Here is a 57,671-nt window from a genome sequence, read left to right on the forward strand (position 1 = left end):
TATGGAAAAATGTAAAATGGGGGTTAAGTGCAGGTAGAGTTCAATCAGCAGCTTTAAAGCTTATTTGCAATAGAGAAGAAGAAATAAAAGCTTTTGTGCCTAAAGAATATTGGACAATAGATACAATTATAAAAAAGGATAAAAAGAAATTTCCAATTAAGTTAAATTCTAAATCAGGTAAAAAAATAGAAATAGAATCTGAAGAAGAGGCAAATGCAATATTAAAAGAAATACAAAATGGTAAGTTTATAGTTAAAGATATAAAGATGGGTAAAAAGATGAAAAATCCATTGCCACCATTTACAACTAGTACTCTTCAACAAGAAGCTAACAAAAAAATAAATTTCATAACTAGAAAAACAATGTCAGTTGCACAAACATTGTATGAAGGTGTTGAAGTTAAGGGATATGGAACAGTAGGTTTGATTACTTATATGAGAACTGATTCTGTAAGAATATCTAAAGAAGCTCAAGATGGAGCGTTAGAATTTATAGAAAAAACTTATGGAGAAGAATATAAACCAGATAGCCCTAGGGTTTATAAGAGTAAAAAGAATATTCAAGATGCCCATGAAGCTATAAGACCTACATATATTGAGATTACTCCAGAAGTTGCCAAGGCTAATTTGACTCCTGAACAGTTTAAATTATATAGTTTGATTTGGAAGAGGTTTGTAGCAAGTCAGATGGCATCATGTAGACTGAAAACTAATTCTATAGAGATAGTAAATGGAGAATATTTATTTAAAGCAAGTGGATCTGTTATAGATTTTGATGGATTTATGAAAATCTATGAATATACTTCAGATAGTGAAGATGATGCAGGAATATTACCTGTTCTTACAGAGGGAGAAGAAGTAAAAAGTGAGTCAATAGATGCAACTCAACATTTTACAGCTCCACCTGCTAGATATACTGAAGCATCCTTTGTAAAATTATTAGAAGAAAAGGGAATAGGTAGACCAAGTACTTATGTACCAACTATATCTACATTATTAAGTAGAGAATATATAGTAAGAGAAAAGAAAAATTTAATACCTACTGAACTAGGCTTTATTGTAACTAATATAATGAGTGAATATTTTAAGGAAATAGTAGATGTTGACTTTACAGCTGAAATGGAGAGAAATTTAGACAGTATAGAAGAAGGCAAGATTAAGTGGAAGAATGTAGTGGAAGATTTCTATAAACCATTAAAGATAGAATTAGATAAGGCTGAAAAGGAAATATCTAAAGTAGTTATAGAAGATGAAGTAACTGACATTCCTTGTGATAAGTGTGGCAGAATGATGGTTATAAAACACGGAAGATATGGAAAGTTTTTGGCATGTCCTGGATATCCAGAGTGTAAAAACGCAAAACCAATAGTAGAAGAGTTGGATGTTCCATGTCCTGAATGTGGTAAAAAAATAGTAGTAAAAAGAAGTAAAAAAGGCAAGAAGTTCTTTGGTTGTTCAGGATATCCCGATTGTAAGTTCGTTAGTTGGAATGAACCTGTTTCAGAAAAGTGTCCAGAATGCAATTCGTATATGGTGAAAAAATATTCTAAAAAAACTGGAGAATATTATCAATGTTCTAATTCAGAATGTGGATATAAGAAAGAATTACCTAAAGATGATAAAAAAGAATAGTAAAAATTGAATAAGGAAAAAAAGTTGAAAATGATTTCCCCCTATGATAAAATGGAGAAAATGTTAGAATTGTATAGAAAATTTAAACAATTTAGAATATTGATGCTATTTATAGGGGGAGTTTTTTATGTCTTCATTATTAACTAAAACTAGACGACTTAATAAGGTATTACAGAAATCAGGACCTGATGCTTTAGTTTTTGATGATATATGTAAGTTGTTATGTGAAGTGTTAGAATGCAATGTTTATGTTGCAAGCAGAAAAGGGAAGGTTATAGGACATACATTTTGCAGTGACTTTGAATGCGAAGTTATGAAGAAAAAAGTAGTAGACGAAAAGAGATTCCCAAAAGAATATAATGATAAACTACTTAAAATATCGGAAACCATAGCTAATATGCCGTATAAGGGAAATTGTGTATTTGAAGGAGAAGGGGAATGCCCTGCTGAAAATAAATTAACTACTATAGTCCCTATTATTGGCAATAGGGAAAGACTTGGTACTTTGATATTAGCTAGATTTGGGAAACCATTTATTGATGATGACTTGGTTATAGTGGAATATAGTGCAACAATCATAGGGATGGAAATGCTTAAAGCTAAGAAGTTAGAACAAGAAGAGGACGCAAGAAAAAAATCAGTAGTTCAATTAGCTATAGGAACATTATCTTATTCAGAACTTGAAGCTGTTGAACATATATTTGATGAATTAGATGGTACAGAAGGTTTATTAGTTGCATCAAAGATAGCAGATAAAGTTGGTATAACTAGAAGTGTAATAGTTAATGCTCTTAGAAAGTTTGAGAGTGCAGGAGTGATTGAATCAAGGTCGTTAGGAATGAAGGGCACACATATTAAGATATTGAATGAAAAATTAGTAGAAGAATTAAAGAAAATTAGATAAAAGCATAGAATGCTAAATCAAAGTGATATTATGTTTTTGTAAATGGCATAATTTCATTGGAAATTTACAAATGTGAAAAATTAAGTTAGCTAAATGTTGTAAACTTACTAAAGTTCGAATAGTACAACATTTTAGATGCTAACTTAATTTTTGCTTTATAGGCCATTATGTTAAATGTAAACATGTGAAAAAAGTATCACAAACATAGTGCTTGCTATGGTTTTTAAATACTATAAGTTTTTTTAATGACTATGTTGTTGTTTTAATTATTAAAGAAGGCAAAAGCTTTGTCGAAACAATAGCATTATATATTTTAATATATGGATATAAAAATATAATGTAAAAAAAATAAAAATAATGTTGATAGAGAATAATCAATATGTTATACTAACAAAGGTAATAAAATACACACATTATCTACGGTTCAATTGGTGCCAAGATTTTTGGTGGTTGAATCAGCAATGGATAGTGGAGGAAAAACCAGGAGGTAGAAAACATGGCAGTTATATCAATGAAACAATTATTAGAAGCTGGTGTACATTTCGGACACCAAACAAGAAGATGGAACCCTAAAATGGCTCCTTATATATTTACAGAAAGAAACGGAATCTATATAATAGATTTACAAAAAACTGTAAAGAAAGCTGAAGAAGCTTATGAATTTATTAAGAGCGTAGCAGCAGAAGGAAAAGACGTATTATTCGTAGGAACTAAGAAACAAGCTCAAGAAGCTATAGAAGAAGAAGCTATAAGATCAAACATGCACTTTGTAAACAACAGATGGTTAGGTGGTATGTTAACTAACTTTACAACAATTCAAACAAGAATTAAGAAGTTAGAAGAATTAGAAAAGATGGAAGAAGACGGAACATTTGATGTTCTTCCTAAGAAAGAAGTTATAAAATTAAAAGCTGAAAAAGAAAAATTAGTTAAGAACCTTGGTGGAATCAAGAACTTAGATGTTGAAAACATTGGAGCTATGTTCGTTGTAGACCCAAGAAAAGAAAAGAATGCTATATCAGAAGCTAAAATATTAGGAATTCCAGTAGTAGCTATAGTAGATACTAACTGTGATCCAGAAGAAGTAGATTATGTTATCCCAGGTAACGATGATGCTATAAGAGCTGTAAAATTAATAACAGCTAGAATGGCAGACGGAATAATCGAAGCTAGACAAGGTGAAGAAATAGCTGAATAATTCTAAGAAATATAATAAGGTAGATGAAGGTCTCCTTCATTTACCTTGATTTTTAAGGAGGATATTAAATAATGATAAGCGCAAAAGTTGTTAAAGAGTTAAGAGAGAGAACTGGCGCAGGTATGATGGACTGTAAAAAGGCTCTTACTAAGACTGATGGAGATATAGAAAAAGCAATAGAATTTTTAAGAGAAAAAGGATTAGCTGCTGCTGCTAAGAAGGCTGGTAGAGTTGCTGCAGAAGGAGTTGTTAAGACTGCTCTTTCAGATGACAATAAGACAGCTGCTATAGTAGAAGTTAACTGTGAAACTGATTTCGTTGCAGAAAATGATCAATTCAAGGGATTCGTTGATAAAATATGTGCTATAATAATGGCTAATGATGTAACAACAGTTGAAGAATTAGAAGCAGTTAAGTTTGATGAAGATAATACTGTTAAAGCTGCTTTAACAGATTTAATAGCTACATTAGGCGAAAATATGACAATAAGAAGATTTAAGAAATTCTCTGTTGAAAAGGGAGCTCTTCAAACTTACATCCATGGTGGTGGAAGAATAGGAGTTGTAGTTAAAGTAGAATGCGATTCAGATTCAGAAGTACTTGCTCAAGTAGGTAAAGAATTATGTATGCAAATAGCTGCTGCAAATCCATTATTCTTAACAGAAGCAGATGTTGATCAAGAATCAATAAACAAAGAAAAAGAAATCTACAGAGTTCAAGCATTAAATGAAGGAAAACCTGAAAAAATCGTTGAAAAAATGGTTGAAGGTAGAATTAAGAAATACTACAAAGAAGTATGCTTAATGGATCAAGTTTGGGTTAAAGACGGAGATAAGACTATAACTAAATTTGTAGAAGAAAAAGCAAAAGAAGTTGGTTCTCCAATTTCAGTAACTGAATTCGTTAGATACGAAAGAGGCGAAGGAATCGAAAAAGTAGTTGAAGATTTCGCTGCTGAAGTTGCTAAACAAATGGGCAAATAATTTTTGAATTTAAGAGAGAACACAACGTGTTCTCTTTTTTTAAAGAAGTAGAATATAAAATTTGTTTTTTTAATATATATGATTAGTGGAGGTATATTTATGACTAAATGTAAGTATAAGAGAGTAATGCTAAAACTATCTGGAGAAGCTTTAGCAGGTGAAAACGGATTTAGATTAGATTTTAGCGTTGCAAAGGAAATAGCTCTTGAAATAAAAAAATTAGTTGATATGGGTGTAGAAGTAGGAGCTGTAGTTGGTGGCGGAAACATATGGAGAGGCAGAAGTGGAGAAGGTATGGACAGAACAACTGCTGATTATATGGGAATGATGGCTACATGTATAAATGCATTAGCACTTCAAGATTCATTAGAACAAGTAGGTGTTATGACTAGAGTACAAACAGCTATAGAAATGAAAGAAATAGCAGAACCATTTATTAGAAGAAGAGCTATGAGACATTTAGAAAAGGGAAGAGTAGTTATTTTTGCAGCTGGAACAGGAAACCCATATTTCTCAACAGATACTACAGCAGCATTAAGAGCTGCAGAAATAGAAGCCGAAGTTATCTTACTTGCAAAGAAAGTTGATGGAGTATATGATAAAGATCCTCATAAATATCCTGATGCTAAAAAATATAATACACTTTCTTATATAGAAGTGTTAGATCAAGGCTTACAAGTTATGGATTCTACAGCTATTACTTTATGTATGGATAATGATATCCCAATATTAGTGTTTGGATTAGATAATCCTGAAAATATATATAAAGCAATTACTGGTGAAGAAATCGGTACAATTGTTTCACGTAAGTAGGAGGAGTATTTTATGAAAGAAATTATTAAAAAGTCAGGGGAAAAGATGCAAAAAACTATAGCAAAGTTGCAATCGGATTTGGCTACAATGAAAGCAGGAAGAGCAAACCCAACAATGCTTGATAGAGTACAAGTAGAGTATTATGGAAGTTTATGTCCAATCAATCAAGTGGCAAATGTTAGTGCACCAGAGCCTAGAGTATTAATGATTACTCCTTGGGAAAAAACAGTTTTAAAGGATATTGAAAGAGCAATATTAAAATCTGATTTAGGATTAAATCCTTCAAATGATGGTAATGTGATTAGATTAGTTGTTCCTGAATTGACAGAAGAAACAAGAAAAGCTTTAGTTAAGAATGTTAAGAAAACAGGTGAAGATGCTAAAGTAGCAATAAGATCTATAAGAAGAGATGCAAATGATAAACTTAAGGCATTAAAGAAAGAATTAGATATATCTGAAGATGAACTTAAAAAGGCAGAAGATGATGTTCAAAAAGAAACAGATTCATTTGTAAAGAAAATAGATGAAATAATAGTTGCAAAAGAAAAAGAAATTATGTCAATATAACTTAATCTACATTAATTAGAGAAAGGCTGTACAGAATTTTATGTTGTACAGCCTTTGATACAATAAATTAAGGAGAGAGTGGCTATATGAGATTTTTTAGAAAAGAACAGGAGTTGCAAGTAGATAACTCAGAATTAGATATGAATAACATACCTAAACATATTGCAATTATAATGGATGGAAATGGTAGATGGGCTAAAGCTAGAAATTTACCAAGAACAATGGGACACAAAGCAGGAGTTGAAACTATTAGAAATATAGTAAAAGAAGCTGATGCTTTAGGGGTAAAGTATGTAACATTTTATGCGTTTTCAACTGAGAATTGGAAAAGACCTAAGGAAGAAGTTAATGCATTAATGAAGCTTTTAGTTCAATATTTGAGAAAAGAATTAGATGAGCTTCATGAAAATGGAGTTGTAATTAATGTGTTAGGTGATATATCTAGATTACCACAAGAATGTATAAATGAAATTAACAGGGCAAAGGAAAAAACAAAGAACAATACTGGACTTGTTATGAATATGGCATTAAACTATGGAGGAAGAGCTGAAATAGTTAGAGCTATAAAAAATATTGTACTAGACGCAAAAGAAGAAAAAATAGATATAAATGATATTGATGAGGCTTTTGTAAATAAATATTTATATACTGCTAATATGCCTGATCCAGATATGATAATTAGACCATCAGGTGAACAAAGATTAAGTAATTTCTTATTATGGCAATGTGCTTATTCAGAATTTTGGTATTCAGATATTAATTGGCCTGACTTTACTGCTGAAAATCTAAAAGAAGCAATAATAGATTATCAAAAAAGAAATAGAAGATTTGGTGGCGTATAGAAAAGACGAGGGGTGAACTTATGAAATCTGATAATAGATATTTAGGCGCGTTGATGATTGCACCATTTATTATATTTATATTTTTAGGTGGTATTCCACTTGAGATATTTACAATAGTATTATCTTTAATTGGAATGTTTGAATTCTATAGAGCTATATCTAAAAAAGAATTTAAACCTATTCAAATTGTTGGATATATAATGCTATTAATATTTTATTTGTTGAAAAATAATTTCGAATATTTATCATACATAACTATAATAGCTACTTTTATATTGTTGATGATTCCTGTTATTACAAGAAAATATTCCTTTATTGACGTGGCATTAACTCTTATGGGATTTATGTATGTTGGAATATTTTTTAGTTTTATATATTTAGTTTCAGAAAAAGAATTAGGTAATTATTATGTATGGCTTATTTTTATAGGGTCATGGATTACAGATACTTTTGCATATTATTCTGGAAGATTATTTGGAAAAACTAAATTATGTCCAGAAGTAAGTCCTAAGAAGACAGTTGAAGGATCTATAGGAGGTTTAGTTGGAGCTGCACTTATAAGTGGAGTATATGGATTAATAATTAATAATTTTGTGACTACTTTCCCTATATATCATTTTGTTATAATAGGAGCTATATGTGGAGTATTTTCTCAATTTGGTGACTTAGTTGCATCATCAATTAAGAGATATGTAGGAATAAAGGATTATAGTAAGCTTATACCAGGCCATGGTGGAATATTAGATAGATTTGATTCTATATTATTTTCTGGTGTTATTGTATTCTTTTATTTAACAATAATAATAGGTATTTAATTTATTAATAAGAAGACTAGTTCAATAGGATAATCTGTTGAATTAGTCTTTATTTTTATAGGTGGAATTAAAGGTAAGTATGAAGAATGACATGAAACAATTACAGTTAATGAAACTAATAATATTATATTTTAATTTAGTTCTAATTTCTTAATTGATAAAAATATACTTGAATTATAATGTTCTTGGAGAATGATAATGAAGGTATATAATAAATATAGAAAAATAATAGAATTAATAGTTGTTTTTGCTGTTATTACAATAATTACATTTACTTTAAAATATTATTTGAGGCCTATTTTGTATATGATGATTGTTTTTTTTGTATGTAATCCATTATATAAATTGTTAATGAGAGTTGGTTTGCCACGTAAATTAATTAGTGTCTTACTTATAATTTTTATAAATATATTACTTATTTTATTAATTATTGTTATTGGAAATAATTTATATAATTTTTTGCAGAGTATATATAATGATTTTGATTATATAGAAGAGGCTATTAATAAGATTATTGTATATTTTAAGAAAAATAGTAATATATCACTTGTTAATAAGATATATGAATTTATTAATTCTACCAGCGTAAAAAATAGTGCTATTAATACAGGAAGTCAAGTCTTTGCATATTTTATAGGAAATATACTAGCCTTCTTTTTATTGATTGATAAGGAAGAGATTTATGATGCTATTGTTAGAATAATTCCAGAAGATTTGCTGACAGAAATAATAATTAAGAGTAGGTTTATAAGAAAGATGGCAATCATTGAAATGGAATTGGTTACTTTATCAACAATAGAAACAATATTAGGTTTCTTTATTCTAGGTGTGAAGAATCCTGTTACATTAGGATTATTTTCTGGAATATTTGATATATTACCTTATGTAGGAAGAGGAATTGTATTTATTCCGATAATAATATACAATATTATAGTGAAAAACTATTTTCGAGTATTTGGACTAATATGTTTATATGCACTTGTTCAGATAAGTAGAGAAATATTAGAAGCTAAGCTATTAAGCAATAAATTTAATATACATCCTTTATTAATACTGATTTCTGTGTATATAGGTATGAAGCTATTTGGAATGATAGGAATTTTTGTTGGACCTATTTATGGAATTTTGGCAAAGGAAATAGTATATAATAATTCTGACATTTAGAGAGGAAGAAAAAAATGAGAAACGTATCCATTTTGGGAGTGACAGGTTCTATAGGAACTCAAACATTAGATGTAATTAGACAATCAAAAGGAGAATTCAATGTTGTTGGAATAACAGCTAATTCTTCTGTAGAAAAGATGAAAAAAATAATATTAGAATTTAAACCTAAATATGTAGCTATGATGGATGAAAGTAGTAGCGAAGAGATAAAAGAATTTTGTGAAAATAATAATTTAGATATAGTAGTATATAATAAAATAGAAGGTCTTATAAAAATAGCAACTTTAGATGAAATTGACATTGTAGTGACATCTGTTGTTGGTATGATAGGATTAAGACCTACTATGGAAGCTATAAGGGCTAAAAAGGATATTGCATTAGCTAACAAAGAAACCCTTGTTGTAGCAGGTGAATTAGTTATGGCAGAAGCTAAAAAAATGGGAGTTAAGATACTTCCTGTAGATTCAGAACATAGCGCAATATACCAATCTCTTAGAGGTAATGATTATAAAACATTAAAACATATTCTTTTAACTGCATCAGGTGGACCTTTTAGAGGTAAGAAAACAGATGAATTAAGAGAAATTACAGTAGAACAAGCATTAAAGCATCCTAATTGGAGTATGGGAAGTAAGATATCTATAGATTCAGCAACACTTATGAATAAAGGATTAGAGGTTATTGAAGCACATTTCTTATTTGATTGTCCTTATGATGATATTATAGTAATAGTACATCCTCAGAGTGTAGTTCATTCTATGGTTGAATATATAGATGGAAGTATTATAGCACAATTAGGTTCACAAGATATGAGACTTCCTATTCAATATGCACTTAATTATACTGATAGAAAGGAACATGTTGCTAGAACAATAGATTTTTATGAAATATCTAAGCTTACATTTGAGAAGCCAGACATGGATACATTTAGATGCTTGAAATTAGCATATAAGGCAGGAAAAAGAGGCGGACTTATGCCTACTATACTTAATGGAGCAAATGAAGTAGCTGTTGATTTATTCTTACAGAGAAAAATAAAGTTTTTAAGTATTGCAGATATGATAGAAGAAGCTTTAGATCATTTCAAGGAATATATTGATTTGGATTTGACAATAGATAACATAATAGAGGTTGATAAAAAGGTAAGAAAATACCTTTATTCAATGTATAACTAGGAGGTAAATATGAAATATATATTAGCTATTCTTGCATTAGGAGTAATGATAATTGTGCATGAATTAGGTCATTTTATTATGGCTAAATTAAACAATGTAAAGGTAGAAGATTTTTCTATAGGAATGGGACCTAAGATATTTACATATAAGGGAAAGGAAACTAATTATTCCTTGTCGCTATTACCAATAGGTGGTTATGTTACTATGTACGGACAAGATGAAGAGGTAGATGATGACAGAGGACTTTTATCTAAATCACCTCTTAGACGAATAAGTATTAGTATAGCAGGGATTTTTATGAATTTTCTTCTAGCAATTGTTATTTTTACAGCAGTATTAGGACACTTTGGTTATACTGAAACTAAAATAGATAAGTTAACTGATGATGGTGCACTAATGGAAGCTGGTGTAGAAGAAGGAAGTATTATAAAAGAAATTAACGGTAGCAAGATATTAACTTATTATGATATTGCATTATGTAATGACATATCTCAAGGTAAAGAATTAAATATAAAATATGAATATAAAGGTAAAGATAAGAGTATAACAATAACTCCAAAACCAATAGTTGAAGATGGAGTAGAGAGATATATAATGGGAGCAACGTTTACTAGAAATACTGATCCATCAATAGGAGCCTCTATTACACAATCGTTTAAACAAACTGGAACATTAGTTAAACAAACAGTAAAAACATTAATTAATTTAGTAACAGGTAAAGGTAGTTTTAAGAATGATTTAGGGGGACCAGTTACAGTAGTTAAAATGTCAGCTCAAGCTGCAGAATCAGGTTTATGGGATCTTATATATCTTGTTGGATTAATGTCTATAAGTTTAGCTGTATTTAATTTAATACCATTTCCAGCATTAGATGGTGGATGGACACTTATGCTTATTATTGAACTTATAACTAGAAAGAAAGTTCCTGATAAAGCTATGGCAGTTATGAATGGAATTGGTTTTATATTACTTATGATATTAATGGTTGCAGTAACAGTTAAAGACTTGATATATGTTGCATAGGGAGATTAAAAATGAAAAGAAGAAAAACAAGACAAGTAAAAGTAGGAAATGTATATATAGGAGGAGAAGCTGAAGTAGTTATTCAGTCTATGACTAATACAGACACCAAGGATGTAGAGAAAACTATAGATCAGATAAAAGCTCTATATAATGCGGGCTGTCAGGTGGTAAGATGTGCAGTTTTAGATGAAGAAGCAGCCGAATCTATAAAAGAGATAACAAGATTGTCTCCAATTCCAGTTGTGGCAGATATACATTTTGATTATAGATTAGCATTGAAAGCTATAGATAATGGAGTAGCTGCCCTTAGAATTAATCCAGGTAATATAGGATCTATAGATAGAGTACAAAAGGTCGTAGAAAAAGCAAAAGAAAAAAATATACCAATAAGAATAGGTGTTAACTCAGGATCTCTAGAAAAACATCTTCTAGAAAAGTATGGAAGACCAACAGCAGAAGCTTTAGTTGAAAGTGCTTTAGGTCATGTAAAGATATTAGAAGATTTAGATTTTCATGATATAGTTATATCAATAAAGTCATCTAATGTTAATATGATGATAGATAGCTATAGACTTATAGCTGAAAAATGTGATTACCCTCTTCATTTGGGTGTGACAGAAGCAGGTACAGAATTTAAAGGAACAATAAAATCTAGTATAGGAATAGGAACTCTATTAGCTGAAGGTATTGGAGATACAATAAGGGTATCTTTAACTGCTGACCCTGTTAGAGAAATAGTAGTTGCAAAAGAAATACTTAAGTCATTAGGATTAAGAAAAGATGGCTTGGAATTCATATCATGTCCTACTTGTGGAAGAACTAAAATTGATTTAATTGGAATAGCACAAGAAGTAGAAAAAAGATTAGAAGGAATTGATAAAGATATAAAAGTAGCAGTTATGGGCTGCGTAGTAAATGGGCCTGGTGAAGCTAGAGAAGCAGATATTGGAATAGCAGGTGGAAGAGGAGAAGGCATAATATTTAAGAAGGGTCAAATAATAAAAAAATGTAAAGAAGAAGATTTGGTTAATGAATTAATGAAGGAAATAGAAACATTATAAAAGGTACTTGTAATAACAATGGATATATGATATCATTGTACCTGTAGATTAATGGATATAAGGCAGAAAATGAGTGGGCAGTATAACCCGCTCTTTTGTTTATGACGCAACTACTTCTATAGATAGTTGCGTTTTTATGTAAAAATATTTATCTACAAAAATGCTAATACTATTATTAGCAGACTATAAAAACTGAATAGAGGAGGGATTGTATGCAGAAGAATGCTTTAATCCAAAGAGTAGAGGAATTAGCAGCACCTATATGTGAAGAAAATAACGTTGAGCTTTATCATGTTGAGTATGTTAGAGAAGACGGAGATAATTTTCTTAGAATATATATAGACAAAGAAGGCGGCGTATTTCTTACAGATTGTGAAGCTGTATCTAGAAGAATTAGTGATTTGCTAGATGAAGAAGATTTTATAAGTGAATCATATTATTTAGAAGTATCTTCACCAGGTCTTAATAGAGGCTTATTTAAAGAAAAACATTATTTAGATTCTATAGGTAAGGATGTATTAGTAAAAACTTCATCAGCTATAGAAGGTAAGAAGAAATTTGAAGGTAAGTTATTAAAATTTGATGATGACAATATAGTTATAAAAGAGGTAGAAGACGTTATTATACCTAGGGATAAAATAAAAACTATAAACTTAAATGGGGAAATATAAGAGGAGGATATTATTATGAACGAAGAGTTTATTAGTGCTCTAAAAGAAATAGTAAAAGAAAAAGGAATATCGGAAGACGATTTATTTACAACAATTGAAGACGCAATGGTAGCAGCTTATAAAAAGAATTATGCAAACCAAAATACTTCAGCTCAAAATGTAAGAGTAAGTATTAATCGTGAAACTGGAGAAATACATGTATATGCTCAAAAGGTAGTAGTATGTGGGGAATTATATGATGATGTTACAGAAATATCATTAGAAGAAGCTAAAGCAATTAATCCAAAATATGAAGAAGATGATATTGTAGAATTAGAAGTTACTCCTAGAAATTTTGGAAGAGTTGCAGCACAATTAGCTAAACAAGTTGTTACTCAAAGAATAAAAGAAGCTGAAAGAAATGTTGTTTATAATGAATTCAAAGAAAAAGAATTTGATATAATTACAGGTACAGTTTTAAGAAAAGAAAAAGGTTTAGTGTATGTAAGCCTTGGTAGAAAAGAAGGAATATTAACACCAAAAGAACAAATTCCAGGTGAAAAATATGAATTCAATGAAAAACTTAAGTTATATATAGTTGAAGTTAAAAATGGTTCAAAGGGTGCAAATGTATATGTTTCAAGAACACATCCAGAGCTAGTTAAGAGACTATTTGAATTAGAAGTTCCTGAAATATTCAACGGAGTTGTTGAAATAAAGAATATATCAAGAGAAGCAGGTTCAAGAAGTAAAATAGCTGTTTATTCTCATGATGAATCAGTTGATCCAATGGGCGCTTGCGTTGGTAACAAAGGAACAAGAGTACAAAAAATAGTAGATGAGTTAAAGAATGAAAAGATAGATATAATAAAATGGAGCAAAGACCCTAAGGAATTTATTGCTAATTCTTTAAGCCCTGCAAAAGTTGTAAGTGTAGAGGTTGATGAAGAAACTAAATCAGCAAAAGTTGTAGTTGAGGATAGTCAATTATCTTTGGCTATAGGAAAAGAAGGTCAAAATGTTAGACTTGCTGCAAGATTAACAGGATGGAAAATAGATATAAAGAGTGTAACTCAAGCAGCACAACAACAAGAAGAGATGCCAGAGACAGAGTTAGATGAAGAATACGAAGTAGAACAAGAAATTACAGAATAATGAGGTGTTTCCTATGAAAGTAAAAAAGATACCCATGAGAATGTGTACCGGATGTATGGAAATGAAACCTAAGAAAGAACTTATTAGAGTTGTTAAGTCAAAAGAAGGTGAAGTTTCTGTAGATTTAACTGGTAAGAAAGCTGGAAGAGGAGCTTATATCTGTAAGAATGAAGAATGTTTAGAAAAAGCATTTAAAACAAAAAGACTTAGTAGAAATTTAGATGTGTCAATAAGCGAAGAAGTTTTTAATACGCTAAAAGAAGAGATAAAAGATGAATAAGTTTTTTAATTTTTTAGGCCTTGCTAAAAGATCAGGGAATATAATTGAAGGATATAGCAAGTGCAATGAAGAAAGAAACAAAACAGATATTAATTTATTTATTATTTCTAACGATGCATCAAATTCTACAAAGAAAAAATTTATAAATCATTGTGAAAGTAAAGAAATACCATATATTAAGGATTTCTCAAAAGAAGAACTAGGAGAAGCCATAGGAAGATTAGAAGTGAAAATTATAGCTATCAAGGATAAAAATATGGCTCAGAAGTTGATTTCTATATATGAGTTGGAGGAGAAGTCTATGAGTAAATAATCGGAGGTGACTGTATGTCAAAAATCAGAGTATATGAATTGGCAAAAGAATTAAACATAGAATCAAAAGAATTAATAAAATTACTAATGGATGAGTTTAGTATAGAAGTTAAAAATCACATGAGTGTTATAGAAGATGAAGATGCAGCTTTAATAAAAGAGTTATTAAATAGTTCAGAAGATAATTCGTCAGAAGAAGTTGCAGCTGATAAGAAGAGCATAGCAGACGAATATGAAGATGAGATATTAACAGAGGAAGAGAAAAAGACTAATAAGAAAAAGAAAAAGACTAAAAAACAAATTGCAGAAGAAAAAGCAAAAGCAGATCAAGAATTTGCGGAAAATACTATAGTTGAGTTAGGCGAAACTATAACTGTAAAAGAATTAGCAGATATGATCAAGAAACCATATGCAGAAGTTATTAAAACATTAATGCTATCAGGAGTTATGGCAGCATTAAATGCAGAGATAGATTATAATACAGCTGCAAAAGTATGTGATACATTTGGAATTTTATACGATAAAAAAGTTGTTACAGCAGAACTAGAAGAATTAGAAGAAATAGAAGAAGATGAAAAGAACCTTGTTAAGAGACCACCAATAATAACAGTTATGGGACACGTTGACCACGGTAAGACTTCACTTCTAGATGCTATAAGAAAATCAAAGGTTACTTCAACAGAAGCTGGTGGAATAACTCAACATATAGGTGCTTATACAGTATCAATAAATGGAGAAGCTATTACATTCTTAGATACTCCAGGACATGAAGCTTTTACTGCAATGAGAGCAAGAGGAGCTCAAATAACAGATATAGTTATATTAGTTGTTGCAGCTGATGATGGAATTATGCCTCAAACAAAAGAAGCTATTAGTCACTGTAAGGCAGCTGGAGTTCCTATAGTAGTTGCTATAAATAAGATAGATAGACCAAATGCAAATGTTGATAGAGTTAAACAAGAATTAACTGAATATGGTTTAATATCAGAAGACTGGGGTGGAGATACTATATGTGTTCCGGTATCAGCAAAAGCAGGACTTAATATAGACCAATTGTTAGAAATGGTATTATTAACTGCTGAAATGCAAGAATTAAAAGCTAACCCTAATAGAAAAGCTAACGGAACAGTAATAGAAGCTAAGCTTGATAAAGGAAGAGGAGCAGTTGCATCATTATTAGTTCAAAACGGAACACTTCATGTGGGAGATTCAATACTAGTTGGAAACACATATGGAAGAATAAGAGCTATGTTTGATGATGAAGGTAAGAAGATAAAGAGTGCAGGACCATCAATTCCAGTTGAAATATTAGGATTATCAGAAGTACCAGCAGCAGGAGATAGATTTAATCAAGTAAAAGATGAAAAGACAGCTAGATCTATGGCAGAAGCTAGAAAAGAAGCTGCTAAGAATGAAACATTTAATTCATCACATAAGGTTTCATTAGAAGATTTATATAACCAAATAAAAGAAGGTACAGTAAAGGAACTTGCAATTATAGTAAAGGCTGACGTTCAAGGTTCAATTGAAGCATTAACAGGATCATTAGAAAAATTATCAACTGATGATGTAAAGGTAAGAGTAATTCATAGTGCAGTTGGTGCAATTACTGAAACAGATACAACTCTTGCAACAGCTTCAAATGCTATAATTATAGGATTTAATGTAAGACCTGATAATAATGCCCTTGCTGCAGCAGATAGAGATGGTGTAGAAATAAAAACTTATAGAGTTATCTATGATGCAATAGAAGATGTAAAATCAGCAATGATAGGTATGTTAGAGCCAGAATATAAAGAGGTAGTTCTAGGTCAAGCAGAAGTAAGAGAAACTTACAAGATATCTAATGTTGGAACAATTGCTGGATGTTATGTAACAGATGGTAAGATGATGAGAAATGCAGAAGTAAGAGTTATAAGAGATGGTGTTGTAATATTTGAAAGCATATTAGCATCTCTTAAGAGATTTAAAGATGATGTAAAAGAAGTAAATACAGGATATGAATGTGGATTAAGCATAGAAAAATTCAATGATATTAAAGAAGGAGATATTATTGAAGCATTTACTATGGAAGCAATAAAGAGAAAAGAACTTTAAAAATCACAGATTTGCGAGGTGATAATTATGGCTAATTATAGAGGCGGCAGAATAAACGAAGAAGTTAAAAGAGAAATAAGTATTTTATTAAGAGAAGAAGTTAAAGACCCAAGACTTACTGCTATGATATCAGTAACTAATGTTAATGTTACTAGAGATTTAAGTTATGCAAAAGTTTATGTAAGTATATTCGCAAAAGATGAAGAGGAAAAGAAGAGCAATTTTGAAGCATTAAAGAATTCGGCTGGATTTATAAGAAAAGAAATAGCTCATAGAATTAATTTAAGACAAAGTCCTCAAATAATTTTTGAATTAGATGATTCAATAGACTATGGAATGCATATAAATGATTTGCTTCAAAAGACAAAGGAAAAGAAATAGTATGGAAATAAAGAGCGTAGCAGAAGAAATATTAAAATATAATAAAATTGCTATAACATTTCATACTTCTCCAGATGGAGATGCTATAGGAAGTTCTTTAGGGTTACTAAATGTACTAAGGAATATAGGAAAGAATGCATATATTACTTCAAGAGATGTTATCCCAGATAACCTCTCTTTCCTACCTTATGGTAAAGAAATAACTGGAGATGTTGTTATAAGCGAAGATACTGAATTAGTTATAGTATTAGATTGTGGAAATGTTGATAGGATATCTGCAGATCTAGAAAACTATAAAGGCAAGATAATTAACATAGATCATCATATGAGCAATGAAAAATTTGGCTATATTAATTATATTGAATCTGATTCTGCAGCATGTGCAGAAATAGTATATTTACTAGCAAAAGATTTAGGGTTTAACTTTGAAAAAAATATGAAAGAATCAATAGAAGTTGGAATGTGTATATACACAGGTATTCTTACTGATACAGGTTCTTTTAGACATTCTAATGTAACAAAAAGGACACATACTATAGCAGGAGCTCTTGTAGATATTGGAGTTAAAAATAATGAAATTCATAGCTATATATTTGAAAATAGACCATATGAAAAAATAAAACTTATAGGTAGTACTATGAGCAATTTAGAATTACTATGTAATAATAAAGTTGCTTATGTAGAAGTATCTATAGACCTTCTAAGATCTTTAGGTTTCGAAAATGTAGATACATCCGATATAATATCTATGGCATTAAGCATTAATGGAGTAGAAGTGGCTGTACTTACAAAGGAAGCAGAAGATGGAGTTAAAGCGAGTCTTCGTTCAAAAAATGATATTGATGTTAGAAAAATTGCAGAAGCATTAGGTGGCGGTGGTCATGTTAAAGCTGCTGGATTAAAGATAAAAGATGTAACATTAGGCGAAGCAAAAGAAAAAATAATTAACGAAGTGAAAAAAGAGTTATAGTTATGGATGGAGTATTAAATATATTTAAAAATAAAAAAATGACATCATTTGATGTTGTAAGAAAAGTTAAAAAGGTTGCTCATGAAAAGAAAGTTGGTCATACAGGAACATTAGATCCAGAAGCAACTGGAGTACTTCCAGTATGTTTAGGAAGAGCTACTAAAATAATAGATTATATTATGAATGATGATAAAAGCTATTATGTTTCCTTTAAACTTGGTGTTATAACTACAACTTATGACATGGAAGGGGACATAATAGAAGAAAATTCTATAGATAGTATTACAGAAGAACAAATATTAAAAGCTATAGATAATTATAGAGGCGAATACCTTCAAGTTCCACCTATGTATTCTGCATTAAAAAAAGATGGCGTTAGATTGTATGAACTTGCAAGAAAAGGAATAGAAATTGAAAGAGAAGGCCGTAAAGTTAATATAAAAGATATTAATGATATCAATATCAAGCTTCCAATAGTATCTATGAATGTTACATGTTCAAAAGGGACTTATATAAGAAGTTTATGTTATGATATTGGACAATATCTTAAGGTAGGTGCAACTGTAACAGAACTTAAAAGAACTAGAACGTCTAATTTTTTTGAAGCTGATTCAGTTAATATAGATGATTTAGATGAAGATAATATACAAGAGTATATTATACCTATTAAGGAAGCACTTAATAACTATCCATCTTTGGTGGTAAATAAAAAGTTTCAAAAGTTACTTTCAAACGGAGTTAAAGTGTGCGATAAAACTATTAATAATGATAGTATAAAAATTGATACACTGTATACTGTATTAACAGAAGAAGGGGAACTTATAGGGCTTGGCAAAAGAGATAAGAATGGATTTAAGATAGAGAAATTGTTAAATTAAAATAGGAGTAATAAGCATGATTAAGGAAGGCAGTTATGTCGCACTAGGTAGCTTTGATGGCATACATATGGGGCATATGTCTCTTATAAATAAAACAGTAGAACTTGCTCGTAATAATAATGCGAAAAGCGTAGTGTATACTTTTAAAAATCATCCAAGGGAAGTAATTAACAAGGATGCATCAATAGAATTATTAATGGATAATGAAGAAAAATATAATGTTTTAAAAGAAAATAATATAGACATTATAAAATTTCAAGAATTCGATATGGATTTTATGCAAAAATCTTCTGAAGAGTTTGTAAGAGATTTAGTAGAAGAATTTAATGTAAAAGGAATTGTTGTTGGTTTTAATTATAGATTTGGCTATAAAAATTCAGGTGATGTAAAACTACTAGAAGCTTTATCTAAAAAATATAATTATACATTGTATGTTATGCCAGCTTTTACTTATAATAATTTAGTTGTAAGTAGTACAGAAATAAGAAATGTAATAAAAGAAGGAAATATTGAAAAAGCTAACATAATGCTTGGAAGAGCATATATGCTTCATGGAATTGTAGAGCGTGGAAAACAAATTGGCAGGACTATAGGGTTTCCTACAGCAAATTTAAAATATAATAATAAAAAAATATTGCCTAAAGAAGGTGTATATTATACAGAAGTTAAGGTTAATAATAATTTGTATAAAGCAATAACTAATATAGGTAATAATCCTACTGTTAATGGATCGAAGTTAACAGTAGAAAGTTACTTGTTAGACTTTGATGAAGATATATATGATAAAGAAATACAAGTATATTTCTTAAAATATATAAGAGGAGTTCATAAATTTAATTCTTTAGATGAATTAAAGAATCAACTAGAAAAAGATAAAAACTTTGCGTATAATCAAAAAAAATATATATAATTACTAAAGAATAAGAAAATATATTTACAATTATATTGCTTTTTGTTATAATTACTAAGGAACCTAACCCTAAGTTTGAAGAATGCCAACTTCTTACATGGAGTTATGGGGATAATATTTGGAGGTGCAATAATGGATAAAGCAAGAAAATTAGAGATTATTAAAGAATACGGTAGAGGAGAAGGAGATACAGGTTCTCCAGAAGTTCAAATAGCTTTATTATCAGAAAGAATTAAAGACTTAACTGAACACTTAAAAGTTCACAAGAAAGATCACCACTCAAGAAGAGGATTATTAATGATGGTTGGTCAAAGAAGAGGGCTTTTAGATTACTTACAAAAGGTTGATATCGAAAGATACAGAGCTATCGTTAAGAAGTTAGGATTAAGAAGATAATTAATCTCATTTAGAGCGGCACTTGTCGCTCTTTATTTTTAAATTTATATAGGATTAGATATTGTTTTGGAAGGAGGCAATTTTATGACAAAAGTGCTTAGCACTCAAGTAGCAGGTAGAGAATTAAAAGTTGAATTTGGAAAAGTAGGTATGTTATCTAATGCTGCTATATTTATGAGTTATGGAGATACAGTAATACTTACTAATGTTAATGCTTCTCCTGAACCAAGAGAAGGTATAGATTTTTTCCCACTTAGTGTTGAATATGAAGAAAGGTTATACTCTGTAGGTAAAATTCCAGGAGGATTTATAAAAAGAGAAGGAAGACCTACTGAAAAGGCTATATTAAATGGTAGAGCTGTAGATAGAACTATAAGACATTATTCCCAAAGGGATATAGAAATGATGTTCAAGTTGTTGCTACAGTTGTTTCTGTAGAGAAAGATAATCTTCCAGAAATATTAGCAATTAATGCTGCTTCTATGGCATTATGTTTATCTAGTATTCCATATACAATTCCAGTTGCAGCAGTGCAAGTAGGATTAGTTGATGGAGAATTAGTAATTAATCCAACAGCAGAACAAAGAGAAAAAACAGAATTACATCTTACTGTTTGTGCAACTGATGAAAGAGTAATGATGATAGAAGCTGGTGGAAATGAAATACCAGAAGACAAAATGATAGAAGCTATTAAGTTTGGTTTCGATGCATGTCAACCTATAGTAGAATTCCAAAAGGAAGCTATGAAAACTATGGGTAAAGAAAAAGATACTCCTAATTATTATAAGGTGGATGAAGAATTAGAAAAGCAAATAAGAGAATTCGCATCAGCAATGGTAAAAGAAGCTATGTATATAACTGACAAGGATGAAAGAAATGCAGCTATAGACTTAGTAAATGAAAAAGTAAAAGAACAATTTGCAGATGTATATGATGAAAAGATACTAGATATAAAAGAAATTTTATATGTAATGCAAAAAGAAGTAGTAAGAAACATGCTACTTAATGAAAAGAGAAGACCTGATGGAAGAGCTTTTGATCAAGTAAGACCTATAAGCTGTGAAGTGTCACTATTACCTAGAACTCATGGTACTGGTTTATTTACTAGAGGATTGACTCAAGTAATGACAGTAGCAACATTAGGTTCTGTAGGTGATGTTCAAATATTAGATGGAATTGAAGAAAATGAAACTAAGAGATATATGCATCATTATAACTTCCCAGGATATAGTGTTGGAGAAGTTAAACCTCTTAGAGGACCTGGTAGAAGAGAGATAGGACATGGTGCATTAGCAGAGAGAGCTCTTGAACCATTAATTCCTTCAGAAGAGGAATTCCCATATACTATAAGATTAGTATCAGAAGTTTTAAGCTCTAATGGATCAACATCTCAAGCATCAGTATGTGGTTCTACTTTAGCTTTATTAGATGCTGGAGTTCCTATTAAGAGACCTGCTGCTGGTATTGCAATGGGACTTATTACTTCACCGGATTTAAAGGAAGAAGCTGTAATAACTGATATTCAAGGAATAGAAGACTTCTTTGGAGATATGGACTTTAAGGTGGCAGGAACAACAGAAGGTATTACATCAATCCAAGTTGATACAAAGATTCATGGATTAAGCTTTAGTATAATAGAAAATGCTATAAGAGATGCTAGAAAAGCTAGAGTTATGATTATAGGTAAGATATTAGATTGTATTCCTGAACCAAGAAAGGATGTATCTGAATATGCACCTAAAACATCTATAATCAAAATAGATCCAGAAAAGATAAGAGATGTAATTGGTGCTGGCGGTAAGGTTATCAATAAGATAATAGCTGATACTGGAGTTAAGATAGATATAAATGAAGATGGTACAGTATTTGTTTCATCTCCAGATCATAATGGCGTAAATGCAGCAATTAAGATTATTGAAGGTCTTACAAAAGAAGTAAAGGTTGGGGAAGTTTATTTAGGAAAGGTAACTAAGATAACTACTTTTGGTGCTTTCGTAGAAGTTCTTCCAAATAAAGAAGGATTAGTTCACATATCAAAACTTGATAAAAACAGAGTAAACAAGGTTGAAGATGTAGTTACAGTAGGTGATGAAATCTTAGTAAAAGTTGTAGAAATTGATGATCAAGGTAGAATTAATCTTTCAAGAAAAGATGCATTAGCAGAGCAAGAACAAAAACAAAATACTGAAGAGTAATAGATTTGATTTAGTATTATGAATTTAAGAAAGCCAAGAATTTCTTTACAAAAAAATAAAGAATTCCTGGCTTTCTTTAATTAATGAGGTGAAAAAATGATAAAAATATTTACCCTAAAAAATGGACTTAGAATTGTAACTGAAAATAGGACTGAAGTAAATTCTATAAGTGTTGGTGTTATGGTGAAAAGTGGTTCTAGAAATGAAACAGAAGATATAAACGGAATATCACATTTCCTAGAACATATGATTTTTAAAGGAACAGAAAAGAGAAATTCAAGAGAAATAGCAGAATCAATAGAAAATTTAGGTGGACAATTAAATGCATATACAAGTAAAGAAGTAACTTGTTATTATATAAAAAATTTATATACTCATTTAGAAAAATCTATTGAAGTATTGTCTGATATGTTAAATAATTCGATTTTTGATTCTACAGAATTAGAAAGAGAAAAAAGTGTTGTTATAGAGGAAATAAATATGACAGAAGATAGCCCAGAGGATGTACTATATGATTTACATGCTAAAACATCTTTTGGAGAAGATCCACTAGCTTACCCTGTTCTAGGTAGTATAGATAATGTAAATAGCTTTGATAGAGAATTATTACTTAATTATAAAAAGAAAAAATATACTCCTAAAAATTCAGTTATATCAATATGTGGAAGATTTGATGAAGTGGAATTAATGGAGCTTTTAGAAAAATATTTTGGTGAGTATAATAATGACAATATATATGAACCTAAATATTCTTCAAGTAATATATTAACAGGTAGCATGTATTCTGATAAGGATATAGAACAGCTACATATAAACCTAGGATTAAAAGGATTAAAAGCAGGACATAAAAATGGCTATTCTTTAGTTTTATTAAGTAATATATTTGGAGGAGGAGCATCATCAATATTATTTCAAAATGTAAGAGAGAAATTAGGACTTTGTTATAATATATATTGTTATCCTCAAACATTTCAAGAAGTAGGAATGCTTAATATATATTGTGGATTAGGCAAGGATTATGGAGAAAAAGCACTAGAAGTTATAGATAAAGAAATAAAAAGATTTTCAAAAGAAGGTATAGACAAAGAATTGCTAGAAATAAATAAAGAAAAGATAAAGACTAATTATATACTTGGACTTGAAAGTACAAGTTCGAGAATGTTTAGTAATGCTAAGCAAATTCTATTTAAAAACAAAATAGATACTGAAGAAGAAGTGATAAATAAAGTAGATAAAATATCTATGGAAGATATAGATTTTGTTCTTAAAAGCACATTTGGAGAAGGTATAATAAATGCAGCTTATGTTGGGCATAATGTTAATGTAGATAAATTAGATAATGTAATTGGTATATCTAAGCAAGCTTTTAGAGAACCAACTAATATATAAGAATAAATAATCTCTTGTTATCATAATTATCAAGTATATAGAGAAATATATAAGGAATGATAATTTATGGTAAGCGAAGAGAAGATTAAAACATTAAGAGAAATAGGTAGTTATGAGATTATTAATATAAACGATGGAGAAAAATATGACTGCTTACAAAATAATGATTTAGTGGTAGATGAAGAAGGAAACTTAAGATATTTAATAATAAACATAGGAAAAAGCAAGCTTAGCCTATTTAGTACGACAAGAGAATTTTTAGAGATTCCTTGGAGATGCGTCAAGAAGATAGGGGCAAAAACTATAATTTTAGATGCAGAAAAAGATGACATTAAAAAAGGGCAGCTTTAAAGAGGTAAGAAAAGTGAATATAATAGTACAAAAATTTGGCGGTACATCAGTATCAACAAAAGAAAAAAGAGAAAAAGTTATACAAAAAATAAAAAAGGCAAAAAATCAAGGATTTGATGTTGTAGTTGTAGTGTCTGCAATGGGCAGAAAAGGAGATGCATATTCCACTGATTCTTTATTGGATTTAATAGATATAAGTAGAGAGAATAATAAAAGAATTACTGATATGTTAATGTGTTGTGGAGAGATAATAAGTTCAGCAGTAATAAGTAGCGAACTATTGCAAGAAGGAATAGAAGCTATTCCCCTTACAGGAGGGCAGGCTGGAATTATAACAGATGATGAATATTCTAACGCAGCAATTATTAGAGTACAAAAAGAAAATATACTAACAACATTAAAAGAAGGAAAAACCCCTATAGTAGCGGGATTTCAAGGAATGACTGAAGATGGTTTTTTTACTACAATAGGTAGAGGTGGAAGTGATACATCTGCAAGCTTGATAGGGGCTTCATTATGTGCTGATAGAATAGAGATATATACTGATGTAGATGGAATAATGACTGCAGATCCTAGAATAGTAAAAAATGCAGAAGTTATAAATGTTCTTAGTTATGATGAAGTATTTCAATTAGCTGATCATGGAGCTAAGGTGATCCATCCTAGAGCTGTAGAAATCGCAAGAAATAATAATATTCCATTATATATAAAGAATACTATGAATGATTCAGAAGGAACAATAATAAACAATATATCTAAAGAAAAAAATAATAGAATAATAACTAGTATAACTAGTACAAACAATCGTATTCAAGTAATTGTAGATAAAGAGAATAACATAAATAATGCTGAATATGATAATATATTAGATATAATAGCGTATAATAATATAAGTTTAGATCTTATAAATATATTTCCTGAAAAATTAGTATTTACTATAGAAGAATATGATAAAGAAAAATTAAAAAATATATTTAATGATCTTAAGTTAAAATATTCTCTAAAAGAAAATTGTAGTAAGATTGCATTGATAGGTAGTGGAATGAGAGGAATTCCAGGAGTAATGGCGAAGATATATAAAGCTCTCTCTCATGAGCAAATAGAAGTTTTGCAAACTGCTGATTCACATATGACTATATGGTGTCTAATTAGTACATGTGATCTTAAATTAGCTATAAATGCACTACATAGTGCTTTTGTAACTAATTAATTCGTTATATATTTCTTAGGATATAATACTTAAAACTATTAATGAGAAGCTATTTACATCTTATAAAGAAATTAATTATAATGAATAAATACTCTTTCATTTGTAAATAATACATATGAAGGAGGTGTGTATCATGAGTGAAAAGGAACAAGACAATCCTAAGAAGAATGTAAGTAGCTCTAGTGAGAAACTTACATCTATAAAAGAAATGGGAAACACTATAGAAACTAATCCTAATGATAGAATTCAAGTTATATCGATAATTGGATCGGTAGAAGGGCATGTTGTATCTAATCCTCAAAATAAATCAACTAAGTATGAACATATTATTCCTCAACTTGTTTCAATAGAACAGAATCCTAAAGTTGAAGGTGTTTTAATTATATTAAATACAGTTGGAGGAGATGTAGAGGCAGGTCTTGCTATAGCAGAGATGATTAATTCTATATCTAAGCCTACAGTATCTATTGTAATAGGTGGTGGGCATTCTATAGGAGTCCCATTAGCTACTTCAGCAGATTATTCTTTTATAACACCATCTGCAACTATGATAGTACATCCTATTAGAATGAATGGATTTATAATAGGAGTTGAACAGACATTTGAGTATTTTAAGAAGATGCAAGATAGGATTGATGATTTTATAGTTAGGACATCTCATATATCCCATGAAGCTCTCAGAAGTTATATGACTCAGAATGGAGATTTACTTAATGATGTAGGAACTATACTTATAGGAAAAGAAGCTGTTGAATGTAAATTAATAGATGAAGTAGGAGGAATAAGTGAAGCCTTAAAAAAACTTAATTCACTTATAAATGATAATAATAATAGATAGGTATTAATATGGGGGGGGTAGTAGTTGAGTAAGGGAAACACAAAAAATAAAAAAACAAAGAAAATAGAATCAAAAGAATATTATGAAATAAAAGGTGTAATATTCATAGCAGTAGGAATATTATGTGCATTAGGAATATACACAGATGTTGCGGGATTTCTATCTAATGTTTTACAGAAAATAGGACATTTATTATTAGGAATAGGGGCATATTTTATGCCTCTATATGTAATATATTTAGGAATAAAATATATGCAAGGAAGAGGATACATAAAGCTAGAGAAAAAGATGTATGGAATAACTATGTATTTGATAATTATTGTATTAATATGTGGAACAATATTTATAAGTAATAGTAAATTACCTAATAATTTCTCTTACAATCTTAAAGATATATATAACTTAGCTTTTAGAGATCAATTTTCTATTAATGGAGGAGTGATTGCGTATATTATTACATTTTTGTTATACAAGCTTATAGGTAGTATAGGATCTTATATACTTTATGGTGCTGTTGTAATAATAGCTTCACTTATTACTTTTGATTTTTCTATTGCAGAATTATTCAAGGAGAAAGAGTTATCTAAGCCTAAAAAGAAGATTGACAAAAAAATTAAAAAAGATAATAGGGATGATGATTTTATTAACATAATAGATAAAGATGATCCAGAGAAGGAGGAATACTTAGATTCTGTTAATAAAAAAATAAAAATTTTAGATTTTATGAAAAATGATCCTATTCATTCTGAAGATGAAAAAACACTAGAAGATCAAATTCAGATTGATGATTACGTAGATAAGAAAATTGAAAAAACTGTTCGGGATGTAGAAAATGCTAACAAAAAAGCTAAAAAGGATAATATAGATGATAAATTAAAAGAAAATGTAAGTGAAGAGATAGATTCTAGTTTAAATAATCAAACTAATGATGCAGAGAAAAAATATATATATCCTGATTTAAACTTATTAGTAAGTAATAATAATAATAAACTTAACAATTCAGATAAAAAGGAACTTATAGATAGTGCTTCAAAGCTTACAGAAATTTTAAGTAATTTTGGGGTAGATGCAAGAGTGATTCATGTAACTAAAGGACCATCTGTTACTAGATATGAGCTTCAACCTAGTCCTGGGGTTAAAGTTAGTAAGATTGTTAATTTAGCAGATGATATAGCACTTGGACTTGCAGCGTCTGGAGTTAGAATAGAAGCTCCTATACCAGGTAAAGCTGCAATAGGAATAGAAGTACCTAACAAGACTCAAACAGCAGTATATTTAAGAGAAGTAATTGAATCAGATGAATTTATAAATGCAAAACAAAAATTAGCATTTGCATTAGGAAAAGATATAGGTGGAGAGTGTGTAGTAGGTGATTTAAGCAAAATGCCTCATACACTTATAGCAGGTGCAACAGGTTCTGGAAAAAGTGTATGCATCAATTCTCTTATAATAAGTATATTGTATAAATATTCACCTCAAGAGGTAAAATTATTAATGGTTGATCCTAAAGTAGTTGAACTTAATGTATATAATGGCATTCCGCATTTATTAATACCAGTTGTAACTGATCCTAAGAAGGCTGCTGCAGCACTTAATTGGGCTGTAAATGAAATGACAAGAAGATATAATCTGTTTGCAGAAAAAGGTGTTAGAAATATGGATTCATATAATGCTCTATATGAAAAAGGCGAAATAGAAGAAAAGCTTCCATATATAATAATAATAGTGGACGAGCTTGCAGACTTAATGATGGTGTGCCCAAATGATGTTGAAGATTATATAGGTAGATTGGCACAAATGGCAAGAGCAGCTGGAATGCATTTAGTTATTGCAACTCAAAGACCTTCTGTAGATGTTATAACTGGTGTTATAAAAGCTAATATACCGTCTAGGATATCATTTGCAGTATCATCGCAAATTGATTCAAGAACTATATTAGATAGTGCAGGAGCAGAAAAATTATTAGGTAAAGGTGATATGTTATATTATCCTGTAGGAGAAAGCAAACCTTTAAGAGTTCAAGGATGTTTTATATCAGAAGATGAAGTTGAAAATGTAGTTGAATTTATTAAAAATTCAAGTGAAGAATCTGAATATGAAGAATCCATAATAGAGCATATTAATAATGAAGCAGAAGGAAAATCTTTAGGAAGTGAAGGCGAAGAAGTTGATGAATTATTATCTAAAGCAATAGAAATAGTAGTGGAATCTAGACAAGCATCTACTTCATTTATACAACGAAAACTAAGAATAGGTTTTAACAGAGCTGCTAGAATTATGGATCAATTAGAAGAGCGAGGCATAATATCGGAAAGAGATGGTAGTAAACCAAGAAATGTTTTGGTTAGTAAAGAAGATTTAACTAAAGATGAAGAAGCAGAATAACTTGAGGATAAGAAATGCTTGTAATAATTGAAAAAGAGTAATAAAATTGTAGTGAAATTTTCATACATAGTAGGAGGAATATTTTTGAAAAATTATAAAGTAGGAATGGTTAGCTTAGGTTGTGATAAGAATAGAGTGGATTCTGAGATTATGCTAGGTAGTATGATAAAAAGATATGATATCACAAGTAACCCTAAGATGGCAGATATAATAGTAGTAAACACTTGTGGTTTTATAGAAAGTGCAAAACAAGAATCTATAGATACTATATTAGAAATGGCTCAATATAAAGAAACAGGTAAATGTAAGCTTTTAATAGCAACAGGTTGTCTTATTCAAAGATATGGAGAGGAACTAAAGGAATTAATTCCAGAAATAGATATAATGCTTGGAGTTAATAATTATAATGATATGGATACTGTAATAAATAATTTTATAGACAATGATTCTAAGTCTATAAATATTAATTATTCAGATGAAAATATAAATGAAGGAGAAAGAGTTTTAACTACTGCAAGTCATACTGCTTATATGAGAATTGCTGAAGGGTGTGACAATTTCTGTACATATTGTGCAATTCCAAAGATAAGAGGTAAGTTTAGAAGTAGAAAAATGGAAAATATCTTAAAAGAAGCTGAACTTTTAACATCTAAAGGAGTGAAAGAGCTAATACTTGTAGCACAAGATACTACAATATATGGTAGGGATTTATATGGAGGAAACAAACTTCATGTATTATTAGAGGAATTATCTAAAATAGAAAAAATACAATGGATAAGATTATTGTATTGTTATCCTGAAGAATTATATCCTGAATTAATAGATGAAATGGCTAGCAACAAAAAGATAGTTAAATACATAGATTTACCTATACAACATATAAGTTCTAGGATACTAAAATTAATGGGTAGAAAAGTAACAAGAGAAGATATAATAGAAAAAATAAATTATTTAAGAGAGCGTATTCCTAGCATAAATATAAGAACGTCGCTTATAACAGGCTTTCCAGGAGAAACAGAGGAAGATTTTAATGAAATGAAGGCGTTTTTAGATGAGTATAAGTTAGATAAGGTAGGAGTATTTAAATATTCTCAAGAAGAAGGTACTGCAGCTGCAAAAATGGCAAATCAGATTCCTGAAGAGGTAAAGGAATATAGAGAAAATGAACTTATGATGATTCAAAGACAGGTATCTGAGAAAATAAATGAATTGAAAATTAACAATATTTATGATATTCTTGTTGAAGGAAGAAATGAAGATTATTATTATGGTAGGAATTATGAGATGATTCCAGAAGTTGATGGAAGTGTTTTCTTTAAGAGTAATAATGATATTTCAATTGGTTCTATAGTTAAAGTTATGATAACTGACACAACAGAATATGATTTGATAGGAGTTGAAGTTAATGAATCTTGCGAATAAACTTACGTTAATAAGAATGATATTAGTACCGATATTCTTGATATTTATGGTATGTGATGCTATACCGTATGGAACTATATTTGCAACAATTATATTTATAGTAGCATCTATAACTGATAAGTTAGATGGATATATTGCAAGGTCTAGAAATCAAATAACTAATTTTGGAAAATTTATGGACCCTTTAGCTGATAAACTTTTAGTTACAGCAGCCCTTATAGCACTTGTTGGGTTTAAATTGATTCCTTCGTGGACTGTAGTAATTATAATTGCACGTGAATTTGCAGTATCAGGACTTAGAACTATTGCTGCTTCAGAAGGTAAAGTTATTGCAGCAAGTTGGTGGGGAAAGATAAAAACAGTAATTCAGATGATAACTATCATAGTATATTTACTAAAGGTTAATATAGATAATACAGAAGCATTAACAAAATTAGTAGATAAGAGTAGTTTCTTTACAGGGTTCTTTGAATATGTTCCTGTAGTAGCATTAACACTTGCTGTAATTATAACAATAGTGTCAGGTGTTGATTATTTTATGAAGAACAAGTCAATAATTTCAACTAATAAATAAATAAAAATTCAATGTTATTTTGGAGTAATTAATATTGTCAAATAACATTGGATTTTTTATTGTTTGGAATCTAAAATCTATGGATGAGCATCTTAAACCTAGTATTTATGTATTATTGTATATTACTTATAAGGTAAAAAAAGAAAAATAGTGCTATGCCATAATAAAAAAATAATTAATTAAGATGTATATAATTTTAGTAAAAGGATATAATAAATGAATATGGAATAGAAAAATATTGACTAATTGGATAGAGGTAGTATATAATTAGAACAGAACATTAGTTCGGAAAAGGGAGGAAAATTTTAGATGGGTAAGATTAATGAAGATAAATTAAAAGCTATAGAGAATGCTATGAGTCAGATAGAGAAACAATTTGGAAAAGGTTCAGTAATGAAACTTGGAGAAGATAGTCATTTAACAATAGATGCAGTATCTACTGGATGTTTAGATTTAGATATAGCGTTAGGAATAGGTGGAGTACCAAAAGGTAGAATAGTTGAGATATATGGACCAGAGAGTTCAGGTAAAACAACAGTTGCATTACATATAGCAGCTGAAGCACAAAAAAAAGGAGGAGCTGTTGCATTTATAGATGCAGAACATGCATTAGATCCAGGATATGCTAGAAAGATTGGTGTAGATACAGAAAATCTTATATTATCACAACCAGATACAGGAGAACAAGGTTTAGAAATTGCAGAAGCATTAGTTAGATCTGGAGCAATAGATGTTCTTATAGTTGACTCTGTTGCAGCACTTGTACCTAGAGCTGAAATAGAAGGTGATATGGGAGATTCCCACATAGGATTACAAGCAAGACTTATGTCTCAAGCCCTTAGAAAATTAGCAGGTACAATTAATAAGACTAATTGTGTTGCAATATTTATTAACCAACTACGTGAGAAGGTAGGAGTAATGTTTGGTAATCCTGAAACTACTACAGGAGGTCGTGCACTTAAATTCTATGCATCTGTAAGAATGGATGTAAGAAGAATAGATTCAATTAAAAATGGAGATTCTATAATAGGTAATAGAACAAGAGTAAAGATTATGAAGAATAAAGTTGCTCCACCATTTAAACAAGCTGAATTTGATATTATGTATAATGAAGGAATATCTAAGACAGGTAACTTAGTTGATGTTGGAGTTAAAGAAGGTATTGTACAAAAAAGTGGAGCATGGTTCTCTTATGGCGATATAAGATTAGGACAAGGAAGAGAAAATGCTAAAATATATTTAAAAGAAAATCCAGAGATAGCTATAGAAATAGATTCTCAAATAAGAGAAAAATATGGTTTGCCTGTAGATGAAGAAATTGCAGTATCAGCTACAAATACAGATGAAAATACTAATGGAGATGCTAATTCAGATATAGAAAAATAGAATTTAGGCCTTGCTTTTTAAGTAAGGCTTAATTCATAAATTCAATTTTGTTCAAATAAAGCAATTAAATGAGATATAATGATAAACATTGAGAAAAACTAGTGATAACATATATTTAAACAAATCATGTAATCTTGACATAATTTTATTTTTCAGATAAAATAATAACAAATACTGGTTTATCATATTCCTATATAACAGCGAGAAGAATATGACACCTACACTTTTAGTTATTATAAATAAAAATATAATATAGGAGGTGTTAAGGTGGAGAAGTATATAATTATGGTAATTATAGATATTCTTGTTTTGTTAGTATCAGGAATGATAGTATATAAAACAATTCAAAAAACCACTAAAAGAAAAGTGGAAGCTCTAGAACAAGAAGCAGAAACAATACTAGATAATAGCAAGAGAGAGGCAGAAGCAACTAAAAAAGAAGCAATTTTAGAGGCGAAAGAAGAAGCTCACAGAATTAGAAGCGATGTTGATAAAGAAACTCGTGAAAGAAGAAATGAAATTCAAAAGCTTGAAAGAAGATTAATTCAAAGAGAAGAATCACTTGATAAAAAGAGTGATGGTCTTCAGAAAAAAGAAGATTTAATCAATGACAGAATGGTTGAAATCGATAATACTGAACTAGAAGTTAAAGAACTTCATAAAAAGATCAGAGAGGAACTTGAAAGAGTTTCAGGTATGTCTAGTGAAGAAGCTAGAACTTTATTATTAGAAGAAACTAAAAGAGAGATTACTCATGATTCTGCTTTGATGATTAAGGAAATTGAATCAAAAGCAAAAGAAGAAGCAGAAAAGAGAGCAAGAAATATTATAACTCAAGCAATTCAAAGATGTGCAGCAGATCATGTATCTGAATCAACAGTTCATGTTGTTGCATTACCTAGTGATGAAATGAAAGGAAGAATAATTGGTAGAGAAGGTAGAAATATAAGAACCTTGGAAACATTAACAGGTGTTGATTTAATAATAGATGATACTCCTGAAGCAGTAATATTATCAAGTTATGATCCTATAAGAAGAGAAGTCGCTAGAGTGGCCTTAGAGAAATTAATTGTGGATGGTAGAATTCATCCATCACGTATTGAAGAAATGGTTGAAAGAGCACAAAAGGATGTAGAAAATGACATTAAGGAAGAAGGAGAACAAGCAACTCTAGAGACAGGTGTTAATGGGGTACATCCAGAAATCATAAGATTGTTAGGTAGATTAAAGTATAGAACTAGTTATGGTCAAAATGTTTTAAAACATTCCATAGAAGTTTCATATTTAGCTGGCTTAATGGCTTCAGAATTAGGCTTAGATGTTAATCTAGCAAAGAGAGCAGGACTTCTTCATGATATCGGTAAAGCCGTAGATCAAGAGCAAGAAGGACCTCATGCAATTATAGGTGGAGATTTAGCTAAAAAGTATCGTGAATCACCATTAGTTGTTAATGCAATTGCAGCACACCATGGTGATGTTGAGATGATGTCGTTAGAAGCTGTTTTAGTTCAAGCAGCAGATGCAATATCAGCAGCTAGACCAGGTGCTAGAAGAGAAACATTAGAAGCTTATATTAAGAGATTAGAAGCGTTAGAAGAAATTGCAAACTCATATGAAGGTGTAGAGAAGTCGTATGCAATTCAAGCTGGTAGAGAAATTAGAATTATGGTTAAACCAGATATTGTAGATGATGCTGGTGCAGTTGAACTAGCTCGTAATATAGTTAAGAGCGTTGAAGAACAACTTGAATATCCAGGTCAGATAAAAATAAATGTAATTAGGGAAACTAGAGCAGTAGATTTTGCTAAGTAAAACATAGCTTATATTAGATTAATATCTAATATAAGCTTTTTTTAATGTTTAAGAAAAGTATAAAATTCTTTTGAGAGTGAGTGCTGATTATTACTTTTATCTAACATGTAAGTTGGTAAAACATTAAAAAATAATTGTAGGGTGTGTAGATGAAATGAAAAGTAAAATAAGTTAACACAAAAATATTACTATAATATTAACAAAATATAAAAAAAATACAAATTTTTTAAGAATAAAAGAAGGAATTTTTTTCGCAATATAGAATACTATAGAATATGAGTAAATTTTTAAATCTTTGCATGTAAACGATTAGTTGTGAGAGGAGACAAAATTATGGAAGTATTAAAGGTATCAACAAAATCAAATCCTAATTCAGTAGCAGGTGCTTTAGCAGCGGTTATTAAAGATAAAAACGTAGTTGAAATTCAAGCAGTTGGTGCAGGCGCTATCAATCAAGCTATAAAAGCTATTGCAATAGCAAGAGGATTTGTTGCTCCAACAGGAAAAGATATAGTTTGCGTTCCTGCATTTACAGATATCGAAATAAATGGAGAAGAAAGAACAGCTATAAAATTAATTGTACAACCTAGATAAATGTTACAGTATAGGTAATATATTATTCATCAAAATACTATTGAAATTTATCAAAATTTCAGATATAATTAATCGTAAGTTAAACACTTATAGATTTAATAAAGAGGTGAATGTAATGGTTTCAAAAGAAGTCGTAGTAAAGAACGGAACTGGTTTACATGCTAGACCAGCTACATTATTAGTAAAGAAGGCGTCAGGATTTAAGTCAGACGTTAGTATAGAATACAATGGAAAGAAGGCTAACGTTAAGAGTTTAATTGGTGTTTTATCTTTAGCAGTAACTAAGGATTCAACTATTAAAGTTGTAGCTAGTGGTGATGATGAAACATTAGCAGTTGAAGAAATTGCAAAATTAATAGAACAATTAGAAGATTAATTCTTAAAGGGGTTCCTAACATTTATTTGTTAGGAACCTTTTTTGTTCTTCTTTAGGAAATTATATTTTTTTGATTTTATAGTATATAAATAATATAAAAAAATAAATAATAGTTCGGCAAAAGAAAAAATAAATATAAAAAAATGACATAAAATGATGAAATGAATGCACAATTATGTTATAATACGAATGTTGTGAAAAGAAACAAAAATTTTATTCGGTCGGAGGTAAAAATGAAAGACTTATATAGTACACCATTAAATTCAAGATATGCATCTAAAGAAATGAGCCATATTTTTTCAGATGATAAGAAATTCTCAACATGGAGAAAGTTATGGGTTGCCTTAGCAGAATGTGAAAAAGAATTAGGATTAAATATAACAGATGAACAAATAGCAGAATTAAAGGCACATATATATGATATAAACTATGATGATGCTGCAAAGAGAGAAAAAGAAGTTAGACATGATGTAATGAGCCATGTATATGCATATGGATTACAATGCCCAAAAGCAAAGGGAATAATCCATTTAGGAGCTACTAGCTGTTATGTTGGCGATAATACAGATGTTATAATAATGAAAGAAGCTTTACTATTAGTTAAGAAGAAGATAGTAACTGTTTTAGATAGATTAAGTAAGTTTGCTCTTCAATATAAAGACTTACCAACTCTTGGTTTTACACATTTTCAACCTGCACAATTAACAACTGTAGGTAAGAGAGCTACATTATGGATGCAAGATTTAGTAATGGATATGGAAAACATAGATCACTTAATATCAACTCTTAAATTAAGAGGAGTTAAAGGTACTACAGGAACTCAAGCAAGTTTTATGAATCTTTTTGAAGGTGATGAAGAAAAGGTTAAGAAGCTTGATAAGATGGTAGCTGAAAAGATGGGATTCACTAAGAGCTTTGGAGTTACTGGACAAACATATCCAAGAAAATTAGATTCTATAGTTTTAAATACATTATCAGAAGTTGCACAAAGTGCATACAAATTCTCTAATGATTTAAGACTTCTTCAAAATATGAAAGAAATGGAAGAACCATTTGAAAAGCATCAAATAGGTTCATCTGCAATGGCTTATAAGAGAAATCCAATGAGAAGTGAAAGAATGGGAGCTCTTGCTAGATATGTAATAGTTGATTCATTAAATCCAGCAATTACAGCATCAACTCAATGGTTTGAAAGAACATTAGATGATTCGGCAAACAAGAGAATATCAGTTGCAGAAGCATTTTTAGCATTAGATGGTGTATTAAATCTATATATAAATATATCAGAAAACATGGTTGTTTATGAAAAAGTAATAGCTTCTCATGTTAAAAGAGAACTTCCATTTATGGCTACAGAAAACATAATGATGGAATCTGTAAAAAGAGGTGGAGATAGACAAGAGCTTCATGAAAGAATAAGAGAACATTCTATGGCAGCAGCTCAAAGAGTAAAGGGTGAAGGATTAGATAATGATTTAATACAAAGAATTATTAATGATAAATCTTTCAATCTATCAGAAGAAGAAATATTAGGAATAATAGATCCTAGCAAATTCGTTGGAAGAGCACCAAGTCAAGTAGTTGAATTTATAGATGAATATGTTAAACCAATTATTGATGCTAACAAAGATGCAGTAGATATTCATAGTGAAATAAACGTATAGTAAAAAAACCAATGTTATTTGGTTTGATTAATATTATGTTTATTATTAGTATCGATATTATATGTTTTTATAAATAGCATAATTTCATTAAGTATTTACTAATATAATAAAAAAGAGTAAAGATCCTTAAATACTATAAACTCGTTAGAGCTCAGACAGTATAGTATTTTTAACGGGATCTTTACTTTTTTATTATAAGAAATACTAAATTCTATTATAGATAATTTACTTAAATCAATAATTTTTATGTTCCTTTTTCAACAAACAATTGTATTACAATTAAAAGTCGACATTATGGGAAAACTTTTAATACAAACAGTACATAAAAATAGAAGAATAGCCTATGTAAAGGTTAATATAATTAAAAATTACATTAAAGTTTAAAAAAAGTTAAATTATTAATATATTATTTACAATAAAAACGTTACCAAAACATAAAAACTAGGTTAGAATAGAATTAACGTTTATAAGATAATTGTAAACAAATTTATAAAAAAGGGGAGACATATAGATGTTAAAAACTTCAAATGCAAAAAGAATTATTAGTGTACTTCTTTGTGTAGTTATGGCATTTTGTTTGGTTCAGTTGCCAAAGACAACAAAAGCTGAAGATAGTTCAGAAGTTGCAACTAATATAAACAAAGATGGCAAAAGCTATGTAAAGGTATACTATACAAGAGAAGATAAGGATTACTCAGGTTGGAATATTTGGGTATGGGTAGACGGAACTAAGAGCGAAGGTGGACATGCAGAAGAATTTGATGGAGTAGATAGTAAGGGTGCTTACAAAGTTATTGCTAGAGATTCAGATGCAGGAAAGCTTGGAGTAATTGTTAGAACAGATTCATGGCAAAAGGCTTATGATGGTGATGTATTTGTAGATTTATCAAAGGGTGATACAGAATTAGATTTCACAGATGGAAATTATACAGAAGTAAAACCTACTAGCGAATATAGTAATGTTACTGTTAATGTTCATTATTATAGATTTGATAATAACTATGATGATTGGGATGTTTATTCTTGGATGAAGACATCAGGCGCAGTTAAATTTACTACAGATTCATTTGGAGCAGTAGCAACTTTAAACTATGCTGATATGACATCAGATGATAACATTGGATATATAGTAAGACAAGGCGGAGATACTTGGGCAGGAAGAGAACAAAGTACTTTAAATGATGGTAATAGATATATAAATAAAACTTGTATTAATGCAGATGGACAAGTAGATGTATATGTAGTTCAAGGTGATAAATTAACTTACTTTAATGCTACAGATGCAGATGTTGCAAAACAACCTAAATTTACAGCTGCTAAGATAGATACATTAACAAACGTATCATTTACATCAACATTCTCAGTATTAGATGATGCAGGAAATAATGACTTAAGTATAGAAACAGCAAATGGAGAAGCTGTAGCAATAAGTTCAACAAATATTGCTGAAGATGGAAAGAGTGGTACAATAACTACTGCTTCAAATTTAGATTTCTCATCAAATACTTATATATTAAAAGCTACAAACCCATCTAGTGGTTTAGAAGTTACAAAGGAAATGACACTTGGAGCAATATATAACAGTGCTGATTTTGCAAATATGTATACTTATGATGGTTCTTTAGGTGCTTTATATACTAAGAATTCAACACAATTTGTATTATGGGCACCAACAGCTAGTGATGTAAAATTAGTTGTATATGGTAAGGATGGAAAAGACCTTTCTGTTTCGGCTCAACAAAAAGTTGATATGGTAAAAGGCGATAATGGTGTATGGACTACTACATTAAATGGCGATCAAAATGGTGTTTATTATAACTATGAAGTTACTTCTGGTGGTGTTACTAATGAAACTGTTGATCCATATGCAAAAGCAGTTGGAGTTAATGGTGAAAGAGGAATGGTTGTAGATTTAGATTCTACAGACCCAACAGGATGGGAATTACAAAATAGACCTAAATTAGATTCAATAACAGATGCGACAGTATATGAAATGCATATTAGAGATTTCTCAATAGGAGAAGATTCAGGAATAACTTACAAAGGTAAATATAAAGGAGTATGGCAATCAGGTACAACTATTCCAGGAACAGATATAAAAACTGGTATAGATCACTTAAAAGAATTAGGTGTTAACACAGTACAAATTATGCCAACTTATGATTATAACTCAGTAGATGAAACTAAACTAGATACTCCTCAATTCAATTGGGGATATGATCCACAAAACTACAATTCATTAGAAGGATCATATTCAAGTGATCCATATACTGCTGAATTAAGAATGACAGAATTTAAAGAATTAATAATGGCTTTACACAATGCAGGAATAAGAGTAACAATGGATGTTGTTTATAACCATACTGCATTAAGCGAAACTTCTAACTTAAATAAAGCAGTTCCTGATTATTATTACAGACAAGATGCTACTGGTGGATTCTCTAATGGATCAGGATGTGGTAATGAATTAGCTTCTGATAGATCAATGGTAAGAAAATATATGGTTGATTCTGTTGCATATTTAGCTAGTGAATATAAATTAGATGGATTTAGATTTGACCTTATGGCTTTAATTGATAAGGATACAATGTTAGCAATTAGACAAGAACTTGATAAAATTGATTCAAATATATCAATAGTTGGAGAAGGTTGGGCTGGTGGCACATCTTCATTAGATGGTACAATGCAATCACTTAAGGCAAACGCAGCTAAGAATTTTGGACAAAGTCAAATAGCAATGTTTAGTGATGATTTTAGAGATGGTTTAAGAGGAAATGTATTTGATAATAAAGATCTTGGATTCCTTGCAGGAGAAGCTGGATTAGAAGATAGAGTTAAATTTGGTATAACTGCAGCAACTATAAGTAATTCATATGCAGATGCATGGGCTTCTCAACCATATCAATGTGTAAATTACGCATCATGCCATGATAATTTAACTTTATATGATAGATTAAAAACTGAATGTCCTGATGCAACTGATGAAGAATTAATAGCAATGAACAAAATGTCAGCAGCTATAACTTACACTTCTCAAGGTATACCATTTATGTTATCAGGAGAAGAATTTGCTAGAACTAAGGAAAATGCTGATGGAACTTTAAATGAAAATAGTTACAATGCTTCTGATGCTGTTAATGCAATTAAATGGAGCAGAAAAGAACAATATAGCGATTTATATAATTACTATAAAGGTATGATAGCTTTACGTGCTAATCATAAAGCATTTAGAATGAGTACAACTTCTGATATAGCAAATAATTTAAAATATCTAGATGTTCAAGATTCAAATGTTATTGCTTATACATTAAATGGTTCAGCTGTAGGAGATAAATGGAATACAATTGCAGTACTATTTAACTCAAATGACAGTGAAGTATCAGTAACATTACCAAGTGAAAATTGGGTAGCAGTTGTTAATGGTGAATCAGCAGGTACTAAGGCACTAGAAACAATTAGTGGCTCAACAGTTACTATACCAGCAAAATCTTCATATGTATTAGTTGATAAAGCTAGCTATGAAGCATCACTTGTAAATGATGATAATAATAACAATAATAATAATAACAATAGCAATACTGACAAGAACAATAATACTAATACAACTACTAAAGATACTGATAAAACATCTTCTGGAAACAAGAAAGTATCAGATAAGAAAACAGGAGATTCTAATAATTTAGTTGCGTTAGCAATGGCTTCTGCAGTAGCAGCTTTAGGGGTAAGCGTAGCATATGTTTATAATCGTAAAAAACAAAGACAAAATTAATTAAATATTATCTTTAAGATAAATAAATAGATGAAGATACCTAAATGTTATAAGTAACATTTTAGGTATCTTTTTTTTACTTTTTAGGAAATTATATTTTATTTATAGTCGTAGATAAGTATCTTAGATATAGTGTTTAAGTAATATTAAAACATACTATCTAAAGAATTAAGAAAGAAAAATAGTGCCATGACAGCATCCTAAAATAAGTTTTGAAACTTGTGATAAAGCTTTGTAATTCATTCATTTTGCATAAAGTTAAAGTGATTATTCCACAAATGGATATAAAATGCAAATGATAAAAATAAAATTTGACTATGATAATCAATATCAATTAAAATAATTTTTGAAAGTTCATAAAAAATTAATAAACAGAAAGGAGGAAGAAAATGAAAAAGAAAATTATATCAATTGCATCTTTAATTATTGGTATAGCATTAATTGTAATAATATGTGTGTATAATGGCAGTTCACATAAGGAAAAAGAAAATGTAGCATCTAATAAAACTGAAGAAAAAGTATCTTCAAAAGATAATAAAGAAAAAAATGAAGAGAAAGAAAGTTCAAAGGATAATGAGAAAAAAGAAGATCAAGCAGTTATAGAGGATAATGCTACTGATGAAAATAACAATACAGAAGAAGAACAACCAGTACAAAATACAGAAAATAAGGAAGACAAGCCACTATCCTCTACTAATTCTCAACAACAAACAGCTAATACAACAACATCAACCAATAATGTTGTAGAAAATAAGAATAGTAATAGTGGTGTTACATCAAATGATAATAATGTAATTAGCAGTAAGTATAAAGATGGAACTTATAAAGGAACAGCTGACGGATATAATGGACCGGTTACAGTAAGTGTAACTATAGCAAGTGATAAGATAACTGCAATTAATGTTATAAGTTATGAAGATGATGATGAATTTTTTAATGAAGCAAAAGGTGTAATAAATAAGATAATTTCTAATCAAGGAACTAATGTTGATGTAGTAAGTGGTGCTACATATAGTTCAAAGGGAATAATAAATGCTTCTGCATCAGCTATAAATAGTGCAAAAAATTAAAGGGATAAATAAGATGAATATAAAATAAGGGGGATACAATATGAAGAAGAAGTTAGTTTTATTAACAGCTTTTTTATTTGGTGCAAATACATTTCCAATTGGACAAGTTGCTAATGCAGCTAATAATGATGTTGTTAATGTATATGGAACTAAAACAATGACATTTTCAGAATTTTATCAAAATGAAATAACTGGAGAAGCAAAAAATGAAGATGGGTATTATGATACTGTAACATCTGCAACTAAAAGAAAAGCTGGTATTATTCCTGCAATAATGAATAATACAGATGTATTTAATGTTGAAGGAATAAAAACTGTTGATGTAAGTATATCAAATGATATATTAACAGGTGAAGGAGTAAGTACTTCTGATGAAGAAGGAATTAAGGAATTTGCAAAGAGCAAGAATATTGATATATTATATTTTCAATATGAAGATGGAACTGTAAAAGATGCTGATGGAAATGTAGTAGGAGATAATGTTCCTGTTTATAAGGCAAAGGCCCTAAAAGAAGATGGTAGTTATGGAAAAAGAACATTAGTTAATGAAAAAGCAGTATCAGAAACAAAGGTATCTGTACAAAATCCTAATGTTACATATGGAACTACTTATGGAGATTATCAATTTAATTTTGATTTAGTAGGATATGATGAAGGATATAAAGATAATTTATATGGTGTAACAATTACTAATCAAGAAACAGGAGAAGTATATGGCTCAGTAATATATGAAGATATTTGGCCAGCTACTAAGTCAGGGTTTAAATTACAAATTGCTGTAAATTTAACTACAAAAAATATAAGAGGAAATGAAGTAGTTGCAGGAAGATATAAAGGTTTTGGTAAAGGTGTATATACTGTAAGAGTTATGTCAAGAGGATATGAGGACTTAGTAATAAATAATATTAATGTAGATGAGAAATTAGAAGTTGCACCTAAACTAAAAACTACAGAATTTAAGGATACAGATTCAAAAGTATCATTACAAATAGATACTTCAAATGTAAAAGAAGATTATGTAAGCAAGTTAAAAAATTGCGAAGTGAAGTTAATCTATGGAAGAGATGTAATTGATGCTTCTAAGGTAAACATAACTAAATCTGAAGATGGAAAAAATATAACAATAAATAATATGTCGGATATTATAACTAATTATGGTGTGGGAAGCTATACAGTACAATTAGTAGTTCCTGAATATGCTCCAGAAAACTTGACATTTATTGTGAAAGATACATCTATAGCTAAAACATATTTAAAAGTTAGTGATAAGATATATGAAGCAGATGCTAATGTGGAAGTATTAAAAGGTGAAGATGTATCAATAGTTGATAAAGATGGTAACTTCATAAAGGGGTTAGGTAAAGGAGCAACTATAACATTAAATGGTGAAACAATAAGTCCAAAAGGTACACAAATTACAAGTTATAATGAAGATGAACAAGTACTAAGAATTCTTACAGATAATGATTATTTTACTGAAGGAAATGAATATGTGTTAACTGTAGCAACTACAGGATATGATACTTATGAATATAAGTTCAAAGTAGTTACTGAGAAAACAAAAACAGAAGAAATCAAAAAATATGTTACTGATAAAAATAACAGTTTAGACATTAAAGATGCAAAGGTCTTAGATGCAAATTTAGAGTCTAGTAAATCAAATGATAAAGAAACTAAAAATATAAATCAAGGTGGTAAAGCTACAAAAACAGGAGATATTGGTGTGTTACCATATTTCGTAGTGTCATTAGGCTCTTTAGGAGTTTTAACAAGAAAAAAATATAAAAGGTAAAAAATAAGGGACGAAGAAGATTTTCTTATATTTATAGGATAAGAAAATCTTCAGTCCTGACTTTGGTGAAAATAAGGAGATTAAATGAAAAATAGGAAGTTAGTTAATTATATTAGATTATTTGTGCAAATTGTATTTATAGTAATATCACCTACAATTTTTTCGTTTGCATTTAATGGAATAAAGGCACTTGTTACATCAATAAGTCAAGGCACATTTGAAAATTTAACAACTGCAAATAAACTAGGTTTGGTTTTAATTATATTTACATTTTTATTTGGAAGGTTTTTCTGTGGATGGATATGTTCTTTTGGAGCATATAATGACATTGTATATATAATAGGATCAAAATTTATTAAAATAAAAAATACTTCTATAGAAAAATATAATTCATATTTAAGGTATTTGAAGTATTTTATATTATTTATAATTATTTGTTTATGTATTACTAATAATGCAAGTTTTATAAATGGAAAGAGCCCTTGGGATGTATTTGGACAAATTGTATCATTAAGATTTAGATTTGACGGATTTTTAATAGGAATCATATTGCTAGTTATTATTACTATTGGATGTTTATTTGTTGAAAGATTTTTTTGTAGATATTTGTGTCCTCTTGGAGCTATTTTTTCTATTGTAGATAGATTGCATTTATTTGAATTACACAAGGAAAATTCGAAATGTGGCAAATGTAGAATATGTACTAATGAGTGTTCAATGGGAATTAAATTATATAAGGAAAACGAAGTGAAAAGTGGAGAATGCATAAAATGTTATAAGTGTGAAGAGGCTTGCCCACGTAAGAATTTTGAAGTAAAAGTATTAGGTAAGAAAATAAATAAATATATTGCTATAATAATAACTTTAATTTTAATAATTAGTATGTTTTTTGGGGCGCAAATTTTAAAACTACCTAATACAAATAAAAATGTAGCTAAAGAAACAAGTGATAATATAGAGGAGTATTCTAAAACTGAAGAAATATTAGGAACAGTTGTAAATGGGAAAATTCGGGGTAGCAATGCTCAAGAAGCTTTAGAAAAAGCATTTGAAAGAGCTAAAGAATTAGAGCAAATTATGTCTGTAAATATATCAGATAGTGAACTTAATTATCTAAATGATAATGGATATAATAAAGCAGTAAATGTAAGTGATGATTTATATTATGTAATAGATAAAGGAATTTATTATGGTAAGCTTACAGATGGAGCTTTAGATATTACAATTGGAAACTTAATTGATAAGTGGGGGATAGGTACTGATACTCCTAGAATAATTAGTCATGAAGAGTGTGCTAGTGAAATTAATTTAAAGAATTATAATAATGTGGAACTAGATCCTAACAATAAGACTATAAAGTTTTTAAATGATAAAATAAAAATTAATTTAGGTGCAATTGCAAAAGGATATATAGCTGATGAAATGAAAAAAGTATTAACAGAAGAATATAATATCAAGTCAGGTATACTTAATTTAGGTGGAAATGTATTAACAATTGGTACTAAAGAAAATGGTGAGGAATATAATGTAGGAATATGTAACCCTAAGGATACAAGTGATGTTATAGATAGTGTGAAGATTTCAGATAAAACAGTTGTGACATCAGGTAATTATGAGAGATATTTTATAGGAGAAGATGGGAAGAGATATCATCATATATTAGATCCATCTACAGGATATCCTGCAGAAAAAGGATATGTAAGTACCACTATTATTGCAGATAAATCTATTGATGCAGATGCGTTATCAACAGCAACATATGTGCTTGGAAAAGATAAAGCAAAAAAACTAATAGATAGTCTTGATGATGTAGAAGCTATATTTATAACTGATGATATGAATATAGAAAAGGTGATGTAAGAATGTTTATTAAGAAAAGGTATCCTAAGATATTGTTTTTAATAGTTATATTATTATCTGTAGTGTGTTCAATATTATATATTAAAAACAATAAAGGGGAAAAAATAGCAAAAATATACAAAGATAAAAAACTTTTATATACTATAGATTTAAGTTCAGTAGAAAAACCTTATGAAATAAAACTTGGAGATGATGAAAATTATAATATAATCCAAGTTAATCATAATGAAATATCTATAATAGAAGCATCATGCCGTGATAAGGTATGTATAAATACTGGGAAAATAAATAATGGAACAGTACCAATAGTTTGTTTGCCTAATAAAGTAATAATAGAAATTAATAGTAATGAGGAGCAGAAAATAGATGCAGCAACATACTAATATAAAAACAAAAAAAATAATAGTGATGGCACTTTTGCTTGCAATAGCATTAACTATTTTTATGATAGAATCTCAAATCCCACCTATAGTACCTATTCAAGGTGTAAAACTTGGATTAGCTAATATAATTACTTTAGTTGCAATGTATTATATTGGAACTAAAGAAGCGGTAAGTATTTTATTGATGAGAATAGTAATAGGAAATATTTTTTACGGACAAATAATTAGTTTTTCCTATAGTTTAATTGGGGGGATATTATGCCTTATTGCAATGCTTATATTTAAAAATATATTTAAGGGAATTGAATATATTCCATTGATAAGTGTAATAGGTGCTATAGCACATAATATAGGGCAAATATTAGTTGCTGCTTTTTTAATTAATAGCACTAAAATTATGTATTATTTGCCTATTCTTATTATAAGTGGAATTATAACAGGATTTTTTACAGGATATATAGTTTTCTGTTTATCAAAAAGAAATATAATAATTTGCAGAAAGAAATCTTAAAACAATGTTCAATCTTGTCAGAAAGACGTCAATTCGTTGTTGTAATTCAATCAGTTCTTTTTCTGATTCATATTTTAATTTTATCAATATGTCCTCTCTTTCTTTAAGGGAGGATTTCTCATAGAATTAAAAAAACACTCTTTCTATATAAATATTTTCTATAAAAAATAATAAATCATGAGATTACAGATATAAGAGGTATCATGCTAAATATGTATGCAAAACAAAGACCTTAATATATCGAAGCAACAGATATGATTGCGGCAAGCAACGTAGTTATGACACTTCTTCGTTGCCCCCGAATTAAGAATGGATATAATATAAAATATTTCTTAACCAAAGAAGGAGAACAACCAGCTTGTAAGGATATTGAGAGAGCTGGAATAGCACAGTGTATGTATGATCTTGTTAAGGATGAGTCGCTAGGTGTAAATGAGAGTCTTGGACTCACTAATTAGTGAAGGAAAAAGTGACTTAACAACAGTACGATTTCGTATTAATCTATTAGATAGTACGAAATAGTACTGCTTAGAAAGGAAAGTGAACTACATGCTCAGAAATAGAATAGATAGGATGTATGAAGCAGTTAGAAAAATTAACCAAACTTATGAAATTTGGGCTTCATCACATGGACTGACTTTATATGAAATGCAAATTTACTATGAGATGATGAAAAATAAGGATGAAATAGTTACACAAAAAGATTTATGTTTAAAGCTAGATGCTCCTAAGACATCTATGTAAACACTAAAAAATTATCTGAAATAATATTTGAAACTAGGACTATTCGAAAAGCAGCATTAGCATGCTATAAAAATGATATTCCTAAACTAAGAGAATATATTCCTTTAGTAGAAAGTAACTTAGATAAAATTAAAGGTACACATTGTTGTAACATAACCTTAAATTGTATAACTTTCTGCAAAAAGAGCAAAAGTTCAACTTTGAAAAAGTTGAACTTTTTTGCATAAAATAGATTAAAATATAATATAAGGAAAAAATATAAAGTAAATTACAAAAAAGTTTACAAATAACACTTTTTTTGCTGTATAATAGTAGATAATATGAAATAAATTGTATTTAGGGGTATGGGAAATATGGATTTATGTAGGGAATTAGTTATGAATAATTCTATGAAAGCATTTTGGGGAGAAATCATTATAAATAAACGTAACAAAATGATGGATGTAATTATTAAAGAATGTAATTATGAGATGAGAAAATATATAGATGTGGAAGATGCAGTAGGAAAGGTAGCAACGGAAGTTTTTGATATAAGGGAAAAGAATATATTTTCTGATGCAATAAAGAAGTTAGATAGTCAAAAACAATGTACTGTTTTTGGATATTTTCAAGGAATAGATAAATTCTTTTTGATAAATATCAATAAAATTACAGACAATGATTGTATAGTATGGCTTAGAAAAGAAATTACTATGGATGAAAATGTTATCAGAGCATTTTACAGTAAAGGGTTAAAAGTAAATTTAAAAGATTCTTTAGGTAGGTACATGTATAGTAGCAAAAAGCTAGATGAAAATTTTATATCTAAGTTCGTAAGTAAAGGAAAAAGAATAGAAGAAATAGTTTCTGGAATAGAAAGTGAATATTTGCAGAATGTTCAGCAGAAAATAATAAGAAAAGAAATTCCAAGATATGAAGGAATAAATTTTATAGACGATGCAATTTTATATAAGATAATATACCCTTTAGACATAGGGGATGAAATTGTGGGAACTATAAGTATATTTAGTTATATGACAGAAAATTATAAACAAGATGATCATGGTTTAAAATGCGATATGCTTGAAATTATACTAGATAATATTCCAGAGTACATAACATTTGTAGGAGTTGATAATGAATTAAGATATTCTAATAAGGTATTTAATAATGAAGAAAACAAAGAGTTATTAATATATAATATGAGTGAATATTGGGAATCTGTAGAATTTAATACAGAAGTTATAAGGTTTAATAAAAAGATTTCAGTGACAAGAAGTATAAAACTACATAATGGTGAAAATAGAAATCTAGAAATAACAAAATGTCCAATATCTGAAGAAAACAAAATTATAGGAGTATTAACTATAGCAAGAGATGTAACTGAAAATATAATTGAAAGGGAAGAATTAGAACAACTTAGAGGTGATTTGTTTGCTAATTTATCTCATGAACTACGAACTCCATTAAATGTTATATATTCAGCAATTCAAATGTTACAAGAAGTTAATGATAGAAAAAAACATGTAATACCTACTAGATATTTTGATATAGTTAGAAAAAATGTGTTTAGATTATTTAAAGTTGTAAATAATCTTATTGACTCTAATAATTTAGATGCTGGAGGAATTGAATTATATAAGAAAAATTATGATATAGTCTACCTATTAGAAATGATAATAGATATTGTTAATTCTTGTGTAAAGGATTATGGTATAACTGTTATTTTTGATACTAATGTAGAAGAATGTATTATGGCATTAGATGAAGATAAATTTTATAGAATAATACTTAATTTATTATCTAATTCAATAAAGTTTTCTATAGATAATAAGCCTATACTAGTTGAATTACTGTGCTTAGAGGATAGAGTTATTATAAAGGTAAAAGATAGAGGTATAGGAATACCTAAAGAAGAATTTCCAGAGGTTTTTGATAAGATGAAGCAAATAGGTGATAGATTCACAAAGATAAATGAAGGCAGTGGTATGGGATTATACATTACTAAGGGATTTGTTGAATTACATAAAGGAGAAATAAGTTTATTAAGTGAAGTTGGGAAAGGATCAGAATTTATAATAGATATTCCTATAGAAATAAATGATGGGCAAGAGGTTCAATATAAAGAGATATATAAAGAGCATTGCAAAAACTCTATAAAAATTGAGTTCTCGGATATAAATTTTTAAGGAGGAATAAATTTGGACAATAACTATTATGCTAGTATATTAGCAACAATACCAGCGTATTGTTTATGGGGAAAAGTAATTAATAAAAATGATGTTTTAGATATACAAATAAATGATTTTAGTGAATTATTTAAGGATGAAGATGAATTACAAGATTATATTTATTTATCAGATTTTTTTAATATAGAATTTAAAAATAATTTATCATTAGTTATAAGTAAATGTTTAGATTATGGGGAAGCAAATATTTTAGAATATATAAATGTATTTGGTGAGTTTTGTGATGTAAAACTAAAAATAATAAAAGAAAATTATATATTAGTGAGTTTAGAAAAAAAGTATGCATTAGATGAACTATTTGTTAAAAACCTTATAAAAGGAGAAAAATATATTTATTGGGTTAAATATATAGATGGCAGATATATAAAAATTAGTAAAAGTTATTTGAATGCTTGCAAAAAAGTTCATAGCTTATGTTCTGAGAATTTTATAGGAAAAACTTCAGAAGAAGTATTTAATGAAAAGTCAGCATTGATAGAAGAAGAAAGAAGAGCATCTCAAGGAGAAGAAATAGTATCAGTTAATAAATTAATAAATAATATAGAATTTAGTATTAATTTAATTCCTGTAAAAGAATCTGAAAATATAATAGGCATTATGGGATTTGCAATAGAAACAGATGATAAAACAATGCCGTTGAATGAAAGAAAAAAACGTGAAAAAAGACTAAAAGCAATATGTGATGCTATGCCACATTCTTTGGGATGTGTTGATAAGAATCTAGAACTTACATATGCTAACAAAAATTATATAAAAAAATGTAAGGGATATAGGATTGCTTGCAAAGAGTTATTAAGTAAACAAAAGAAATTAGAAGAACTTCGTGATAAGGATAAGAAGTATAGTAGAAAAGTTTTAAATGAAGGTAGAGAAGCTTCATTTGAATATGAAAATACAATATATGAGGAAGGTATTAAATATATAGAAGTGAAAAAAACTCCTCTTTTAAGTGAAAGAAGCGAAGTAGTTGGAGTAGTTACTATGGCACGAGATATTACAGAAAAAAAACTTGCAGAAGAAAAGCTAGAACAGATAAGAATGGAGTTCTTCTCAAATTTATCTCATGAATTTAATACACCTTTAAATGTTATTTCTAGTACATATCAACTTATAAGTGATTTGACTAAGACTTCTGAGGACGAAGAGGAGTATAAAAAATACCTAGATGTAATAAGGAGAAATAGAGTTTATTTATCAAATAAACTAGAACAGATAATAGATGCAACTAAAATGGATATAGGTGTAATTGCATTTGATGCTGTAAGAGGTAATATAGTTGAATTTATAGAGAATGTCTTTGATAATATGATTGATTATGCCAAGGTTAAAGATATAGAAATGGTATTTGATACTAATGAAGAATTTATTGATATGTTTTATGATGAAGATAAAATAGCAACTATAGTAACCAATCTTATAAGTAATGCGATAAAATTTACAGATGAAAAAGGAACTATATTAGTTGTATTAAAAAAAATAGATGATTATATAGAATTACATGTAAAAGATGATGGGTTTGGAATAAAAAAGGAGTGCTTAAATAGCATATTTTATAAATATCATAGAATACAAGATAGTGATGAAAGATGGTGCTGCGGAAGTGGAATAGGTTTACATTTAGTTAGAGAATATGTTGAAATGCATGGGGGAACTGTAGAGGTAAAAAGTGAATATGGAAGTGGAAGTGAATTTATAGTACATCTTCCAATAAAATAATTGTCTTGAAAAAGTAGAGATTGTGTAAAACATAAATTAAGGAATATATTTAAGGATGAAAAAGTGTCAAAGCGATAGTAGTAGCGTTTTGATACTTTTTTCATCCTTAAAATGTTAGAATTTATTAGGATATTTATGACAAAGTATATGTATAATTATCATACATATTATTGCTTCTATAAAAACCATAGGTGCATTAACAGCTAGAGAATACACATATGAATTCATTCCGTAATCAGCTCCATATTGACCAAAGAAAACAACTCCTGATATAAAGTGACATATAAACTTGACTAAAAACGCAATAAATGTACCTAAAAGTGGTTTTTCTTTAAAGTAACCAGCAAGGCCTATAGCTATAGATGGAAGAGGATAATCTAATAGTACTTGAACTGGATGTAGTATATAAGGATCTAAAAATAAATTTAATAAACCATATACAAAGCCTGTCAACATTCCAACTTCAGGTCCATACATAAATGAAATTATAAGTAAAGGTACCATACCACCTAGAGTAATACTACCTCCCATAGGAAAGTGAAATATTCTAAGAATCTGTAGTACACATGCAATTGCAATAGCTATTGCAATTCGTGCAAGCATAGGTGCACTTATCTTTATTTTCTTAAACTTAAGAAGTGCAATTATAAGTACAATAAGTGCCAAAATACCTATTAATGCACTAGGATTCTTATAGATATCTTGAAATTTTTCGGAAAAATTAGAAAAATAAGAATGAAATCTAGAAATCCAATCATTAAAAATATTCATATAAAATCTCCTTGGTTATTATTTTTATTACAGTTTAAAATTATACATTGATTTTAATAATTATCAAAGTATATAATTTATATGATTGTAATTAATATACTTTCTGAAATGTTAAAAATATGTTATTTATGGAGGATTTTAATCAGGTGGAGAATATAATGAAAATGATAAATAAATCTAAAGAAGGAGGAATAACTGAAGGTAGTTTATGGAATAAAATTTTATTGTTTGCATTGCCATTAGCAGCTACTAGTGTACTACAACAATTATTTAATTCTGCAGATATAGCTGTTGTTGGAAGGTTTTGTGGTAGTGAAGCTTTAGCCGCAGTTGGAAGCAATCAAGCAATAATTAACCTTATAATTAATCTTTTTGTTGGTTTATCAATAGGGGCAAATGTTGTTGTATCAAGATATATAGGGCAAGGAAGAAAAGAAAAAATAGGATCTGCTGTACATACTGCAATAGCTATTGCAATTTTAAGTGGAGTATTTTTATTAGTTGTTGGTTTTTTTATAACTAAACCAATACTTATTCTTATAGGGTCGCCAAAAGATGTTATAAATCTTGCATCAGCTTATCTTAAAATATATTTTATAGGCATGCCGTTTATGATGATATATAATTTTGGTTCAGCTATACTTAGAAGTAAAGGCGATACCAAGAAACCTCTTATATGTTTGTGTATATCAGGAGTAGTGAATGTAATATTAAATTTATTTTTTGTACTTGTATGTAAATTAGGAGTTGCAGGAGTAGGAATAGCAACTGTAATAGCAAATATTATAAGTTCTTCATGTATATTATATTTTCTTACTCATGAAGAAAATGAAATAAAGTTAGATCTAAAGAATATAAAAATTAACAAACATAATTTAAAGTCTATGGCTAGAATAGGACTTCCTGCAGGACTTCAAGGAATGGTATTTTCAATATCTAATGTGTGTATACAAGCTGCTATAAATAGTTTTGGATCTGATGGAATTGCAGGATCATCTGCTGCCTTAAATTATGAGTACTTTACATATTTTTTATTAAATGCATTTAGTCAAACAGCAGTAACATTTGTAAGTCAAAATTATGGCGCAAGAAAGTATTCAAGATGTAAAAAAGCACTTCTTTTATGTATTATTTTTGGGAGTACATCTTGTTTTATATTAAGTATGATTTTTTATAGATGGAAACATGCATTTATAAGTATATATACAACAAAAGATGCTGTATATAAATATGCATTTATTAGAATGAGATATGTTTTGATTTTTCAGTTTATAAATTCATTCCTAGATATAATATCTGGAGGTTTAAGAGGACTTGGACGTTCCTTAGTACCAGCACTTATTACTATAGCAGGTGTATGTGGATTTAGATTATTATGGGTAGGAACAGTGTTTGTTAAAAATCATACCTATAAGACCCTTATGATGGTTTATCCAGTTAGTTGGATAATTACAGTTGCTGTAATTGTTATAGCATATTTCGTACTTACTAGAAAAATTTATAATGTAGATACAGAGGAAGTTATATAATATTCTTTGAATAGTCTCCTAAGAGCAACACTTTTATAATATGGTGAATATAATATATTAATCATGAAATTATATGTTACGATAGGAGAATAAAAATGAGAACAATGATGAAGAAACTTGAATTTAAAAAGATTCAAGCAGATGATTATGAGAAATTAAAAAAGTTTTTTATGCTTCGGAGAAATAAAAGCTGTGATAGTACTTTTTTAAATTATTATATGTGGTCAGATCTATGCAATACACAATATGCAATTTGTGATAAAGCTTTAATATGGCTTATGAATAGAGATGGAGAATATTTTTCTCAGATGCCCATGTGTTTAGAAGAGGACTTGAATAACGCCATTTTTAATTTGAAAAATTATTATAAATACGAACTAAATAGAAATTTTAAGATAAATGAAGCAGATGAAGAAGCAGTAAGATATTTATTATCTCATGAAGATAAGTATATTGTTAAAGAGTTAATGGACAATAAAGATTATATATATGATTATATGGAATTAACAAAACTAGAAGGAAGAAAATATCATACAAAAAAAAACCATTTAAATATTTTTTTAAATAATTATTTAAATAGATATCAATATAAAATATTATTACAAAAAGATAAATATGATGTGTTTAAATTTTTAGATTTTTGGACAAGCTTAAAAAATAATTGTACGACAGAATTGTTAGCAGAGATAGAAGGCATAAAAAAAGTGTTTAATAATTTAGATAAACTTGATGTAAAAGTAGCAGGTGTGTATATAGATAATGTTTTACAAGCTTTTACTATAGGAGAATATAATAAATTAGAGAGAATGGCTATAATTCACGTTGAAAAAGCCAATCCTAATATAAATGGTCTATATCAATTTATAAATCAAAAGTTTCTTGAATGTGAATTTAAAGAAGCACTGATAGTAAATAGAGAGGATGATGCAGGCATAGAGGGGATTAGAAAGGCAAAGCTATCATATAATCCTATATATTACGAAAAAAAATATAAATTAGAATTAATAGATAACATATAAAGTATATACAAATATAGACGATAAATATTGTATGGGTACAGAGGATATTGATGTGGTTATTTGATTGTTTATGTATTGATAAATATAAAATTCGAAAAAAAACTACAATTTCCGAAAAATTTATGATAAAATTAAATATATTTCATGGATGAATAGGGGGAATTATAATGTCTAAAATAATGGGATGTTCACTAGTAATAAAAGATGACTTTGAGAATGTTTTAATTCTTCAGAAAAAGGTTAAGAAAGCAGAGCCTGAAGAATGGAGTTTAGTAAGTAGTAAACTTAGAGGAAAAGAGAGTTATGAAAAATCTATTACTAGGGGAATAAAGGATTGTATAAAAGCGTTAGCTTTTGACTTAGAACAAGTAGGCGAATATGTTGTTGATGAAGAAAATGATGAAAGTGTTATGGTATTTAAAGCTAATATAAAAGAAAAACCTATGCTTGATAAATCTTTTATAGATTATAGATGGATAAGTAAAAACCAAGTTATTAATTATAATCTTAAGGAATATGAAAAAGCAGCACTTAGAGATTGTTTTAGATAATATATAATATTTTACAATATACAAAGTACCTAGTGGAATTTTTATGCTAGGTACTTTTTTAATCTATAAGGAGTCATAAAAAACATTATTTAAGTTTTGTTTTTTTTAATTTATGTGAATTATTCTGTATTTGTCATAATATAATGGATAGATTTCACTTAAGGGAAAATTTAATTTATCTAGAGAGTGACAGCAGTAGAAGTATTCGCCATATTGATTTATTTTGGTTATTATTCCTGAATGAGAGAAAAATCCTTTCTCATTAGAGAAGAATTGAATTATATCTCCTATAGAATAATTTGAATCTACTTCATAGTCTATACCTATGTTATTATTAATTAAATAATAATATAGGTCTTTTACACGAATCCAGGGATTTTTGTATGGAGCCCAGCTATTAGAAAAAGGTATTCCACCTGCGTGTAAACACTGAGAGATATAATTAGTGCAATCACCACCAGAGTTATCGAAACTCTTGTAGGAGTTATTGTAATTAAGAGCATGTTTTTGGGCATAATTAATTGCATTAATTCTATTATAACCACGATATATATGTGATTTGTTTTGAGTAGATAGTGTTTTTTTATAGGCTAATACAAGTGATTCGATAGATTTTAATTTGTTTTGCCAATAATACAATTTGATATTATCACGTATAAGGAGCAAATTAGAGTTATCTCTACTAAAATAATCAAATGATTTATCGGTTATTTTTGTATATAGAGATGAAAATAATTCTTTATTATAAACATCTACAATAAACCATTTTAAATTTATTTTTTTACAAAAGAAAGCGTATTCAAGAATTTCAGAAGAAGATACATTTTCTGTTCCTTTAGTGTATGTGAAGTTGTGCTTAACTTTAATTATAGAAGATATAGTATTTTTATTTTTAGTAGAAGTAATATTTTTAATTACGTATTTTTCTTTTTTTATTGCATAACCTAATGATAAGCGCCATGTTTCTTTGAATTTATTTAGAAGGCGTATTTCTTGAATAAGTGTTGGATTTAAGGAGAGTTTATTTAATTTATTTATTATTCTATCTTTTTTTGCACAAGATATTGATTTAAAATATAATTTAATAATATTATTATACATAAAAAACAACACCATTATTGATTAATAATAATTTATGCATATAATAGATAGAGAGTTAACAAAAAAGTAGGGGGATTAAATATGAAAACAATATTAATAGCTATATTAGCAGTTGTAATAATTATAAATTTAATATCATTTTTTTATGGTAGGACTAAACTTAGAAACTTTGGCAAAGGTGAAGAAGAGGATAAGATGAATTATCACAAAGGAATGAGATATGTAGTTTTATCTGTTATTTTATCTTTCTTATCCATAATAATAGCTACAATATTAGTTATTATTAAAGTTCTTCATAAATAATTAATTTACAAAAAAGGAATTATGCTTATGAATATATTAGAGGACAATTTTTATAATAGAGATACATTAGTTGTTGCAAGGGAATTATTAGGCAAGATATTAGTACATAAGATAGATAACAAGATAGTGGCAGGCAAGATAGTGGAAACAGAAGGATATCTAGGAGTGAAAGATAAAGCAGCACATGTATATGGTGGAAAGAAGACACCTAGAGTTATGCCTCTATATGGGCCTCCAGGAACAGCGTATATATATCAGATATATGGAATGTATGTATGTTTAAATGCTATAACAAAAGAAGAAGGAGAACCTCAAGGAGTTCTTATAAGAGCAGTAGAGCCACTTATTGGATTGAACTATATGTCAAGCAATAGGAATGATAAATCATATATAGAACTTACTAAAAAGGAAAGACTTAATTTAACATCTGGACCATCTAAATTATGTATGGCTATGGATATTACTAAAAAATTAAATAATACTATGCTTTTAGGTGGAGAATTATTTATAATAGAAGCAGATGATAATATAAAGAAAATATATGAAACCAAAGAGGAAGTGTGTGGAGATATAGTAGAGAGTAAACGTATAGGCATTGATTATGCAGAGGAGGCACGAGATTATTTATATAGATTTTATTATAGAGATAATCCATATGTATCAAAAAAGGATAAAGTAGGGAGAGAGAACAAAGATGGCAAAAAAGAAAAAAAGTAAAAAGAAAGTATTAGCATCGGTTTTAATACTTATAGTAATTGCATTTGGAGCAGGAATATATTTATATAAAACTAACCAGGACAATAATAAGGTAAGCACTGTTGAACCTTCAGAATCACCAAAAGACAATAATACTACAGATAAAAAAGATAATATTAAGGATTCTAACAAAGATACTAATAGTACTTCTAATGATAATAATGTAGTGGATACTCCTAATTCAAATAACAATAATACTACTACTACTAATAATAATACGTCTTCTTCAGAAGATTCTAAGTTAGAAGAAACTGTTAATGGAATAGTTGATAGTAATAATAAGAATGGATCTACTTCTCTAGATAATGCATCAACAGATGGAGAGTTTACCAAGAGTAAAGCCATAGAATATTTAGTATGTAGTGATTCAATATGCGTTAACTACCAACTTAAGGTTGAAGATGGAAAGTATTATTTCTTAAAAGATGGAAAGAAAAAATATTATCTATATCTATATGATAAGGAAAATAGTCCTGTAACAGGTAAGGATTATTATGGCTATAATTTATATGATTTAGATCAAGGAGATAATGTATCAGTAGAGTTTGGTATGATTGATGAAAGTGGTTATGTAGAGATAGAGTAGGTGATTATATGAGCATTTTTAGATTGTCAGAGGAGATAGTGTTTCCTGATCCTCACTTGGCAGAAGATGATGGCTTGCTAGCTATAGGAGGAGATTTATCTGTAGATAGGTTGTTAGAGGCATATGTAAATGGTATATTTCCTTGGTATAATGAAGGGGATCCTATTATGTGGTGGAGTCCTAAACCTAGATGTATACTATTACCTCAAGAGATTAAAGTATCTAAGTCTATGGCTAAGATTATAAAAAAAGATATGTTTAACGTAACTATAGATAATGACTTTGAAGGAGTTATTAGCAATTGTCAATCTATGAGAAAAGAAGAAGGTACATGGATTACAGAAGAAATGAAAAATGCTTATATTAGGTTACATAATGCTGGTTATGCTTTAAGTGTAGAATCATATCTAGAGGGAGAACTAGTTGGAGGATTATATGGTGTTGTTATAGGCAGATGTTTCTTCGGAGAATCAATGTTCTCAAAAGTAAGTAATGCATCTAAAATAGCACTTATTAAACTAGCTAGAATTCTAGAAAAGAATAAGTTTGAATTCATAGATTGTCAAATGAAAACTGACCAC

53 protein-coding genes and 1 pseudogene (2 of these 54 cut by a window edge) are annotated in these 57,671 nt (G+C 28.9%); 52 read left to right on the top strand and 2 right to left on the bottom strand.

Going from position 1 to position 57,671, the window contains the following annotated elements:
- From topA to KQI77_RS11295, 45 genes and pseudogenes are all read left to right on the top strand, one after another.
- A protein-coding gene (topA, locus tag KQI77_RS11075; RefSeq protein WP_216390491.1) for a type I DNA topoisomerase crosses the window boundary here: on the top strand, positions 1-1,631 show its 3' portion. Its footprint begins 460 nt before the window's first position; the window shows 1,631 of its 2,091 coding nt (coding positions 461-2,091); the start codon falls outside the window, past its left edge; it ends in the stop codon at positions 1,629-1,631.
- Between the two features lie 127 nt (positions 1,632-1,758).
- Entirely contained in the window at positions 1,759-2,535 is a 777-nt protein-coding gene (gene codY, locus KQI77_RS11080; RefSeq protein ID WP_216390492.1) for a GTP-sensing pleiotropic transcriptional regulator CodY, read from the top strand.
- 496 nt (positions 2,536-3,031) lie between these two features.
- Positions 3,032-3,733 carry a 30S ribosomal protein S2 gene (rpsB, locus tag KQI77_RS11085; RefSeq protein WP_216390493.1) on the top strand — a complete coding sequence of 234 codons (702 nt, stop codon included), beginning with the start codon at positions 3,032-3,034 and terminating at the stop codon, positions 3,731-3,733.
- Between the two features lie 71 nt (positions 3,734-3,804).
- Positions 3,805-4,716 carry a translation elongation factor Ts gene (tsf, locus tag KQI77_RS11090; protein ID WP_216390494.1) on the top strand — a complete coding sequence of 304 codons (912 nt, stop codon included), beginning with the start codon at positions 3,805-3,807 and terminating at the stop codon, positions 4,714-4,716.
- 99 nt (positions 4,717-4,815) lie between these two features.
- Positions 4,816-5,529, top strand: a complete 714-nt coding sequence (gene pyrH, locus KQI77_RS11095) for a UMP kinase (RefSeq protein ID WP_216390495.1) — start codon at positions 4,816-4,818, stop codon at positions 5,527-5,529.
- A gap of 12 nt (positions 5,530-5,541) precedes the next feature.
- The gene (frr, locus tag KQI77_RS11100; protein ID WP_216390496.1) at positions 5,542-6,096 is read left to right on the top strand and encodes a ribosome recycling factor; all 555 of its coding nucleotides are present in this window, start codon (positions 5,542-5,544) and stop codon (positions 6,094-6,096) included.
- 86 nt (positions 6,097-6,182) lie between these two features.
- The gene (locus KQI77_RS11105) at positions 6,183-6,938 is read left to right on the top strand and encodes an isoprenyl transferase (RefSeq protein WP_216390497.1); all 756 of its coding nucleotides are present in this window, start codon (positions 6,183-6,185) and stop codon (positions 6,936-6,938) included.
- 20 nt (positions 6,939-6,958) lie between these two features.
- Positions 6,959-7,753, top strand: a complete 795-nt coding sequence (locus KQI77_RS11110) for a phosphatidate cytidylyltransferase (protein ID WP_216390498.1) — start codon at positions 6,959-6,961, stop codon at positions 7,751-7,753.
- A 198-nt stretch (positions 7,754-7,951) separates the two neighbouring features.
- Positions 7,952-8,917, top strand: a complete 966-nt coding sequence (locus KQI77_RS11115; protein WP_216390499.1) for an AI-2E family transporter — start codon at positions 7,952-7,954, stop codon at positions 8,915-8,917.
- Positions 8,918-8,931: 14 nt separating this feature from the next.
- Positions 8,932-10,092 carry a 1-deoxy-D-xylulose-5-phosphate reductoisomerase gene (locus KQI77_RS11120; RefSeq protein WP_216390500.1) on the top strand — a complete coding sequence of 387 codons (1,161 nt, stop codon included), beginning with the start codon at positions 8,932-8,934 and terminating at the stop codon, positions 10,090-10,092.
- Positions 10,093-10,101: 9 nt separating this feature from the next.
- Complete coding sequence (locus KQI77_RS11125) at positions 10,102-11,115, top strand: RIP metalloprotease (RefSeq protein WP_216390501.1); 1,014 nt, start codon at positions 10,102-10,104, stop codon at positions 11,113-11,115.
- Between the two features lie 11 nt (positions 11,116-11,126).
- Positions 11,127-12,176, top strand: a complete 1,050-nt coding sequence (gene ispG / locus KQI77_RS11130; RefSeq protein WP_216390502.1) for a flavodoxin-dependent (E)-4-hydroxy-3-methylbut-2-enyl-diphosphate synthase — start codon at positions 11,127-11,129, stop codon at positions 12,174-12,176.
- A 212-nt stretch (positions 12,177-12,388) separates the two neighbouring features.
- Positions 12,389-12,847, top strand: coding sequence for a ribosome maturation factor RimP (gene rimP, locus KQI77_RS11135; RefSeq protein ID WP_216390503.1), 459 nt, complete (start codon positions 12,389-12,391; stop codon positions 12,845-12,847).
- A gap of 15 nt (positions 12,848-12,862) precedes the next feature.
- Positions 12,863-13,981 (top strand): transcription termination factor NusA, encoded by a 1,119-nt coding sequence (gene nusA / locus KQI77_RS11140; RefSeq protein WP_216390504.1) that lies wholly within the window; start codon positions 12,863-12,865, stop codon positions 13,979-13,981.
- Positions 13,982-13,994: 13 nt separating this feature from the next.
- Positions 13,995-14,261 carry a YlxR family protein gene (locus tag KQI77_RS11145; protein ID WP_216390505.1) on the top strand — a complete coding sequence of 89 codons (267 nt, stop codon included), beginning with the start codon at positions 13,995-13,997 and terminating at the stop codon, positions 14,259-14,261.
- Entirely contained in the window at positions 14,254-14,574 is a 321-nt protein-coding gene (locus tag KQI77_RS11150) for a ribosomal L7Ae/L30e/S12e/Gadd45 family protein (protein ID WP_216390506.1), read from the top strand. The genes KQI77_RS11145 and KQI77_RS11150 overlap by 8 nt, the downstream gene beginning before the upstream one ends.
- A gap of 14 nt (positions 14,575-14,588) precedes the next feature.
- Entirely contained in the window at positions 14,589-16,670 is a 2,082-nt protein-coding gene (gene infB / locus KQI77_RS11155) for a translation initiation factor IF-2 (RefSeq protein ID WP_216390507.1), read from the top strand.
- 27 nt (positions 16,671-16,697) lie between these two features.
- Entirely contained in the window at positions 16,698-17,051 is a 354-nt protein-coding gene (gene rbfA / locus KQI77_RS11160) for a 30S ribosome-binding factor RbfA (RefSeq protein ID WP_216390508.1), read from the top strand.
- 1 nt (position 17,052) lies between these two features.
- Positions 17,053-18,021 (top strand): bifunctional oligoribonuclease/PAP phosphatase NrnA, encoded by a 969-nt coding sequence (locus tag KQI77_RS11165; RefSeq protein ID WP_216390509.1) that lies wholly within the window; start codon positions 17,053-17,055, stop codon positions 18,019-18,021.
- Between the two features lie 2 nt (positions 18,022-18,023).
- On the top strand, positions 18,024-18,899 hold the full coding sequence (truB, locus tag KQI77_RS11170) for a tRNA pseudouridine(55) synthase TruB (RefSeq protein WP_216390510.1): 876 nt from the start codon (positions 18,024-18,026) through the stop codon (positions 18,897-18,899).
- A gap of 16 nt (positions 18,900-18,915) precedes the next feature.
- Positions 18,916-19,809 carry a bifunctional riboflavin kinase/FAD synthetase gene (locus tag KQI77_RS11175; protein WP_216390511.1) on the top strand — a complete coding sequence of 298 codons (894 nt, stop codon included), beginning with the start codon at positions 18,916-18,918 and terminating at the stop codon, positions 19,807-19,809.
- A 132-nt stretch (positions 19,810-19,941) separates the two neighbouring features.
- The gene (rpsO, locus tag KQI77_RS11180) at positions 19,942-20,205 is read left to right on the top strand and encodes a 30S ribosomal protein S15 (RefSeq protein WP_216390512.1); all 264 of its coding nucleotides are present in this window, start codon (positions 19,942-19,944) and stop codon (positions 20,203-20,205) included.
- An 84-nt stretch (positions 20,206-20,289) separates the two neighbouring features.
- Positions 20,290-22,400: pseudogene (locus KQI77_RS11185) on the top strand (polyribonucleotide nucleotidyltransferase).
- Positions 22,401-22,496: 96 nt separating this feature from the next.
- On the top strand, positions 22,497-23,789 hold the full coding sequence (locus KQI77_RS11190) for a pitrilysin family protein (RefSeq protein WP_216390513.1): 1,293 nt from the start codon (positions 22,497-22,499) through the stop codon (positions 23,787-23,789).
- Between the two features lie 66 nt (positions 23,790-23,855).
- Positions 23,856-24,140, top strand: a complete 285-nt coding sequence (locus tag KQI77_RS11195) for a YlmC/YmxH family sporulation protein (RefSeq protein WP_216390514.1) — start codon at positions 23,856-23,858, stop codon at positions 24,138-24,140.
- Between the two features lie 13 nt (positions 24,141-24,153).
- Positions 24,154-25,350 carry an aspartate kinase gene (gene dapG, locus KQI77_RS11200; RefSeq protein ID WP_216390515.1) on the top strand — a complete coding sequence of 399 codons (1,197 nt, stop codon included), beginning with the start codon at positions 24,154-24,156 and terminating at the stop codon, positions 25,348-25,350.
- A gap of 133 nt (positions 25,351-25,483) precedes the next feature.
- A complete protein-coding gene (locus tag KQI77_RS11205; protein WP_253289440.1) occupies positions 25,484-26,188 on the top strand; it encodes a ClpP family protease in 705 nt (234 codons plus the stop codon).
- A 24-nt stretch (positions 26,189-26,212) separates the two neighbouring features.
- Complete coding sequence (locus KQI77_RS11210) at positions 26,213-28,573, top strand: DNA translocase FtsK (protein WP_216390517.1); 2,361 nt, start codon at positions 26,213-26,215, stop codon at positions 28,571-28,573.
- Positions 28,574-28,657: 84 nt separating this feature from the next.
- Complete coding sequence (rimO, locus tag KQI77_RS11215) at positions 28,658-29,995, top strand: 30S ribosomal protein S12 methylthiotransferase RimO (protein ID WP_216390518.1); 1,338 nt, start codon at positions 28,658-28,660, stop codon at positions 29,993-29,995.
- The gene (gene pgsA, locus KQI77_RS11220; RefSeq protein ID WP_216390519.1) at positions 29,979-30,569 is read left to right on the top strand and encodes a CDP-diacylglycerol--glycerol-3-phosphate 3-phosphatidyltransferase; all 591 of its coding nucleotides are present in this window, start codon (positions 29,979-29,981) and stop codon (positions 30,567-30,569) included. The genes rimO and pgsA overlap by 17 nt, the downstream gene beginning before the upstream one ends.
- A gap of 309 nt (positions 30,570-30,878) precedes the next feature.
- Positions 30,879-31,955 carry a recombinase RecA gene (gene recA / locus KQI77_RS11225; protein WP_216390520.1) on the top strand — a complete coding sequence of 359 codons (1,077 nt, stop codon included), beginning with the start codon at positions 30,879-30,881 and terminating at the stop codon, positions 31,953-31,955.
- Positions 31,956-32,240: 285 nt separating this feature from the next.
- Positions 32,241-33,767, top strand: coding sequence for a ribonuclease Y (gene rny / locus KQI77_RS11230; RefSeq protein ID WP_216390621.1), 1,527 nt, complete (start codon positions 32,241-32,243; stop codon positions 33,765-33,767).
- Positions 33,768-34,100: 333 nt separating this feature from the next.
- Entirely contained in the window at positions 34,101-34,361 is a 261-nt protein-coding gene (locus KQI77_RS11235; RefSeq protein ID WP_216390521.1) for a stage V sporulation protein S, read from the top strand.
- A 115-nt stretch (positions 34,362-34,476) separates the two neighbouring features.
- A complete protein-coding gene (locus tag KQI77_RS11240; protein ID WP_216390522.1) occupies positions 34,477-34,737 on the top strand; it encodes an HPr family phosphocarrier protein in 261 nt (86 codons plus the stop codon).
- A 233-nt stretch (positions 34,738-34,970) separates the two neighbouring features.
- Positions 34,971-36,401, top strand: a complete 1,431-nt coding sequence (gene purB / locus KQI77_RS11245) for an adenylosuccinate lyase (protein WP_216390523.1) — start codon at positions 34,971-34,973, stop codon at positions 36,399-36,401.
- A gap of 511 nt (positions 36,402-36,912) precedes the next feature.
- The gene (gene pulA / locus KQI77_RS11250; protein WP_253289441.1) at positions 36,913-40,170 is read left to right on the top strand and encodes a type I pullulanase; all 3,258 of its coding nucleotides are present in this window, start codon (positions 36,913-36,915) and stop codon (positions 40,168-40,170) included.
- Between the two features lie 389 nt (positions 40,171-40,559).
- Positions 40,560-41,240: an FMN-binding protein gene (locus KQI77_RS11255; protein WP_216390524.1), complete on the top strand. Its 681-nt coding sequence runs from the start codon at positions 40,560-40,562 to the stop codon at positions 41,238-41,240.
- Between the two features lie 40 nt (positions 41,241-41,280).
- Complete coding sequence (locus KQI77_RS11260; protein ID WP_216390525.1) at positions 41,281-43,032, top strand: hypothetical protein; 1,752 nt, start codon at positions 41,281-41,283, stop codon at positions 43,030-43,032.
- Positions 43,033-43,116: 84 nt separating this feature from the next.
- Positions 43,117-44,892 (top strand): FAD:protein FMN transferase, encoded by a 1,776-nt coding sequence (locus KQI77_RS11265; RefSeq protein WP_216390526.1) that lies wholly within the window; start codon positions 43,117-43,119, stop codon positions 44,890-44,892.
- A gap of 2 nt (positions 44,893-44,894) precedes the next feature.
- Positions 44,895-45,275: a NusG domain II-containing protein gene (locus tag KQI77_RS11270; RefSeq protein ID WP_216390527.1), complete on the top strand. Its 381-nt coding sequence runs from the start codon at positions 44,895-44,897 to the stop codon at positions 45,273-45,275.
- Positions 45,259-45,786, top strand: coding sequence for a Gx transporter family protein (locus KQI77_RS11275; protein WP_216390528.1), 528 nt, complete (start codon positions 45,259-45,261; stop codon positions 45,784-45,786). Before KQI77_RS11270 ends, KQI77_RS11275 begins: the two co-directional genes overlap by 17 nt.
- A gap of 254 nt (positions 45,787-46,040) precedes the next feature.
- Complete coding sequence (locus KQI77_RS11280; protein WP_216390529.1) at positions 46,041-46,244, top strand: hypothetical protein; 204 nt, start codon at positions 46,041-46,043, stop codon at positions 46,242-46,244.
- Between the two features lie 91 nt (positions 46,245-46,335).
- Entirely contained in the window at positions 46,336-46,530 is a 195-nt protein-coding gene (locus tag KQI77_RS11285; protein ID WP_216390530.1) for a hypothetical protein, read from the top strand.
- Positions 46,531-46,883: 353 nt separating this feature from the next.
- Positions 46,884-48,698 carry a HAMP domain-containing sensor histidine kinase gene (locus KQI77_RS11290; RefSeq protein ID WP_216390531.1) on the top strand — a complete coding sequence of 605 codons (1,815 nt, stop codon included), beginning with the start codon at positions 46,884-46,886 and terminating at the stop codon, positions 48,696-48,698.
- A 12-nt stretch (positions 48,699-48,710) separates the two neighbouring features.
- The gene (locus tag KQI77_RS11295; RefSeq protein WP_216390532.1) at positions 48,711-50,474 is read left to right on the top strand and encodes a PAS domain-containing sensor histidine kinase; all 1,764 of its coding nucleotides are present in this window, start codon (positions 48,711-48,713) and stop codon (positions 50,472-50,474) included.
- 114 nt (positions 50,475-50,588) lie between these two features.
- Here the strand turns inward: KQI77_RS11295 and thiT are convergent, their stop codons facing one another.
- Positions 50,589-51,245 (bottom strand): energy-coupled thiamine transporter ThiT, encoded by a 657-nt coding sequence (gene thiT / locus KQI77_RS11300; protein ID WP_216390533.1) that lies wholly within the window; start codon positions 51,243-51,245, stop codon positions 50,589-50,591.
- A gap of 158 nt (positions 51,246-51,403) precedes the next feature.
- On the opposite strand from thiT, the gene KQI77_RS11305 reads away from it, so the two are divergent.
- The 3 genes from KQI77_RS11305 (at position 51,404) to KQI77_RS11315 (ending at position 54,344) form a co-directional block, all read left to right on the top strand.
- A complete protein-coding gene (locus KQI77_RS11305) occupies positions 51,404-52,774 on the top strand; it encodes an MATE family efflux transporter (RefSeq protein ID WP_253289442.1) in 1,371 nt (456 codons plus the stop codon).
- 95 nt (positions 52,775-52,869) lie between these two features.
- Positions 52,870-53,793 (top strand): DUF2156 domain-containing protein, encoded by a 924-nt coding sequence (locus KQI77_RS11310; protein WP_253289443.1) that lies wholly within the window; start codon positions 52,870-52,872, stop codon positions 53,791-53,793.
- Between the two features lie 167 nt (positions 53,794-53,960).
- Complete coding sequence (locus tag KQI77_RS11315; RefSeq protein ID WP_216390534.1) at positions 53,961-54,344, top strand: hypothetical protein; 384 nt, start codon at positions 53,961-53,963, stop codon at positions 54,342-54,344.
- A gap of 105 nt (positions 54,345-54,449) precedes the next feature.
- Here the strand turns inward: KQI77_RS11315 and KQI77_RS11320 are convergent, their stop codons facing one another.
- Positions 54,450-55,445 (bottom strand): amidase domain-containing protein, encoded by a 996-nt coding sequence (locus KQI77_RS11320; protein WP_216390535.1) that lies wholly within the window; start codon positions 55,443-55,445, stop codon positions 54,450-54,452.
- Between the two features lie 81 nt (positions 55,446-55,526).
- Between KQI77_RS11320 and KQI77_RS11325 the strand changes: the two genes are divergently transcribed.
- The 4 genes in view from KQI77_RS11325 to aat are tightly spaced (at most 27 nt apart) and all read left to right on the top strand, a layout consistent with a single transcriptional unit that may run on beyond the window.
- Positions 55,527-55,748: a hypothetical protein gene (locus KQI77_RS11325; RefSeq protein WP_216390536.1), complete on the top strand. Its 222-nt coding sequence runs from the start codon at positions 55,527-55,529 to the stop codon at positions 55,746-55,748.
- Positions 55,749-55,775: 27 nt separating this feature from the next.
- Positions 55,776-56,465, top strand: a complete 690-nt coding sequence (locus KQI77_RS11330; RefSeq protein WP_216390537.1) for a DNA-3-methyladenine glycosylase — start codon at positions 55,776-55,778, stop codon at positions 56,463-56,465.
- Positions 56,443-57,090, top strand: coding sequence for a hypothetical protein (locus KQI77_RS11335; protein ID WP_216390538.1), 648 nt, complete (start codon positions 56,443-56,445; stop codon positions 57,088-57,090). The genes KQI77_RS11330 and KQI77_RS11335 overlap by 23 nt, the downstream gene beginning before the upstream one ends.
- 8 nt (positions 57,091-57,098) lie before the next feature.
- A protein-coding gene (gene aat / locus KQI77_RS11340; RefSeq protein ID WP_216390539.1) for a leucyl/phenylalanyl-tRNA--protein transferase crosses the window boundary here: on the top strand, positions 57,099-57,671 show its 5' portion. Its footprint extends 72 nt past the window's final position; the window shows 573 of its 645 coding nt (coding positions 1-573); its start codon is at positions 57,099-57,101; the stop codon falls past the right edge of the window.

Source organism: Clostridium sp. MSJ-8, from assembly GCF_018918325.1.
Lineage (GTDB): Bacteria > Bacillota > Clostridia > Clostridiales > Clostridiaceae > Clostridium.

Bases quoted from the DNA above. Each gene is read 5' to 3' on its own strand.
- KQI77_RS11310 (WP_253289443.1), top strand. From the start codon at position 52,870: ATGAGAACAATGATGAAGAAACTTGAATTTAAAAAGATTCAAGCAGAT.
- KQI77_RS11165 (WP_216390509.1), top strand. From the start codon at position 17,053: ATGGAAATAAAGAGCGTAGCAGAAGAAATATTAAAATATAATAAAATT.
- pyrH (WP_216390495.1), top strand. From the start codon at position 4,816: ATGACTAAATGTAAGTATAAGAGAGTAATGCTAAAACTATCTGGAGAA.
- truB (WP_216390510.1), top strand. From the start codon at position 18,024: ATGGATGGAGTATTAAATATATTTAAAAATAAAAAAATGACATCATTT.
- nusA (WP_216390504.1), top strand. From the start codon at position 12,863: ATGAACGAAGAGTTTATTAGTGCTCTAAAAGAAATAGTAAAAGAAAAA.
- KQI77_RS11260 (WP_216390525.1), top strand. From the start codon at position 41,281: ATGAAGAAGAAGTTAGTTTTATTAACAGCTTTTTTATTTGGTGCAAAT.
- KQI77_RS11235 (WP_216390521.1), top strand. From the start codon at position 34,101: ATGGAAGTATTAAAGGTATCAACAAAATCAAATCCTAATTCAGTAGCA.
- KQI77_RS11275 (WP_216390528.1), top strand. From the start codon at position 45,259: ATGCAGCAACATACTAATATAAAAACAAAAAAAATAATAGTGATGGCA.
- KQI77_RS11195 (WP_216390514.1), top strand. From the start codon at position 23,856: ATGGTAAGCGAAGAGAAGATTAAAACATTAAGAGAAATAGGTAGTTAT.
- ispG (WP_216390502.1), top strand. From the start codon at position 11,127: ATGAAAAGAAGAAAAACAAGACAAGTAAAAGTAGGAAATGTATATATA.
- codY (WP_216390492.1), top strand. From the start codon at position 1,759: ATGTCTTCATTATTAACTAAAACTAGACGACTTAATAAGGTATTACAG.
- rpsB (WP_216390493.1), top strand. From the start codon at position 3,032: ATGGCAGTTATATCAATGAAACAATTATTAGAAGCTGGTGTACATTTC.
- KQI77_RS11125 (WP_216390501.1), top strand. From the start codon at position 10,102: ATGAAATATATATTAGCTATTCTTGCATTAGGAGTAATGATAATTGTG.
- thiT (WP_216390533.1), bottom strand. From the start codon at position 51,245: ATGAATATTTTTAATGATTGGATTTCTAGATTTCATTCTTATTTTTCT.
- KQI77_RS11115 (WP_216390499.1), top strand. From the start codon at position 7,952: ATGAAGGTATATAATAAATATAGAAAAATAATAGAATTAATAGTTGTT.
- KQI77_RS11190 (WP_216390513.1), top strand. From the start codon at position 22,497: ATGATAAAAATATTTACCCTAAAAAATGGACTTAGAATTGTAACTGAA.
- KQI77_RS11315 (WP_216390534.1), top strand. From the start codon at position 53,961: ATGTCTAAAATAATGGGATGTTCACTAGTAATAAAAGATGACTTTGAG.
- KQI77_RS11335 (WP_216390538.1), top strand. From the start codon at position 56,443: ATGGCAAAAAAGAAAAAAAGTAAAAAGAAAGTATTAGCATCGGTTTTA.
- KQI77_RS11270 (WP_216390527.1), top strand. From the start codon at position 44,895: ATGTTTATTAAGAAAAGGTATCCTAAGATATTGTTTTTAATAGTTATA.
- rny (WP_216390621.1), top strand. From the start codon at position 32,241: ATGGTAATTATAGATATTCTTGTTTTGTTAGTATCAGGAATGATAGTA.
- recA (WP_216390520.1), top strand. From the start codon at position 30,879: ATGGGTAAGATTAATGAAGATAAATTAAAAGCTATAGAGAATGCTATG.
- KQI77_RS11330 (WP_216390537.1), top strand. From the start codon at position 55,776: ATGAATATATTAGAGGACAATTTTTATAATAGAGATACATTAGTTGTT.
- KQI77_RS11285 (WP_216390530.1), top strand. From the start codon at position 46,336: ATGCTCAGAAATAGAATAGATAGGATGTATGAAGCAGTTAGAAAAATT.
- KQI77_RS11320 (WP_216390535.1), bottom strand. From the start codon at position 55,445: ATGTATAATAATATTATTAAATTATATTTTAAATCAATATCTTGTGCA.
- KQI77_RS11255 (WP_216390524.1), top strand. From the start codon at position 40,560: ATGAAAAAGAAAATTATATCAATTGCATCTTTAATTATTGGTATAGCA.
- purB (WP_216390523.1), top strand. From the start codon at position 34,971: ATGAAAGACTTATATAGTACACCATTAAATTCAAGATATGCATCTAAA.
- pgsA (WP_216390519.1), top strand. From the start codon at position 29,979: ATGAATCTTGCGAATAAACTTACGTTAATAAGAATGATATTAGTACCG.
- KQI77_RS11205 (WP_253289440.1), top strand. From the start codon at position 25,484: ATGAGTGAAAAGGAACAAGACAATCCTAAGAAGAATGTAAGTAGCTCT.
- pulA (WP_253289441.1), top strand. From the start codon at position 36,913: ATGTTAAAAACTTCAAATGCAAAAAGAATTATTAGTGTACTTCTTTGT.
- KQI77_RS11175 (WP_216390511.1), top strand. From the start codon at position 18,916: ATGATTAAGGAAGGCAGTTATGTCGCACTAGGTAGCTTTGATGGCATA.
- KQI77_RS11240 (WP_216390522.1), top strand. From the start codon at position 34,477: ATGGTTTCAAAAGAAGTCGTAGTAAAGAACGGAACTGGTTTACATGCT.
- frr (WP_216390496.1), top strand. From the start codon at position 5,542: ATGAAAGAAATTATTAAAAAGTCAGGGGAAAAGATGCAAAAAACTATA.
- KQI77_RS11120 (WP_216390500.1), top strand. From the start codon at position 8,932: ATGAGAAACGTATCCATTTTGGGAGTGACAGGTTCTATAGGAACTCAA.
- KQI77_RS11290 (WP_216390531.1), top strand. From the start codon at position 46,884: ATGGATTTATGTAGGGAATTAGTTATGAATAATTCTATGAAAGCATTT.
- rimP (WP_216390503.1), top strand. From the start codon at position 12,389: ATGCAGAAGAATGCTTTAATCCAAAGAGTAGAGGAATTAGCAGCACCT.
- KQI77_RS11280 (WP_216390529.1), top strand. From the start codon at position 46,041: ATGATTGCGGCAAGCAACGTAGTTATGACACTTCTTCGTTGCCCCCGA.
- KQI77_RS11110 (WP_216390498.1), top strand. From the start codon at position 6,959: ATGAAATCTGATAATAGATATTTAGGCGCGTTGATGATTGCACCATTT.
- KQI77_RS11105 (WP_216390497.1), top strand. From the start codon at position 6,183: ATGAGATTTTTTAGAAAAGAACAGGAGTTGCAAGTAGATAACTCAGAA.
- KQI77_RS11150 (WP_216390506.1), top strand. From the start codon at position 14,254: ATGAATAAGTTTTTTAATTTTTTAGGCCTTGCTAAAAGATCAGGGAAT.
- KQI77_RS11265 (WP_216390526.1), top strand. From the start codon at position 43,117: ATGAAAAATAGGAAGTTAGTTAATTATATTAGATTATTTGTGCAAATT.
- KQI77_RS11145 (WP_216390505.1), top strand. From the start codon at position 13,995: ATGAAAGTAAAAAAGATACCCATGAGAATGTGTACCGGATGTATGGAA.
- rbfA (WP_216390508.1), top strand. From the start codon at position 16,698: ATGGCTAATTATAGAGGCGGCAGAATAAACGAAGAAGTTAAAAGAGAA.
- rpsO (WP_216390512.1), top strand. From the start codon at position 19,942: ATGGATAAAGCAAGAAAATTAGAGATTATTAAAGAATACGGTAGAGGA.
- tsf (WP_216390494.1), top strand. From the start codon at position 3,805: ATGATAAGCGCAAAAGTTGTTAAAGAGTTAAGAGAGAGAACTGGCGCA.
- KQI77_RS11305 (WP_253289442.1), top strand. From the start codon at position 51,404: ATGAAAATGATAAATAAATCTAAAGAAGGAGGAATAACTGAAGGTAGT.
- infB (WP_216390507.1), top strand. From the start codon at position 14,589: ATGTCAAAAATCAGAGTATATGAATTGGCAAAAGAATTAAACATAGAA.
- KQI77_RS11325 (WP_216390536.1), top strand. From the start codon at position 55,527: ATGAAAACAATATTAATAGCTATATTAGCAGTTGTAATAATTATAAAT.